This window comes from Magnetococcales bacterium, from assembly GCA_015228815.1.
Taxonomy (GTDB): Bacteria; Pseudomonadota; Magnetococcia; order Magnetococcales; family UBA8363; genus UBA8363.
The window spans coordinates 1-50918 of record JADGCV010000031.1; the positions used below are offsets into that span (position 1 = coordinate 1).

The following is a 50918-nucleotide window of genomic DNA, read 5'->3' on the forward strand; positions in this document are numbered from 1 at the left end:
CGCGTGGTTTTTGCGGGAATCTTGCGTAGGCGCGGGCTTTGGTTTGCCCTTCTTCGCGGTTTTTGCGAAGGAAGACAAACCCCTTGCGTGTTGAAAGGCCTGGAAACTTGCAATGTGTCCTGGTTTTTTCGCAAAAAACCGCGAAAAAACCAGGACAAGGGCGCGCGCCTGCGCGAATTTCCGCAGAAAACGCGGAAATTCGCTTTGGGTGAAATGGCGCGTGAAAAACAAAGTCAAAACAAAAAGAAAAGTCAAAACCCTGGGGGAAATCCCCCAGACCCCTTTTTTCTTTCAATAATTTTAATACGGGGAGGGGTCTGAATAGTTACTCCGAGACAGGTAATCCAGCAATGCGGAAGATGATGGGAAGGCTGAAGCTGACGGTGAACGAGGAGAAGACCCGTACTTGTCGCATCCCGGAGGAAACCTTCGATTTTCTGGGTTACACCATTGGCCGGTATTATCCCACCATGGGTGAGGGGAAGGCCAAATATGGGACCTGGCCATCGAAGAAGAGCGTTAGGCGGATGTATGACGCCCTGAGCGAACGCACAGATGTACGATGGTTGTGGCAAGATGCCGGGGATTTGGTGCATGACCTGAATCGCAAACTGATCGGCTGGGCGAACTACTTTTCACTGGGTTTCGCTCGACGGTCCTATTCGGCGGTAGAGGCGCATACCAAGCATCGGCTCCGACAGTGGTTGTGTAGGAAGCACAAGCAAAGAGGTGACGGGCAGTCACGCTACCCGGACAGGTACCTGCATCAAACGCTGGGACTGGTCTCTTTGCAAAGGGTGCGACAGAACTTCCTGCGTGCGCAAGCGTGACGCTTTGTCCGAGAGCCGGATGCGGGAAAACCGCACGTCCGGTTCGATGTGGCGGGAACTGGAAACGCGGTTAAGGGAGCAGGATTTACGCCCACGGCGAAAGCCTTGTGGACCCATGCTACCTCCTCCTACCGCTGGCGCGCCAGTTCTCGACCCTACCAAATGTCGTAATGCAAGACCTGACCCCAGACATTAGACCCCAGACATTATGTTCCCATGGTTTTGACTCAAGGCGAAGGATTTTTGTGCGTAAAAATAATAACAGAAATAAAAAATAATTTTACATTATTTTTTGGAAATTATAAAATTGTTTATATAATTATTATTAGTTTGCATTTGAAATTGATTTGGGGTAGAATGGGGGTTCCATGATGGCCGTAGGAGTGATTTTTCCTGTTTCTCCGGCCAGTGGTTCTGGGTGCTGGGTTTGGAAATTCTGGCACTAATGAAAATATTGAGATGTAACAAAGGAAATTGAGATACTTTCTTCGATTTTTTCCAACCAATTGATAGGATTATTACGATGGGTTTAGGCCAAGATCGCAATCAGCCCTGTAGCTGCGGCAGTGGAAAGAAGTTTAAGCGATGCTGTATAGATCGTAAGTCTGTGTCTAACACAGTGACTGGTGATTTTGGAGAACCTACTACAATCAATGGGTGCAGATTTGGTCCTGATGGGCAGGTTGAATTTCTAATGGATGGCAAAGTTTTGGTGCCGAAGAGATCCTATCAAGGTTCACACAGAGAATCTAATAAAGGAGAAAAGCACCTGTTACGGGTTCCAATTAATCCAGAGTCAATGAATCTGGATGAAAGTAAGATTTTAAGAAGTTTTTCTCGTGTTTTTGCTATAGATACGAACACAAAAACAAAACTATTGCATCATACGGTTTCTATTGCATGCATTGTTGAATGTCAGTTTATCACAGAACAACCTGATCAGTATGGCTGTGTCGTTTTGGGGACGTTTGAGTTCCATGACGGTCCTGTTGAACAGCAGGAGAATTTTGCTTGGCATTTTTTGATTAGGATGATTCAAAATAGTTTGGACTTTTCTCCAGAACAACGTATTGCAATCGTTACGGATTCAGACTTAGGTAAACATGATGAATATAATGAGAGAAAGAAACCTTATTTTAAGGATTTCTTTCTTCCGATAGGGTTTTCTCTTCTGTACGCAAATGAAAATGGTCGGTCGATGTGCAATCAGGCAATACGTTACTGTGATAGACAAGCTGGCAAGATGTTGCAACTATCGTTAGATAGTAAATTGCAATATGCGCAATGGATCGATATCCATGGGGGTTGGTGTACTCGCTTCCATGGTTGGCATAATCCTGTTTCACGGGAAAATGCTAACATTTTTCGATTAGGGTCTTTGCCTAGCGATGCCTTGGGTCCAGGTTTTTCAATGAGTGCTTGAAAGTTCAGGCACATTGCACTGTTATTCTTTCTGAGTTTGTAAAGATTTTGAAAGAAAAAAAAGATCTTGGGGATCTGAACAGCTGCTTAGAGGAGATTCTCAACGTTTCTGGAAGCGTGTAACACCCGGATGATTTCCACTCCATGATTGGCGGGGCGATAAAAAATCAGGTAGTTACCAACAGGAAACATTCGCAAGTCTCGGTAGGAATTCCAGGGACAGTATATCCATTTCACTGAACTCCGGGGACACCATCAATTCGGTCCTTCATCGTTTCCCCGGACCCAGGTTTGACCGTTTCCCGACCCACGAGGCAACCAAGTTCACCATCGAACGAGTCCAATATCAGCGACTCATGTTAAACTTTGATATTTCGATGGAACAGTGAGTCCGGTTTTGTCGGACTCACCAGGGGTGAGTCCAGAGCTTTTGGAGAATATTGGCAGAGAGAGAAGAAAAAGGCAACTTTCGACTCCGGCGGGTCCGGCGGGGGACCAAGTTCCTTCTCGAACCACCCGCGCTAACCATTGGAAACATTTGGGTTTTTCAAACGACCACGGTCACCCCGAAAGGTGGCCGCGACGTAGAGAAAACCCTGTAAAATCAAAATGGTGGACCACGTGATACGGTTTCGAACCAATTCTCCGGCTTTGTTGCAGAGCCGTATAGAGAAGAGTTTGAAAGCGTCTTGGCTACCAATTGATGCATGTTCCGTTGATCGCCATGATCTGCAAAGGCTTTTTTCGTCTGCTCAAACTCTCCTCTCGAAAACGGATGCAACCCGTGGACCCGCATTCTGACGCCCGTTTGGTCAGCAAGATGATGTTAACGCAAACTTTTACTCTATTCGCGGAGAATGGAGAATTCTGTGCTGCGGAAACGAGGCCCTTCCACCGCTTTTCCAAAACATTTTCATCGTCCACTTGGTGGCCATGATCGAGTGCCGATTCGAACAGATTCTCCGGCTCTCACGGTCGGAGGGCAGGAGCAGATTTCGATGATCGTTCGGGCACCAAGAGAAACAAGTCAATGAAAGACGGCCTGCAGGGAATCGGCTTTGAAAATCTTCCGCGCCCAAACGTTGATGTCGTCCAATTTTGCCGATTCCACCTGCTTCTGAACAGATTCTGGGATCAGGCCAAAACGCTCTTGGAGCAGTTCGAGCAGCATTTCTGCCTTGCCTTTTTGCTCTCCCTTTTTCATCCCAATCCGTTCTACGCTTGTGATATAAGGCATTTTTTTGTTCTCCTCGAAGTTGGATAGATTTGTCCAGAATTGGTTGTCCAACTCTTCTGGCAGGCTCAACACCCAGTCGATGAATCGAAAGAGATCAACGATCTGTTGGCGGTTGAAACCACGTTCGTACAGCATGCGCGTGATGCGCATTTTCTGCTGAAATCGCTCTGCCGGTTGGTTTCTGGTCTGTTTGCCGGTCAGATGCGCCAGGGTGACGATGGCAAACGGATTGGTGGATGACTCCAAAAGATCCAAACGGGACAGGTAATCCAGCAATTTGATAGCATTGAACTGGAAGCTGACCTTCGATCCCCACTTCTGATAACCAAACGCCGATGGCCGCCAAGCACCTTCTTCGTCAGCGAGGATGGCCAAGCTGACTACAGGTCTCTTGACTACAGGTCTCTTGTAGAGGTCGAAAGCCCGATACTGACAGGTGAACATCCGCTCTTCGAAATGCGGATCACGGTTCTCCTGGATTTCGACATGGATCAGCACCCAGAGTTCATCACCGTCGAGCAGCCAGACCCGGACCAGCAGATCAACCCGACGATTGCCAGACTCCGCCTCCCGAGTGATCCGGTCCAGCTCCTTGTCCAGGAATTCTGGAGCGCACTGCCAGTCGATACCATCATGTGCCTCTGGCAGGAAAAACTCCAGAAAGTCGTTGAAGTACGCCTTCAGGATCTCCTTCCACGGCGAATCGTACTCGGTCGTCTGGCTTTGATTGTCGTGATCGGTCATGTCAACATCCTCGAATGCTCTGCCTTTGGATTGGAGTGCAAAGCCTTCAAAAAACGATCACATGGGTGATAATGTCAATCATGATCAATCCACCAAGAGCAACTCATTCATGAAATCACTTCTCATCATCGGCACCTTCATCGCCGACTTGTTCCTCAGCCGAACCGCCTTGCAGATGGAGATCCTGGCTTTGCGTCATCAACTGGCGGTTTTGCAAAGGACGAAACCCAGCCGATTACAGATCCACCCATTGGACCGCTTGCTTTGGATCCTGCTATCACGCATTTGGCAAGGCTGGCGTGAAGCCTTGGTCATCGTCAAGCCAGCAACGGTGATACAGTGGCATCGTGAAGGGGTTCGGCTGTTTTGGAAATGGAAATCCCGCCGCAAACGCCCCGGTCGTCCTGCCGTCACGAAGGAAATCAAGGATCTGATTCGCAAAATGAGCCTTGAGAATCCACTCTGGGGCGCGCCCCGCATCCATGGCGAATTGCTGAAACTCGGCTACCAAGTGGCAGAAACATCAGTCGCAAAGTACATGGTCAAGCCAGCCAAACCGCCATCTCAAACCTGGAAAACCTTCCTGGAAAATCACGCCAACTGCATGGTTGCCATGGATTTCTTCACTGTTCCGACACTCTTCTTCACGGTGTTCCACGTCCTGATTTTGCTTGACCATGAACGTCGCCGCATCATCCACTTCAACATTACCACCAACCCAACTGCCGCATGGGTCGCTCAACAAATCAGGGATGCTTTCCCCTGGGATTCGGCACCACGCTACTTGATCCATGATCGAGATCCGATTTTTCAGGGCAAATGCCAAGACACCCTGAAGGCCATGGGAATCAAGGAGGTAAAAATTGCGCCAGCATCTCCTTGGCAAAACGCCTATTGCGAACGAGTGATCGGGTCGATTCGCAGGGAGTGTCTGGATCACGCCATCGTGATGAACCAGGAACACCTGAGACGGACCCTGACCTCGTACCTGATCTATTATCACGAAACGCGCACCCATCTTGGTCTGGCCAAAGACTGTCCTGAGCCAATGGCGGTTCAACCAATGGGGGCAGGCGATGTTATCGCCATCCCGCATCTTGGTGGGCTGCACCACCAGTACCTGCGGAAAGCTGCCTGATCCAACTCCGGTTTCGACTTGTCAAAGAGCGCATCCAAAGGGTGAGGTTCCGATGCCTCTTGCCCGCTTCAGAAAAATCTGGGCCATGACGACCACCAGACCCTCAATCCTGAAGCTGATTTTTGCGGAAATCCGCCTTACTGTCCAGAGAAATCCAGCGACTTCATCGTCAAACTGCTTGGCGATGGGACCAAACCGGGTCGGATTGGGTTTTTGGTAGGGACAGTGTGCGGCAGGGTCATGCGGCGCTTGTCGATGAAACCGGCTTCGTGCAGATCACGAGCGGTCTCATGAACGGCATCGAAAACGGGGCATCCCAGAACGGCGGCAAAGGTGTTGCGGAAGAGAGATTTTGGATAGAATGGGTAGACAGGGGTAAAGATTGCAAACCTCTCGGGAAGAAAACTTGGGACTCAACTGCTCTACTTAAGCGAATGCACCGACTGCCATGGGCCGATTAGCCGCAAAAAATCTGAGAATGCACGGCCAGATGGTTCTTCCTGGGCTGTGCCCCATAGGGGAAGCCTCTCGCCAGATGGCCATGGCCGACGTGGCAGAACGGGGTGCTTTTTTCACTCGGAACAGCGTTGTTGAGTTCATCTTGGATCTGGCCGGTTACACCGTTGACCAACCCCTTCATCGCTTTCGGTTGCTGGAACCATCCTTCGGGCGAGGAAATTTCCTCCATGTCGCCGTAGACCGGCTGCTGACATCGTTTCTTGATCATGAAGGTTGGGATGGCTCTCTCCATGAAAAACTGGCTCCTTCCATTCAGGCAGTAGAACTCCATCCATCCAGCATTGAGGAGACCCGCTCAAGGCTTATGGAACTGATGATTGAGAAAGGAATCAACCGTAAAGACGCCGTGCAACTGATCGACGCTTGGATCGTGGAGGGGGATTTTCTTCTGGCCCAGTTCCCCCATCCGTTCACCCATATTGTGGGCAATCCTCCCTACGTCCGGCAGGAACACGTTCCCGACATCCTCATGGAAGAGTATCGTTTCCGTTATGACACGATTTTTGATCGGGCCGATCTTTATATTCCCTTCATCGAACGGAGCCTGCACAGTCTCGATGCCGGTGGCAAGCTGGCATTCATCTGTTCCGACCGATGGATGAAAAACCGCTACGGCGGGCCGCTTCGAGCCATGGTTGCCAATGGCTATCATCTGGCCTGCTATATCGATATGGTGGATACACAGGCTTTCCATGAGGATGTCACAGCCTATCCGGCTATCACTCTTATCACGCGGGAAAAAGCTGGCCGTACCCGGGTCGTCCACCGTCCTGAAACTGATTCCGGAACCCTCTCCCGCCTTGCCAAGTCTCTCAATGTCGAATCCCTTCCCAAAAGCAGTGAGGTGTTGGAAATCCGGGACGTTGCCAGGGGGCAGGAACCGTGGATTCTGCACTCAGCGGATCAATTGGCCGTCATCCGTCGTCTGGAGAAGGAGTTACCACTTTTGGAGGAGGTGGGATGTCGGGTGGGAATCGGGGTGGCCACTGGAGCTGACAAGGTGTTTATAGGCCCATTCGAAGCTCTGGACGTAGAACCAGACCGTAAACTACCCTTGGTCCAAACGAAGGACATCAAGGGAGGATGCGTTGCATGGCAAGGGCAGGGGGTCATCAACCCGTTTAACAATGATGGGACACTGGTGGACCTTAGACAGTATCCCAAGCTGGCCGATTACCTTTCAAAACATGAGGAGGTGATCCGAAATCGTCATTGCGCCCGCAAGAATCCAGGTGGATGGTATCGTACCATTGATCGCATTCATCCGGACCTGTTGAGTCGTCCCAAGCTGCTGATTCCCGACATCAAGGGAGACGCCCATATTATCTATGACGATGGGGCATTTTATCCACACCACAACCTCTACTTCATCACCTCCGACCAGTGGGATCTTCAGGCGCTCCGAGGGGTGCTCCTATCCGGCATCGCCCGGCTGTTCGTCTCCCTCTATTCCATTCAGATGCGGGGAGGATATCTCCGTTTTCAGGCCCAGTACCTGAGACGGATCCGGGTTCCCAAATGGGGCGATGTATCGCATGGAACGCGCAAATCCCTCGTCGCCGCCGCAACTGAAAACGACTACGATGCCTGCAGTAGGGCCACCTTCGGCCTGTACGGGTTGAGCCAGGAGGAGTCCGCAGTGATTGGCGGAAACAGGGAGGATGTGGTGCCATGACCATTGATTTGGGCGATTTCGATCATGAGGTTCGCGAAGCGGTTAAAGCTTTCTGGATCGGACGTTCTGCAGCCGTCCAGAAGCAGCAATCCAGTGGCAAGGCGGACCAGGGGGAACGGGCTGGGGTCACCGCTGGAAAGAATATGGACGGTTTCGTGGCACTGGTTGAAAAGGTGGTGCGTCAGAACGGGCTATCCCGTGCCGATATTCATCTGGAACGGAGGGTGCTCACCCTGCCTGGATATTTCCGCCCCACAAAGCTGTGGGACATGTTGGTGATGAACAATGGTCGGTTGATTGCCGCTCTGGAGTTCAAGAGTCAAGTGGGACCGTCTTTTGGCAACAATTTCAACAACCGGACCGAGGAAGCCATCGGCACGGCGCTTGACCTATGGACGGCCTTCAGAGAAGGGGCCTTTGGCGATTCTCAAAGGCCCTTTGTGGGATGGCTGATGCTGGTTGAGGAGTGTGATGGCTCTCGGACCCCGGTCAAGGACCGCTCCCCTCACTTCCCCGTATTCTCTGATTTCAATGATGCTTCCTACGCGGATCGGTACGATATTTTATGCAGAAAGCTCGTTCGGGAACAGCTCTATACCACTGCCTCGGTAGTGCTTTCGCCCAGAACCGCCGAGAAAACCGGTGCGTTCAGCAACCTGTCTGAGATGACGAGTCTGCGCTCGTTCATCGCATCATTCGCAGGGCATATTGCCAGTGAAGCAGCAAGGTAGCTCCTGAACTGGAAATGGCATGTCATCGGGATATTGATTTTACTCTTTCCGAATCGATTACCCATATCATGCAGGGATATAATACCCTGCCAGCCGACCCGGACGGCCATCCCTGGGAGATCATCTGGGCCCCCATGTTTCCCCTGGGACCGGCGGGGGAGTTGCACCTGCCGTAGGACGCGGGTTTGCACGGCTTTTCGTCTTCAAGCCGACCATCTTCCGTGTCGAACGGGTCCGGTTCCGGTAAATGACGTTACTGTTTGAAATACCAAGGAAAAGAGTGAGTCAGACTGAGTCGGACTCACTGGGGGCGAGTCCAGAGCTTTTGGAGAATGCTGGTGGAGAGAGAAGAAAAGGGGCAAGTTCGACGTTTGTGGGTCCGACGTGGGACCAGGTTCATTTTCAAACTATGGCCGCTAACCATTGGAAACATTGGGGTTTTTCAAACGACCACGGCCACCCCGAAGGATGGCCGTGACGTGGAGGAAACCTAGTAAAATCAAAATGGTGGAGGTGGCGGGAGTCGAACCCGCGTCCGAAACATGTAGTCAACCCGGAAGATGTACGGCTATTTTGCCGGTCATGGGCGAAGGATCCGTTACAGACCGGCTGGATCCGACGCTTCCGTTACCTCGGAATACTGGGTGACCCTGGATTTTAACCGGCATTCACATTCCGGCTTGATCCCGTCTCGAAAGACTTCTGTTGCCGGGCCCGGATCGGGACCCCGAAGAGACAGCGGTTTTAGGCCGCTGCCCTCATCGGAGCATAGTGCTCGTCATTGGCAATTATAAAGTTTCGCCCTGTTACGGTGGTGCGATACCGAGCCGCCTCCAAAAGCCTTTCCATACCCCGTCGAAACCGTGACACCCCCAGTCTTCCTAAGAGAAGAGAGACAAGACAACTTTATGAACCGGTGGATAAAGCGATGTATGCAGAAGAAATGGTGCCCAGAAGAAGACTCGAACTTCCACGACCGCGAGGCCACTAGACCCTGAATCTAGCGCGTCTACCAATTCCGCCATCTGGGCTTCTCAAGGGAGATGATATGGGAGATCAGTGGAGATTGTCAATGTTTCATTTTCGAAATCATGAGACGAATGAACCTTGAAGTTCCACCTCACACCACGACAATCAAAAAAAATCCATCACCCGTATTTTTCCGGCCTCACTTGGAACCGCCAAGACTGTTGAACAACTCCACGCGGATTCGCTCCAGAGAAGGTTCTCCTCCAGCGTGAAAGGGAACCAGACGACAACGGTTCATGGCCGCCAAGCCGATTCGGGCGGTAAAAAGGCCATTGGCTACCCCCTTTCCCGCCTGGGCCAGTACCAATGAGGCGGCATGACCTCCCACCACATCCGATACCCGATCTACCACCAAATCCGTTGTTCCCACCATGAAGGTTCCCAACAGGACTTCACGAGTCAAATACAAACTCGCCATCCCTCCCGGATGGATCCCATAACAACAGGCAATCGACCGGATCATGCGCAAATTCTGCCACAAAAAAAATAAACCGTTCAAGCCAATCATTGGACTCATGGCGGAAGCAACGGCCATCGTCGTGGCATGCTTTACAATCAATCGATAACCACGAGCGTCCAGACGTCCATAAACTGTCCTGGATAACAGTTCCAATACCTCATGGTCATCGTAATGACTTCGAACAAGATTATTAAAATTTTTCCAGTCGGATTCACATTCAGCGTCGCCAACCATCGTTTCACGCAGTCTCAACGCCACCCCGACGGCATGGCCATGACCACGGCGTTCCCACATGCGCTGAATGTCCAGGCGCAGGTTTTCGGCCCGTCGTAGACTGGAAAACCCCCTGATTTCACCCGTAATCAATAGTGCCGCTGCCACCAGGGTCGTCCCCGCCACAACGAAAAAAAAGATCCCCAAGGCCCAATGCTGATGAAATCGTTCCCATAAGAACAGGTACGTCTCTTCCAGAAAAATACCCGCCAGCCAAAGAAGTCCTCCCAGTATGAACCCGATTGCCCCGCGATCTTGAAACCATCCATACATCCCTCTCGCCATTCTGGGCGTGGACGGAATCTTGAATTCATGTCCCAGCGCCGCATCTTCCCGTCGCTCCCCGGATATCGGCAAGACCACCGGAGATGCCGACAAGAGCGATGTCTCCACCTCGGTTTCCTTCGGCGCATTCACCGTCAACGCGACAGGGGCGATCCATGATTCATCCGAATTCACGTCAGCTTGTCTCCCAGAAGAAAATCGAGAGCCCAATCCAGGCGCAGATGTGGCAGGGATGTCTGATCATTCCAGTCGCTCCCTGCCGGTTCGAATTCCAGAAAGTTGAACCGTTCCTTCTTCCAGGCCTCCGGCTTTGGGATCGTCTCGGGGATTTCTCCAGGAAAGAGAAGAACTTCCTCCTGACGACCCTTCGGACGACCACGTACAAACGACAGCCTCCGCCCCTGATGCTCCTGAACGACCGTCTCGGTCGAAACGATCGAGGCAATGGCCATCGACTCCACCTTCACCCCATAAAATGAGACATCGTTGACCTGATCCATGACCATTCGTTCCAATAACCGTTCCATGTTGCCGTGCTGATTCGCCGCCACATGATCCGATTTGGTCGCCGCAAACAACAATCGATCGATCTTCGGCTGAAACATCCGTCCCAGCAGGGAAGAACGGCCATAATCGAAATTCTTCATGATGCTTTTCAAGGATCGGCTCATGTCACCAAAATTCTCCGGTCCACGATTCAACCCCTTGAGCACATCGACCAGGACAATCTGCCGATCGAACCGGGAAAAATGGTCCCGATAGAAACGACGAACCACCAACTCCTTGTAGGATTCAAAACGTTCCGACATCACCTGGAGCATCGATCCCTCCTTCATCGATTCAACCGTGCATCGGAGCGGGCAGAACGTCAGCAATGGCGTGTCTTTCAAATCCCCTGGAATGAGAAATCGTCCTGGCTGCAAAAAACTCAAACCGACAGGCGCTTCCTTGCAGCGAACGAGAAATTCGGTAAACAACCGGCTTGCCTGGCGAATTCTTCCCTCATCCGCGTCCTGGAGCGGATCCTCTCCCGACAAATGATCCAGCCAGGATTGCGCCAGGCTGCGTCTGGGTTCCTGTTCACACAGCGCCAACACCTCCCTGGACCACTGGCAATATCCCTGTCCCAGAAGAGGCAGATCCAGCAGCCATTCCCCAGGATAATCGATAATATCCAAATGGATCGTCGTTCCCGACATCAGGTGACCGCGCAACAGTCCCGATGGACGGAAGCGAAGTGCAAGACGTATTTCGCTCAAGCCATCCGTGGCCCTGGGCCAGGCGGGAGGATCCCCCATCAGAGACTGAATGAACTGGTCATATCTGAACGAAGCGATTTCCATGTTGGGCTGCAATACGATTTTCGCTCCCTGGTACCGTCCTTCCGCCACGACACGGAAAAAAGGGAGCCCCCCCAATCGGGCCCCCTGCAATAACTGATGGATCAACGAAGTGATGAACACCGTCTTGCCTGCCTGGTTCAATCCCGTGACGGCAAGGCGGATTCTGCGATCCATCGCCAGATACAACAGATCTTCCACGCTTTTCAGGGCTTCGTTCGCCAGGATACCCAGCGAATCGTGTTTGATACCAGGTACGTGCCACATGCCGATCTTTCCTGGACTGGAGTGGACCGTTTCACTCCGGAAACGTATGGACCACGATTTCCCGGAGTGCGCGGGATGATACCCGTTCGACTTTTTCATTCACATGCGAACCATTACCCGCTACGATGTTCTTATCGACACAGTCTGGATCCGCTCCGTCTGGAGGCGTCCTCCAGTGGAACTGGCCCGACCGCCAAGCCTGAACACCTGCCGGGAACCCAGCCGATGAATCGAAAAACATTGTTGAGCAGATTGGATACCATCGACTTTTTCAAGGAGTTCACTCCGGATGAACGGGCCTGGTTCTGTGACAACAGCCTGTTTTGTTCGTATCAGGACGGCAAGAAAATCATCATCGAGGGGGCGCAGGATCGAACCTTCTATGTGCTGATCGATGGTACCGTCCTGGTGACGAAAAATGCCGTCCCCAATGAAATCCTGGCCCGACTTGAATCCGGCGCGGTTTTTGGTGAAATTGCCCATTTTGCCCGGCAACAACGGGCAACCAATGTCCTGGCCCAGGGAAGGGTACTCGTTTTTCGACTGGAGCACGACATTTTCAAGAAACTTCCCGCCGAGGTCAAATTGAAAATCAATCATCAGGCGATGGCGATCTTGATGCACCGCCTTGAAAGCAGGAAAAATTCCTGATCGTCAGTGTGCCGCCGATCCCTGTTCTTCATCCTTCCACCAATCGGCGATCACTTGTTGCAGTCCGGACAGATCGGGAACCGTTCGGACATGGGATGGAAATGGATTGAGCTGTCCGACGCCGACAACTCCCAGGAATGAGGCCCCTGCCACACGGGCCGCCCGATGATCCGAATCAGAGTCGCCAATAAAAAGAAGTTCCCGGGGTTCGCACCCTTCCCGCTGAATCAGACGGGCCAACACCTCTTCCTTGGGTGTCGGACCGCCGAAGATGTCGCGAAAATACCGAAACAGATCCCGATGCCGGGCCACTTCGATCACCTCCTGTTGCGGCGCGGCGGAGACAATGTAGGAGGGAATCAATGGCCAACCGCGCAGATATTCCAGACTGCCACGGATCGGCGCAGCCTCAAGAGTTCCTTGATGGACCATCTGTCTGTACCTTTCGACCCTCCCATCGAGCGAAGTCTCGTCCAGTTCAAGGTTCATGACCTCGCAAAATACCTTGCCGATTCGCTCCCGTCGATACATTCCCCGGGTTCGGTTCCATAACTCTGCCGCCGCCTTTCCTTTTCCCGGCGCTTCCATTTCCACCAACCGTACCAGCGCCTCATCCTTGATTGCAACCGAGTCGGCCAACACACCATCGAAGTCGAAGGCAACCGCTTGTATCTGCAAGGCGTTGAAGCGTGCGATCAACTCCTTGCGCTCCTTGTAGGTCATTCCATGATGGCACGGGGAAAACAAGGTCTCACCTCATGATCGGATCAATAGTTGAATCCCGAAGACATCATTCCCTCACGGGTCCGGTGAAAAAAACGGATCTTGACCTGAGAGAGAATCCGCCGGTCCAGGTGAGAGCGCGATAGGGCCTGAAGCAACCGGGCATTCAGCACTCCCAACGGATCTCCCCGGACCGAGGTCTGAATGCCCCACATCAGAAATTGTCGGTTCTGCATGTCCCCGGACCGGGAAGGATCGGCGGGGGCATGCAGAAATTCCATATGAACGGCTGGAGATCGCAACACGCCCACGGGCATGAGTTCCTCCATACGCAGCACGGCAATTGCAATCTGTTGCAAACGTTCCAGTTCCGGATCGCCAATTTCCGTCTCCCTGAAAAAATGGACCGCATGGGAGAGAAAATTGTATTCTCGCGTCATGATGCGGGCATTGGCCTTGATCGCCAGGTCAAGATAATGCCAGGATGCCTGGAAAAATCCGGAAATCACACAGTTTTTGACCAGATGTCGCAGCAGTTCCCCATCATGTGGCACCAACTCATGGGCCCGACGCGACGTTTCACGGGCCTCCGAGTAATACCCCATTTTCCTCAGGGATTCACTGTAGTCGCGATAACCTGTCGGATCTTCGGGGGCCGACTCCAGAATGCTGTAATGATGGCGACGCATCGCTTCTTCATCCCGCGACAGACAGGCCATGCGGGCCAGAATCAGGTGCGCCGTGGTGCTGTGCGTTTCGGTGAAGTCCTCGGCTTCGTCCTGCAGGGCGGAAATACGATCCTTGTCGATGCCGATTTCATAATTGAACATCTTTTCCGATTCTCGAAGGAGTGCATTGATTCTCTTGTTTTCGTCGAGACGAGCCACATCAATACTCCCGAAACATCTGTCGCCTTGAGATGTCGGCGTCACAAGTCCGCACGCCAATCCGTCGGTTATTCTGCATCGGAACCGGGTCTCTTGAGAAGGTGAAAAAAATTGCTTATGATTCCTGCATATGGTGGAAAAGCCGTCAAACCGTGAATGGGCTGTCTCCATTTTTCACTGTATCACATTCTTCAATGTTGGATTGATGAATGACCATTTTTGGACTGCCGAAAGAAAAAAAAGGGTCCGAGGGAAATCCCCCCAGACCCCGGCTGCTTTACGCCGCATCATTCTTTTCCTCCCCAACCCATGCGAACCATCCGGTTTCATGAGGACTCCCAGGAAGAGGGAACGGTTCTTGCCGAACCGGGTGTGTCAGCAGGTGATCCCGACACATCCTACCGCAAGATTGGACCAGGAGTAGTACACTGGCGCGGTGTAATAGGGGTAGACGTAGGAATAGGATGGCCAGACCACCGGCGCGGAATAGACCACCGGCGAGGAATAGACATAGCTCACCGGGGTGTAGACGTAGGATGCGGCGGGGACCAGGGTGGTGGCGCAGCAAAAGGCTTCAGCGTTGGAGGTTGGGACAAGAAGGCCCAGGGACATCGAGGCAACGGCGCTCAATGCCAAAAGGGTGTTGCCGGTCCTGTTGCGGTGGATGGTCGTCATCATTCGCTCCTTGTTATCGAAAATATTAAGAGAACTCATACACATGCCAGATTAGCACCATGGCAAGGGAATGGAAAGGAAACTTCGAGAGGATATTGTACAAAAAATGGCCTTCGTTCCAACCGGGGCCAAGACGCCGCAACGACGACCAAAATCCGGTCGATCCTGGTGTTCGGCTTTCGGGAAAGGCGGGGGCTATTCCATCTCGCTTTCAAAATTCAACCCCAAACCGCGGGGGGTGATTCGGGCGATGGTGCAGTGGAATGAAACTTCGAAGGTGTTGCCCTCCTTGCTCATCTCGACGAACACCACGCCTTCCATTCCTTCCGTGAGTCCCGGAAAAAGGGTTTCAGTGCTGAGAAAGGCGCCACTCATGCTGACGTCGGAGGTGGTTCCCTGGATGATGTAGCCGCCATCGTCCGATTCGAATCTCAAGCGGGTGCTGAAGGGGATACGATCGTCCCTCTGGACCGGTTTCTTTTGCGGCTCCTGGGAAGACCGGGCGGTTTCCGATGGTCCCGAAGCGACCGTGGCGGCGCCGGGAGACGCAGCTTCCCTGGGCCGTTGCGATTTCGACCTTGAAAGGGTTTCCTGGTTGTTGGCGGATGTGGGCATGGTCTTCGGGCATGGTCGGGAAGGTTGACGATGACATCCCACCTACAAGAATGCGATCCGATGGTGTGAAGGGATGTCGTTGCGTCGGTTCGGAATCGATCACGGGTCCTCGGGTTCGGGTCCGATTCAGGGGGCGGATCCAGTCTTTCCACACATGTTCCAGAATAGCCAATTTTCTCCGCGTGTGCAAAGGACCTTTGCGGCGGGGCTGACCTCCCGTACAATCTCTTTGCGTGGAAACGGACGGATAATGATCGATCGGGACGGTCGGCATGGCAGGACTTGAGGATCGGGCCATTCCGCGGGCCAGGACAAAGGGGATCCGACATTCATGAACGACAAATTGCAGATTGGTCTGGAACACCTCCCGGCCATGAGTGTCGCCGACGCCGCATGGACTGCCGGCATCGCCGTCGAGGCGATGGAACGGTTCCTGGCCGATGCCGATCTTTCTCCAGGTCAATCCCTTCGCGTCTCCGATCTGCTCCAATCGGCGTTTCATCTTCTGGGCTTCAGGCAACTCCAGGTCGAACTTCTGTCCCGACAATTGTGGGATGCCCTCAACAGGGAACGCGAGCTTGTCCTGGCCCTGCAAACACGACTCGATGCCACCTGCCCCCCCGTGACCTCGGCCCACGCCAATCCCGCCACGCTGCTTGATGGCCGGCAGGGATCCGTCGTTCCGATCGAACCAACCAGGGGGAAAAAAAAAGGGGGGAAAAAAAAGAAAAAGGAGGTTTTCTTCCCTTGATTTTTTTCTCTGGTTTCGATACGCCCGGTTTTTTTCCTTTTTTGACCGCAATGGCGGACTGAATACTTGACAAGAACGATCGGAATTAGCACAATCGCTTTTCATGCGGGTTTACGATCGTTTGCCAAGAGGATCCATGTTCAGTCGCATCAAGAATGATATCCATGTCATCCATAAACGCGATCCGGCGGCCCGGGGAATGTGGGATGTCCTTTTGTGTTATCCCGGTTTGCATGCCGTCATCGGTTACCGGGTGGCGCATGGGCTGTGGCGGCGGGGGTGGCATCTGCCGGCCCGGTTTCTTTCCTACATGGTCCGCTTTTTCACCGGGATCGAGATTCATCCGGCGGCGCGGATCGGCAATGGATTTTTCATCGATCACGGGATGGGGGTGGTCATTGGCGAAACGACTGAAATCGGGGACAATGTGACCATCTATCATGGGGTTACGCTCGGTGGAACGAGCTGGAACAAGGGCAAGAGACATCCAACCCTGAAGGATGGGGTGATTATCGGCGCCGGGGCCAAGGTTCTGGGACCACTGACGGTCAACACCAACGCCAGGATCGGTTCCAATGCCGTCGTCGTCGAGGATGTCCCGGAAAATGCCACGGTTGTCGGCATTCCGGGCCGGGTCGTCATGGGCATGAATCCGTCACTGCCGCGGGAGTCGCCGTTGTTTCCCGCCTACGGCCAGATCGGGGCGATGCCCGATCCGGTGGCCAAGGCGGTGGTGTGCATGTTGGAGCAGGTCCATCATCTGGAACATCGTCTCAAGAAGATCGAGAAGAACGGGGACGGTACTCATTCACGGGAGGAGGGGCCATGAAACTGACGACCCGCGGTCGTTATGCGGTCACGGCGATGCTCGATATTTCGGTGCATGGCCAGACGCGACCGACTGCCCTGGCGGACATTTCCACCCGGCAGGAAATTTCTCTGTCCTACCTGGAACAACTTTTCTCCAAACTCAGGCGCAAGGGGCTGGTCCGCAGCGTTCGTGGGCCGGGAGGTGGCTACATGCTGGCGGCATCGCCGGCGACGATCAGCATTGCCGACATCATCCGCGCCGTCGATGAACCGATTCAGGCTACATCATGCGGTTCCTCCGATGGTTGCCGTCCTTCCAGCCGTTGCATCACCCATCATTTTTGGCAGCGTCTGGGAGAATATCTCAATGGATACCTTGAATCGGTGAGCCTGGATCTTCTGGCGCGGGAGAGCCATGGACACCCGGGAGAAAGATCCGGCCATGACCGGACTTAAGGTGCCGTCGTGATCTATCTGGACCATAACGCCACCACCGCCATCCGTCCCCAGGCGCTGGCGGCGATGATGCCGTTCCTGGAGCGGCAGACGGGAAATCCCGCCTCGGTCCATGGTTTTGGCCGTGCCGCCCGGCAGGGACTGGATCAGGCGCGGCAGCGGATCGGGTCTTATTTCGGGGTTCACGACAGCCTGGTCTGTTTTACCGGCGGCGCCACCGAGGCCAACAATCTGGCCATTTCCGGGATCGCCGCAATGCGCGACCGGCCTGGGCATGTCGTCACGAGCGCCATCGAACATCCCTCGGTCCTGGAGGCGGTCGAGAATCTTGGGTCGCACGGACATGAAGTCACCGTGCTCGAAGTCGATGCCTCGGGGCGCGTTTCCGTGGAACACCTTGAACGGCATTTGCGCGCTGATACCTTCCTTGTCTCCATCATGATGGCCAACAACGAGACGGGGGTGGTGCAACCCTTCGCCGAAATCGGACGACTGTGCCGCGAACGGGGCATTTTGTTTCATCTGGACGCGGTTCAGGGGGTGGGGCGCATTTCCTGGTTCGGGGAACGGGGGGGGCGTATGCCTGCCGACATGGTATCGGTTTCGGCCCATAAACTGGGGGGGCCCCAGGGGGTCGGGGCGCTGATCCTGGAACGGTCCTTGCCGTTGAAACCCTTGTTGTTGGGGGGGGGACAGGAACGGGGACGGCGTGCCGGCACCCAGAATCTTCCGGGGATCGTTGGTTTCGGGACGGCCATCCAATGGTTGTCCGAACATCAGGAGGAGGAACTCGGGGCCATGGCCCGATTGCGCGATCACCTGGAGGAACGCTTGCTGGACGGGGTCCCGGGATTGGTGGTCTTTGGCCGGGAGGTGTTGCGCATTCCCAATACGTCCATGGTGGGAATCGAGGGAATTCATGGTGAAACCCTGGTGATGAACCTGGATCTGGCGGGGTTTGCGATCAGTTCGGGGTCGGCATGTACTTCGGGACGGGGAACGGGATCCCATGTGCTTGCCGCCATGGGGGTGCCGGAAGGGTTGGCGTTGGCGGCGGTGCGTATCAGTGTCGGTTGGAATACCCGGATGCTGGAGTTGGAGCGATTCATTCAGCAATTCATACACATCCTTGCCAGGCTTCGCGGGGGGACCGGTACGAGGAGCAGCTGATTTCGCGGCGGGCCGAAGGCGACTGGAACGTTCAAGGTAAAACTCATGAAACTTCCCATCTATATGGATTATCAGGCCACCACCCCCGTCGATCCACGGGTCCTGGAGGTGATGATTCCCTGGTTTACCGAGCGGTTCGGCAACCCCGCTTCGCGTTCCCATCCTTTTGGCTGGGAAGCGGAACAGGCGGTCGAGTCGGCCCGCGGCGAGGTGGCCCGTTTGATCGGCGCCGACCCGCGCGAAATCGTTTTCACCTCCGGGGCGACCGAATCCAACAACATTGCCATTCTTGGCATCGCCCGGTTTCACAAATCCCGGGGCAACCAGATTATCACGACCACCATCGAACACAAATCGGTGCTGGATGCCTGTCGCCATCTGGAATCGGAGGGGTTCGAAGTCACCTACCTTCCGGTCGATGCCAACGGACGCCTGGATCCGGACCGGCTGGCCGCGGCCATCGGAGAACGGACCATCCTGGTCTCGGTCATGGCCGCCAACAACGAAATCGGTGTCCTCCAACCCCTGGAGGCCATTGGGGCCGTGTGCCGCAAACGGCAGGTTCATTTCCATACCGATGCCGCCCAGGGGGTGGGCAAGATTCCCATGGATGTTTCCGCCCTCAATCTTGATCTGATGTCGATCTCCGGCCACAAGATCTACGCTCCCAAGGGAATCGGCGCCCTGTACGTCCGGCGTCGTCCCCGTGTTCGATTGCAGGCGGTGATGTTCGGTGGCGGTCACGAACGCGGCCTGCGTTCGGGAACCCTGCCGACGCCCCTGATCGTCGGCCTGGGGGCCGCGTGTGACCTGTGTTCCCGGGAGATGACCGACGAAAACGCCCGCATCACCGCCCTGCGCCAGCGTATGGCGGACGGGATCATGAGCCGGTTGACCCATGTCGTCCTCAACGGGGATCCGGTCCATCGTCTGGCGGGCAATCTGAACATTTCCTTCGCCTATGTCGAAGGGGAATCCCTGATGATGGCAATCAAGGACATCGCCGTTTCCTCGGGATCGGCCTGCACTTCCGCCTCCCTGGAACCTTCCTATGTCCTGCGCGCCCTGGGGGTCAACGAGGAGTTGGCCCATACCTCCATCCGTTTTGGCCTGGGACGCTTCACCACCGGGGAAGAGGTCGATCATGCGGTACGGGTCGTGGTCGAGGCTGTCACCAGACTCAGGGAAATGTCTCCCTTGTGGGAGATGGTCCAGGAGGGGATCGATCTTGATTCCGTCCGCTGGGCGCAACATTGACGGGACACGGTATGTTCCCGGGAGTGCCCGCGGGAGGGAACGTTCGCTGGGGGAACCGTCGCCAACAGACAGGGTCCAAGGGATCGATGGAACCTGGTTGGAAGTTCAACTGAACTCATGGAAGGAACGATCATGGCTTATAATGACAAGGTGCTGGAACACTACGAAAAACCGAGAAATGTCGGCAGCATGGACAAGAACGACCTTCATGTCGGAACCGGCATGGTGGGGGCCCCGGCATGCGGCGATGTGATGAAACTTCAAATCCGGGTCAACGATGAAGGGATCATCGATGATGCCAAATTCAAGACCTTTGGTTGCGGTTCGGCCATCGCCTCCTCCTCACTGGTGACCGAATGGATCAAGGGCAAGACCATCGACCAGGCCTTGTCGATCAAGAACAAGGACATCGCCGAGGAATTGGCCCTTCCGCCCGTCAAGATCCATTGTTCGGTACTGGCGGAGGATGCCATTCGTTCGGCGGTCGATGATTATCGCAAAAAACAAAAAGAGGTGGTCCATGGACGCTAGGGGAATTTCCCTGACGGAAAAGGCGGCATCCAAGGTTCGGGAGATGTTACAGCGTCGGGGAACTCCCGATTCGGCCATACGGATCGGCGTGACCACGGCGGGATGTTCGGGCATGTCCTACAAACTTGAATATGCCGATGCCCTCGACGAGGGGGATCATGTGTTTGAACAGCATGGCATCCGGGTGGTGGTGGATGGCAAGTCGCTCCTGGTCATGGATGGAATACAGATGGATTATGTCACCGAACAGTTCAAGTCAGGGTTTCGCTTTGCCAATCCAAGGGAGAAGGAACGCTGTGGTTGCGGCGAATCGTTCAAGATTTGACGGGATGGACCATTGGATGGGATTGAGCTTATGAACCGGATGGGGACGTGTTGGTCCTGCCGTGGCGGTGTGACGGCGGATGCTTTTTTTTGTCCAACCTGCCGTGTGATTCAACCACCCGATCCACGGATGGATCATTTTTCCTGTTTTGGCCTGGCACCGGGGTTCGACATCGACCTGGCGGCCTTGGAAACGGAGTATCGGGAGCGGCAGCGACAATTTCATCCCGATCTGTTCGTTGCCCGCGGGGCGGCGGAACGGCGGTATTCGATGGAACATGCGACCCGATTGAACGAAGGGTATCGCATTCTGCGCGATCCGTTGCGCCGTGGGGAATATCTGTTGCGTGTCACCCGATTTCGAAGCGAGACTCCGGAGAATGTCGCTCCGACCGATCCGTCATTTCTCGGAGCGATGATGGAATGGCGCGAGGAATTGGCGGAGGTCGATCCGGGAGCTTCCGATGCGCCGGTCGTACTGGAACGGTTGCGGCGGCGGGTGGAGGAGGCATCACGAGGGGAGGTCGAGGGGTTGGCGGGGTGTTTTTCGGCATGGTTTTCCGGGGGGGATCGAAACAACCTTGAAATGGCGGGGCAAGGAATCGATCGCTTGCGTTATTTCAATCGGTTTCTGGAGGAGGTGGATCGCAGGGAAGAGACGATCCTGGCAAGGTGATCACATCTTGCTGTCGCGGAAAATTTCCAGGTTGTACGAACAGATTTCCAGGATGATGCGTCATGTCGCTGTTGATGGATATAGCCGAACCGGGACAATCGTTACGTCCCCATGAAACCCGTCCCGAGGATCGAAAACGGGTGGTGGGCATCGATCTTGGGACCACTTTTTCCCTGGTAGCCGCGGTCGATCCGAATGGAACGCCGGTCTGCATCCCCGATGAAGCGGGGCGGGTGGCGCTTCCTTCGGTGGTGTGTTATTCCCCCGAGGGACCGGTGTGGGTCGGCGACCTGGCGGTGACGGAGGGGATGCGTCATCCCGCCGATACCATTGCCTCGGTCAAGCGGATGATGGGGCGCGGTCTTGCCGACCTGGAACGCCTCGGGCAACGGACCGTTTTCGGCGTGGAAGCGGGTGAAGGGGGAATGGTTCGGATCATCACGAGCGGGCAGAGGGTTTCTCCGGTCGAAGTGTCGGCAAACATTTTGTCCTCGTTGTCGCGCCGGGCCGAGGAGGCACTGGGAGGACCACTCCATGGAGCGGTGATCACGGTACCGGCTTATTTCGATGATGCCCAACGGCAGGCAACCAAGGATGCGGGCCGTCTGGCGGGTTTGGAAGTGCTGCGTCTGGTCAACGAGCCGACCGCAGCGGCCTTGGCCTACGGCCTGGATCGGGGGCGCGAAGGGCTTTATGCCATCTACGATCTGGGGGGCGGAACCTTCGATATTTCCATCCTGCGCTTGACGCGCGGGGTGTTCCAGGTGATGGCGACCGGAGGTGATTCGGCCCTGGGGGGCGATGATTTCGATCATCGCCTGAGTGAATTTTTTCTCAAGGAGATGGACTGCGCCGATCCCCCGGTCGCGCTGTTGCAGCAGTGTCGCCGGGTCGCCCGTCAGACCAAGGAACGGTTGAGCCGGGAGGATTCATGCCCGGTCACCATCGATCTGCCCGAAGGGGGAATCTTTTCGATCCGGGTGACCCGGGAGCAGTTCGAGGGGATGATCGCCGACCTGGTGCGGGCGACCGGGATTCCCTGTCGCCGGGCCTTGAAGGATGCCGCGGTTGGTGCCATGGATCTTCAGGGGGTGGTCCTGGTCGGCGGTTCGACCCGGATTCCCATGGTGCGGCGTTTCGTGGCGGAGGTGTTTGGGCGGGAGCCGTTGTCCGATCTTGATCCCGACCAGGTGGTGGCGTTGGGGGCGGCGCTCCAGGCGGAACAGTTGTCGGGCAACGCCCGGGACGGCATGTTGCTGCTCGATGTGACCCCACTGTCATTGGGGATCGAAACGATGGGAGAACTGGTGGAAAAAGTGATCCCACGCAACGCCCCCGTGCCGACCGCCCGTTCCCAGGATTTTACCACCTTCAAGGACGGGCAGACCGCGATGGCGATCCATGTGGTTCAGGGGGAGCGGGAACTGGTGCGTGATTGTCGATCCCTGGCCCGGTTCGAACTCCGTGGGATTCCTCCAATGACGGCGGGGGCGGCACGGATTCGGGTGACCTTCCAGGTGGATGCCGATGGACTTCTGACGGTGGCTGCCGAAGAGCAGACGACGGGGGTGCGACAATCGGTGGTGGTCAAACCTTCCTATGGTCTGGGGGATGAAGAGATCGAGCGGATGTTGCGCGAGGCCATGGTGCATGGGGAAGAAGATTGGCGGCAACGGCTGTTGAACGAGGCGCGGGTCGAGGCCGAACGGGTCCTCGCGGCGGCAGGGGCGGCGCTCGGAGCGGATGGCGATCTTTTGAGCGAGGAAGAGATCAAGCGGGTCAAGAAGGTGATGCTGGCCCTGTGGGAGGTGTCCCGTTCCGAGGACCACGAAGCGATCGACCGGGCGCGGGAAACCTTGGACCGGGAGACGGTCTTCTTTGCCGAACGGCGGATGGATCGCAGTGTGCGCAAGGTGATGACGGGACGTAAGGTCGAGGAATTTCAATAGGTTTTTCATATGGTGAAACGAATGGTCCGGAACGGGGTTTTCGGCCCGCCAGTCCACGTCGAGCACCAGGGGAGGATGAATCGATGCCGCGGATCACTTTTCTACCGATGAATCGGACCGTGGAAGTGGCGGTGGGAACGACGGTGCTGGAAGCGGCCCATGAACATGACATTCCCCTCGAAGGGGCATGCGAAGGTTCCCTGGCCTGTTCCACCTGCCATGTCATCGTTTCCGACTCATGGTATTCCCGCCTCGATTCCGCAGGGGAGGAGGAGGAGGACATGCTGGATCGGGCTTTTGGCCTGACCCCGACCAGTCGCCTGGGTTGTCAGTTGGAAATCACCGACCGCCTTGACGGACTGGAGGTAAAAATTCCGGAATATTCGGTCAATATCAGCGTCGATAAAAAAAGGGGGGGATCATGAAATGGACCGATGTTCAGGAAATCGGGATGGCATTGGCTGATTCCATGCCAGAGGTGGACCCGATCGAGGTCCGTTTTACCGATCTTTTGGCATGGGTGATGGCCCTGCCGGGGTTCGAGGATGATGAAAAGCGGTGCAACGAAAAAATCCTGGAGGCAATCCAGCAGGTGTGGCTTGCGGAACAGGATTGATAAAGATCAGGTCCGCGATTCCCTGTCGGGCAACGATGCACGTTCCAGGCGTGCCGGGCCATTTCATGTTTTCGTAGGTGACTTCCCTGATCGCAAGGACAGCCTACCGAAAAACATCGGGTATGGATTCGGCAAACAGAATATTCTCGCTCCAGCTTTCGATCAGTGAAGGTTCGGCAGTCGCCACCTTGGTCGCAACCCACTCGGGAATGGAACCGAAGCGACGTCGCAAAAGGCGTAGGAACAGGGCTGCTTCGCCTTCTTTCCGTCCCCGTTTTTCACCGATTTGCTCTCCTTCCTTCAGGCCTTCCTTCAGGCCTTCCTTCAGGCCTTCCTCCAGGCCTTCCTTCCGGGCCAGTTCCACCCGTCCACGGGCGTCGGTGATGGCCATGCCGGCTTTGTCGTAGAGGTCCAGTTCCTCCCTGGTCATATTGGCCACCATGGCCTTTTCGAAGGCATGTTTGAAAGGGGGTAGGTCCAGTTGACTGGGGATTTGATCCAGGGTTTCGGCGTAGCGGATGAAGTAGATCCATTTTTCCATGATGGAGTCGCATAAGTCCAGAGTTTTACTGAACTTGGGTAGTTCTATGAAATAATAGATAATATCGTCGAGATAGGTGTTCCCGGTGATGGTTTCATGGGATACATGGCGGGAAACGCAGTGGTTGAAATCGGGAAAAGTGGTGAAATCGGTGATGGTGACAGCGACGATCTGGTTCAGGTCGGGATAATGCTCCCCCTTGGCGATTTGTTGGGTGTAGGCCTTGGCGCTGTTGTATTGGATTCGTTTCAGGAAGCCGTCCACCTTCTCGATTTGCATTTCAACGATGTAGGAAATGCCGCGAAGGTCGGTGCAGCGGACATCGAGTATGGAAGATTTGAGTTCCTTGATGCGTGGGGCCAGGAAAGGATCGAGAATGGTCAGTTCGGCGATGCGCCGGTCTCCCTCCAGTTCGAGGAGACTCTCCAGGAAACTGGTTGGAATATCCTTGGCGTCCTCGCTGCCGAAGATTTTTTTGAAGGCAAAGTCGATGCGCGGATCGATGAATTTCATGGCAGTGTCTCGGGGTCAAATCCATGCGTGTTTTTGATCATTACCGGTAAAAAACGGCGCGTCACCACTTTAGTTCAGGCATCGGTGCCGTGGCGTCCCTTCAGGGCATTCTCTTTCAAGGATATGATAGCGCATTCCTGGCCGGAAATACCAATGCGCGAAAGATAAAGCGATCTTTCCGTCGTTTGCATCCCTTGCCGAGAACAGCGTGAAAATGTAAACGATAGGAGGTGGCCATGCCATGTGACATGGATCGTGACGCCGAACCAGGATATCGCCAGGATATTTGTTTGATGCCGTCAGGTTTGAGGCCGGTCAGGAGAATGTATGAAAGTCAACAAGGTCTGGTTTCGCGAAAATCAGTTGACCCCGCAACTCCAACCCAGAATGGACCCCGACCGGGAGGCGGAAATTCGTGCCTTGCGGCAGGAAATTCTTCGATTGTTGCAGAAACAACGGTTTGTTTCGTTCGTCAAGCAGCCAAAGTTTTTTTTCGACAATCATCTGCGCTGTCTTTGGTTGCTGCATGGTTTCCAGGCGCAGGGGGAGGAGGTGTTCCAACATCTTTCCCGGCTTCAGATTTATACCTTCAAGAATTGGGAACTTCCCAATGTCGGGGAATTGAAATCCATTGCCCGGGAACCGCTGTTCCGGGAACATGAAATCTTTTCCCGCGAGGCGCTGTTGTCCAGCGAGCGGACCGCGGATGGGGTGGGGTTTCAGACAGTCCGGGTCGGAACCGGGGAGGTGGGTCGGTCGTCGGATCAACATCTGGTCCTTCCCGTGCATCGGGTGGCGCAACGGGACGTTTTTTCCTTCATTGTCGCCAATTCCCTGTTGCCCCAGGATGTTTCGGGGGTGACCGACAAACTCAATCAACTCTACTCCCTGACCCTCGATGCCAGCCGCAAACAACATCCCACCGCTCCGCCATCGCTTCGGGCCCTCAAGCAGTTGCTCCTCGAAGGGGATTACATGCGGGCGCGACTTCCGGTGTTGGAGGAATCCTACCTTCTGGATATGGAAAAGGGATTGTGGGAACTCTATCAACCGAAAAAACCGCTCGGGGCCGGTTGGATCGGGGTCGAACTCAAGCAGCCCTGGGAGGCGCGCAATCCCGAAAAGGATGTCAAGGATGGGGTGGTCGCCATTGATTTTGGCACCAGTTCCACGGTGGTCGCCTGTCGGGAGAACGGCAAGATTACCCTGCTTCGGGTCGGAATGACCGATTTTTTCCGCAAACCGGTCCCGGAGGATTATCAAAATCCGACCGTGCTGGAATTCGTCAATCTGCCGCAGTTGCTCGATGCCTGGAAGTCGGACGCCTATCGTCCGCTGACCCGCTGGGATGATTTTCATTTTTCCCATGAGGCACTGAACAATTTTCGTGAAAACGAGGCCAATCAGGTGATTGTCGCCAGCATGGTGACCGCCATCAAGCAGTGGCCGCTGCATGGGCATGCGGGAGGACATCTGCGTATTACCGATCAGGCGACCGGATACGAAATGGAAATCACCCCCTCCCTCGCCCCCATGCCGGTTCCGGGACAGCGGTTGATGGTGGGCAAGGATGACCCATTCGACCCCATCGAACTGTATGCCTATTATCTGGGATTGTTCATCAACAGCCGTTCCAACGGTTTGTTTCTCGAATATTGCATGACCTTTCCGGTCACCTATCCCCGGGAGGTCAAGAACCGGATCCGGGCGAGTTTTGCCCGGGGATTGATGCGTACCTTGCCGATGAACCTGATGGATTCGGAGCGGATTCAACGCTTTCGCGTGACCGAGGAGGCCTCGGAGCCTGCCGCTTATGCCGCCTGTGCCCTGGATGAACTCGAAATCGAACCGACCGAGGACGGGGTGGCCTATGCCGTGTTCGACTTTGGCGGTGGCAGCACCGATTTTGATTTTGGCATCTACCGCAAACCGACATCGGACGAGCTCAAACAAGGTTACGAACAGGTCATCAACCATTTCGGCGCCAGCGGCGACATGTATCTGGGAGGAGAAAACCTGGTGGCCAACATCGCCTACCTGGTTTTTCGCGACAACCTTGAAATCTGTCGCGAACATCGAATCCCTTTTTCGGTGCCCCCCGAAGGGGAACGGTTTCCCGGTTATGAACTTTTTCTCGATCATTCCCACGTCGCCCAGACCAATACCGCCCTGGTGATGGCCCAGGTACGGGGGTTGTGGGAAAATTTTCAGTGGGACCTGCCGGGGGATGACGCTGCCGTGGTGGAGGAGGGCGGGGCGGGGTGTGTTGCCGCAACCCGGCGTTTGTCGGATCGGATCGGCGATGTGTTGAGTCAGGAGATCATCGATGCGGGATTTACGCTCCGTCCCGATTTTCAATCCTGCCATCCAAAAAAGAGGATCATTACCCTCGAACTGGAATTGCTCAACCGCTCCAGGGAAAAGACTCCGGTGCGCCTTCAGTTGGATCGGAATCATATCAATCATTTTCTGGTGGCGCGCGTGGGCAAGGGGGTGCATCGGTTTTTCATCGCCCTGAAACAGGCCTTTGGCTCCAGGGGGCTGGACCCGGCGGAAATTCATATTCTCCAGGCGGGCAATGCCAGTCGGGCGCTCCTGGTTCAGGCGTTGTTCGCTGCCTTGACCCAGGAAAAAATGCACAAGTGGGAGCCGCCCAAGGGGGGGCTGAAGAAAAATCCGGTTTTGGAAAAGATTCAGAATTCCATCGGCGACAAGAGGTTGATCATTCATCGTCCGCCCCCGGGAGATCCCGACAATCCTTATAAACCAACGGCAAAAACCGGCGTGGCCATCGGTTTGTTGAAGCTGGTCCCTGGAGAACCGTTTCTCTCCCTGGGACCCAATATGGAGAATCGGCAAGGGGAGGCGCCCTTTACTTATTTTGTCGGCGGGCTCAAACAGGGTCGGTTCCAACCGGTCCTGAAACAGAATGGTCCCTACAATGTCTGGGAGGAGTTGGGCATTCCGACTCGTGGAACCTTCGTCCTGGTATTTTCGACCTCGCCCCAGGCCGGTCTGGGAGAACTTCGCCGTGGCGCACGGGAACTGAAGGAAAAAAGCCTGACTTTTGGACCGCCATCGCTGGGGCGGAATCTGTTCATTCAGGCAGTGGCGCCGTCTCGGGTCGAGATTTGTCTGGCCAATTCGATCGAACAGATCGAAAAACGGCCCGAGGAGGTTCTCTATCGGGACATTATCGTTTTGTAGGGTGTGTCATCAATGGGTATGGACGCGACATGCTTTCCTATCAACACGAATATCATGCCGGAGGTCCGGCGGATGTCCATAAACATGCCTCCCTGGCGGTCCTTCTGGCACGTTTGACGGTCAAGGAGCGTCCCCTGACCTATATTGAAAGCCATGCGGGCGATGGAATGTATGATCTGGAATCACCGTCGGCGCTCAAGACCGGGGAGGGGCAACAGGGAATCGGGTCGATCTGGGATCGTGGCGTGTTGGAATGGGACCATCCCTATCGGCGGGTCATCGAACAGGTGCGGGAACGTTTTGGCGTCAATTGGTATCCGGGGTCGCCCTGGCTGGCCGGGGCGTTGCTGCGCGAGCAGGATTCCATTCATCTGATGGAATTGCATCCGGGGGCGCATGGTTCCTTGCGGCGGGTGTTTCGGGCGGACAATCGGGTCCATGTGCATCGCCGCGATGGTTATGAAGGGGTGCTGGCAATCCTTCCTCCAAAGCCGCGACGTTCCCTGATCCTGATCGACCCCGCCTATGAGGTCAAGACCGAGTACGAACAGGTGGCCCGGTTCATTCCCCGGATTCATCACAAATGTCCCGAGGCGGTAATCATGGTGTGGTACCCCCTGCTCCGGGACCCTCTGCATCAGGGACTGTGTTCAATGCTTTCCCAGGCGGATCTGCCAGGCTTTTATCGGCGTGAAACGATGGTCGCCGCACCGGGGTCCTCTCGGCGTCTTTACGGCAGTGGACTTGTGTTCGTCAATTTGCCTCATGGGGTCCTGGATGCCTTGGATGCGGTGGATCGCATCGTTCCTCTTCATGAGTGATCAACATTGGATGGATTGTGTTGGTTGAGGGGGAGATCCCATGAAATCGTCTCGTGGAAAATGAATCAGAGCATTAATTTCAGAGTTCCTGATCCCGCAGGATTCGTTAACGGCACTTTTTGAGCAACATGCACTTTGATTTACCTATCAATTTTGCTAGATTTAGTGCCACCGCCGCTTCCGGTCTCGTGGACAAAAAAGCCAGCATTATCTGGAAGGGATCAGGAAGTCTGAATTTAGAGTTCTGTTTTCCACCCATGATCAAATACTCCCCGCCCTCTGAATAATGTGCCCCCCTCTGAGTAATGTATCCCCCCCTCTGAGTAATGTATTCCCCCCCTCTGAGTAATGTATCCCCCCTTCAAATGATGTTCCCCCTCTTTGAGTAATGCCGCCCTCTCCAAGTCATGTTCCCCTCTGAACATACTCCCTTTGTAGCGGCATCCCCTCCGATGTCGAGAGATTGCTTCAAACTGGACAATATGCGCAACCTGTAAGATATTACAGGCTGTAGTGTATCTTCAGTATTTCCATATTTGATTAATTGATTTTCTCTATTTATGAGGTAGAAATGCAAATCGATCACATCACACGGTGGGGTTGACGATGAATGTTATTGAATTTATCGAAAAAATAAAACAGTTTGAGACGATTGAACAATTCAAGAAATCTGTCGGATTCTTCCTGTCTCGATGTGGTTTTGACTCTTGGGCTTATACGGTTAAATTTCCAGATTCCTATAATAATGGAACATTTGAAACGATGCATAACTGGAACCAGGAATTTGTCGATCGTTATGTCAACATCCATATGCCCCATTGTCCAAGATTCAAACATTTATGGAATTCTCCGGTTCCCCTTGTTTATGATCGTGAGTTTTTTAAAAATGATTTAAAGATGTTACCTGTTCATCCAGAACCGGTCAAGAAGGTCATCGATGATATTATTGATTTTCGGTATCACGGCCATGGTTTTTCACTGGTGACGCATGGCAAATATGGTGACAAGGGGGTATTGACGCTGCAAAACAGGGATCAAAGAAGGGATGGATTGGATGCGATCACGTTGAGCTTTCATGTGGCCAATGCGTTTTTTCCCTTCATGCACATGAAATACATCGAACTGACAGGATGGCGTCCCCCTGGTGGGGTGTTCGAATTGACCGAGCGGGAAAAGGAGTGTTTGCGTTGGGCTGCCGACGGCAAGACCTCATGGGAAACGGGAATGATCTTGAACGTTTCCGAGAGGACGGTGAATTTTCATCTTGCCAACGCGCAAAAAAAACTTATGGCAACGAACAAGATTCAGGCTGTGGCGCGGGCGATTCTGTACCATATTCTCTAGCCCAAGTTTAACACGGTGAAAATTTTCCACTTTGATATCATGATCTTATGACAAAGAAAAAAATCGTGTGGCACTACATTTTTAATTTCTTGCCTACATAGTCACCTACCGGATTGGAGCGCAAAGAGGTTTCACAGTCCCTTTAGAAATACTTGACAATATCAAAATAATCAACGATTTTCAATTACTGTGAGTTAGCCCATGTTTAACATGCTTAAAAAAATGCTATTATAAATCAATATTTTACGTGATAGTTTTTCTTCGAGTGGCACTACATTATGTCAATTCTTCATTTTCTGTTCCTGTAACATATTGTTATTTCATAGGAATATTCCAGAATCTCAGTTCTGACGTTTTTGTTTTTGCAGGTAACCTATCGTAGTGCCATAATATATGGAATTATCAGTTTCCAACGAACTGATTGTTATTGTAACCTTGATGGGTATGCTTGTCACCTTTCGACCAGTACTGGAAATGAAAATCGTGCGATATTTTCTCATGTTTTTCACCTTGATAGCAGACGTTCAATGTTGGCGTATATGGAGTGAAAAAATGACCGTCTGATTGTCTCAAATTTCAAAGAATGGCGGTTTTGTAGTGCCACTCCAAAAAAAATCGTCACGTATCTTATTGATTATAGTGAGAATATAAAATGCCATGTTAAACTCGGGTTAGAATTTTTTGGAATCCAACCCGAACCCAGATGGAAAATAAGATGACAGTCTGAAGAGTCCAATCAGAGAATTGTACATTTGTAGTGCCTTACGGGAAAAATCGATAGCGTAAATATTTGATTAATAAGTAAATAAAAATCACTATGTTAAACATGGGCTAGGGAAAGGAAAAGTGATTCATATCAGCCAGACAAATTATTGATTCCAATGTTTTTTATATCGAGGAGCTGTCCGTTATGAGCTTCGGTGTGGCATGTTTTCGAACCGATTCCAGTCTTCGGGACGGTCAACGTCCCATCCGATGGTGGTTTCCGTCCAGGAAAAACCAAGAGTGACCAATCTTTTTCTTGTATTCTCGGCGACTGTTTCCGTTCCCCATGGGATGTCCACGAATAATTGCGGATGGTCACGGGTCAGGGCAAGCAGAAGATAGCCGCCGTCTTCCGCGGGGACGAGGACGGCATCATGGTTGTCAAGGGACGCTTCGACCTGATCGAGGAGGGGGGGGGCGATGGAGGCGGCGTCACCGCCGAGGAGCAGAATGGCGCGGTGGGATTGAAGTTGGGTGCTGACAATGGCGGCCAGGCGTTGACCGAGGTCGCCGTTTCCCTGAAGACGGCGCCGTCCAGGGTCGGCGATGGTATCGAATGACGGATGATCGCATGTCGGGGTACACCACAACAGGAACTCCCGGCCTGGGGCCTCCTGGCACCAGGAACGGGCAACGGTGGCGACGTGGCTGAGCAATCGTTCATGCGCCCGGGCCGCTCCACGGGGACCGAGCAGGGGGATCAGCCGGGTTTTGACCTGCCCCGGCTCCGGGGTCCGGCCCAACAGGTTGAGCGACAGGGGACGTCGGCGAAGAAGCGGCGTCCCTTCCTGATCTCCGGTTCCCGGCGCGAGGGCCAGATGCCGGTCAGGGGAATTTCGGTCAAGGGGTGTCGGCAGGGGGGTGCGGTTGTTTTTCACGGTCGAGGACGGAACGCATTTTTTTCATCAATTCAGGAAGTTTCCGCATCATGACGATTTGTATTTTGTTGTCGCGATGATTTTGTCCCCACCATCCGGACCAGGTGGCGCCGGGGGGGACATCTTCGGCGACTCCGGTACCGGCGGCGATGCGGGCGTTTTTGCCAATGGTGACATGGGGGACGACCCCGGCCTGACCGGCGAGGATGCAATGGTCTTCGATCCGGCAGGACCCGGAGATTCCGACCTGGGCGACGATGATGCATCCCTTGCCGATATGGCAGTTGTGGGCAATTTGCACCAGGTTGTCGATCTTGGTGCCGTCGCCGATGCGGGTGGCCCCGAATCGGGCACGGTCGATGGTGGTGCCGGCGCCGATTTCGACATCGTTGCCGATGTGGACGGTCCCGAAATGGGGAATCTTGACGTGCCGCCCCTGAATGAATTCATAGCCGAAGCCGTCGGAGCCGATGACCGTGTTGGACTGGACGACGCACCGTTCTCCGATCACCGTTCCCCGATGGATGATTGCGCCGGCATGGATGACGGTATCGTCGCCGATGGTGACCTCATCGTCGATGAAGGCCCCTGGTCCGACGCCGACCCGCCGACCCAGGCGGGCGCCGGGGTGGAGGATGGCCTGGGGGTGGATCGATGGCTCCATGGCGAACGCCCGCATCCCCAGAAGAACCGCCGCCCGGGCCGCGTCCAGTGGCGGATGATCGCTCAGGAGGGCGGGGCGGTCCATCAAGAGGGGGGCCAGTTTTCGTTCGGCGATCAGTGCCGTCGTGATCGGGGCCTTTTCAAGCCATTGGGCATTGACGACAAAGGAAAGATCCCGAGGGCCCGACTGTTCCAGAGGGGTTACCCGGAAAACGTCCATGTCGGTCCCGGATCGATCCAGATTGAGGGCTTCTGCCAGTTCGCTGAGTTTCATTCATCGATTCCTCGATTTTCGGAAGGGTTCGAAGGGGGTGATTTCCCTTTCTCACCTTCAAATGGTCCGTCCATGCTGTTTGGAATGAACTCCGACATGGGCGACGAGACCCATGGCGATCATCAGGGTCAACATGGAACTACCGCCATAGCTGATCATGGGCAGTGGGATTCCCACCACCGGCAACAGGCCGATCACCATGCCCATGTTGACCAGGACCTGGAAGGCGAACAAGGTGGTAAGCCCGACGACGGTCAACAGTCCGAAGCGGTCCGCGGCGGTGGTGGCGATGATCAATGTCCGCAGGATGATCATACAGTATACGATCAGAAGAAGCAGCCCCCCGACGAAGCCCCATTCTTCGGCGAGGACCGAAAAGATGAAATCGGTATGCCGTTCGGGAAGGAAATTAAGCTGGCTTTGGCTGCCCGCCATGAATCCCTTGCCGAAGAGTCCTCCGGAACCGATGGCGATTTTGGACTGGATGATATGATAACCGGCGCCGAGCGGGTCTTTTTCCGGGGAGAACAGGGTCAGGATGCGGCGGCGCTGATAATCGTGCATCATGTTCCATCCCATCGGAAGGGAAGCCCCGAGAAGAATGATGATGCCGATGAACAGTTTCCATTCGAGGCCGGCGGCGACGATGACCGACATGCCGACGGCGCAGAGGAGGATGGAGGTTCCAAGATCGGGTTGTTTGACGATGAGCGCGGTGGGGAGGGCGATCATCAGCAGGGGGATGACAAGGTCGGCGGGGCCCAGGCCCGAGGAGACCGAGCGGTCGTGGAAATAGCGTGCCAGGGCCAGGACCAGGGCCACCTTCATGAGTTCCGAGGGTTGCAGATTGAGGACACCGATTTCAAGCCAGCGCCGCGCCCCCATGCCGATGGTCCCCGAGAGAAACACCCCCACGAGGAGCGACAGCGACAGGCCGTAGAACAGGTAGGCGTAGCGACGGTAGACCTTCTCGCTGCCGGCCATTGCGATGACGAGCATGAGGATGGCTCCGAAACCGAACCGGGCGGATTGGCGCCATACATAATCGATGTTTTCCCCTCCGCCGACCGCGGAATACAACACCACGAATCCACCCAGCGTCAAAAGCGACAGGAGGACCAGGAGGCTTGTGGGAAACCTGGAAAGCCGGTCCCGCCATCCGGGGCCGTTGCCTCCGAGATGGCGAAAAGTCCGGTCGTCGGCAGGGATGTTCATGATTCGGCGATTCCGTACTTGTCAAAAAAGAAATCGAAGATTCTCTTGGCGATGGGAGCGGCCGCGGAGGCGCCATGACCGCCATGTTCCACGACCACCGACAGGGCCAGGCGGGGGTTGTCGATCGGGGCGTAGGCGACGAACAGGGCGTGATCCTTGAAACGGGCGTTGTCTTCCTTGATCAGTTTACCCGATTTTTCCCGTTTGTGCTTGACGACCTGGGAGGTTCCTGTTTTTCCCGCGGCCAGGATTTTTTCCGGTTTGTATTGTCGGGCGGTTCCTGATCGTCCATTCAAAACCGCGATCATTCCCTTGCGAATCAGGTCGAGGTGGGCCGGCTGAATGGTGGTGGCATGGATGGGGGTGGGTGGTTGATTTTCGGGGGAGGTGACGAAGGTGGGGCGAAAGATGCGACCACCATTGGCGATGGCCGCGACCATGCTCGCCAGTTGCAGGGGGGTGGCGAGAACGGCCCCTTGACCAATGGCGGTGATGAGCGTTTCCCCGGGATACCAGGCGTGGCCGAAGGTGGCCTTTTTCCAGGCCCGGGAGGGCATGAGTCCCGGACGTTCCCCTTCGAGGCCGATGCCGGTGGTTTCACCCAGCCCCAGGCTTTTGGCCTGTCTGGCGATCGCATCGATGCCCAGGGACTCCGATACCTTGTAGAAGAACACGTCGCAGGATTGCTCCAGGGCGGCCACCAGGTCCAGATTGCCGTGGCCGCCGCTTTTCCAGCAGTAGAAGGTATGGTTGTCGCGGACGACGCTGCCGCTGCAATAGTGACGGGTATGGGCCGATATTTTTCCTTCGCGCAGGGCGGCCAGGGCCACGACCATCTTGAAGGTGGAACCGGGGGGATATTGCCCCTGGATCGCCTTGTTGATCAGCGGACGCTTGGGATCGGTGACCAGCTTTTTCCACTCGTCGTTGGAAAAGCCGCGGATGAACTGGTTCGGATCGTAGGAGGGCTGGCTGACCATGGCCAGGACTTCACCATTGTTGGGGTCGAGGCAGACGGTGGAACCCGACAGTCCTTGCAAGGCCCGTTCCGCCTCCGCCTGGAGTTCGACATCGATCGAAAGGCGCAGGTCGTTGCCGGGCCGGGCCGGTTGCCGTTTGAGTTCGCGGATGTGGCGTCCGACGGCGTTGACCTCCATTTCGCGGAATCCTTCCTTGCCGCGCAATTCCAACTCGAACATTCGTTCCATTCCCGTCTTGCCGACGATGTCGCCGGAACGGAAGTTGATGCCTTGAAACTGGAAAATATCCTTGTCGTTGACCTCGCCCAGGTATCCCAGCAGATGGGCGGCGGTGTCGCCATTGGGATAGCTGCGGGTGGTCTGCACCTGGATGGTGGCTCCGGGAAAGGTGTGGATGCGCGATTCGATCTGGTTGACCTGGGCCCAGGTCAGATGCGATTGCACCATCAGAGGGAGAAAACTGCGCTGCCGTTCTACCTGTCGCAAAATTTTTTCGATCTTGTCGGGGGGGAGGGCCAGGTAGGGTTGCATCCGTTTGAGAAGGGTTTTGATGTCGCCGGTCAATTCCGGGATGATGGCCAGTTGGAAATCAGGGCTGTTTTCGACGAGGATCCGTCCATGACGGTCGAGAATGCGTCCGCGAAGCGCCGGGACCGGTTGCAGACTGATCCGGTTGTCCTCGGCCAGATCGCGGTATTCGCCGCCGTTCATGACCTGAAGATGGAACAGTTGGCCACCGATGATCACCGCTCCTCCGGCGAAAAGTCCCCCCAGGAGCAGAAGACGGCGTCGGGTATCGACCTTGAAGGTTTCATGTTCGTTTTCGAGGGAATACATGTCATCGGGCCTCCAGCCAGGAGCGATGCAGAACAATCAGCAGCCGAACCACCAGTGGCATGACGACGATGGTCGCCAGGGGACGCCCGATGAGGATGTCAAGGCGGAAGGAAAGGCCGCTCATGATCATGATCCAGGCCAGTTGGATCGCTTCGTCGATCAGAACGAAGATGGCCATGACGGGCAGCAGCAGGATGAAGTCGAGGGCGCGAAACATTTTCGCATAGCGACCGATCAGAAGCACGAGAATGATTTTCGACAGGGCGTTGAGTCCGACGGGTGTCGTGGAAAGAATATCCAGCATCAGGCCAGTCATGAAGGCCAGAACAGGGCCGCACAGGTCGGGACGGTACATCCGCCAGTAGAAAAGGCAGATGACCACCAGGTCCGGTCGCAGGACGCTCCATGAGGCGATGGGGATGGCGGTTTCCTGGAGGACCATGGCCATGAAAATCGAAATCCCCGGCAGCAGGGTGGTGACGAGGGAGAGGATCACGGCGATTTGGATGCGGCCTCGGCGGGCGCCATGGCAGGGGGAGGGGCGGGAGGCTGTTTTCCGGGAATGATGAGGCGAACCTCTTCGATGCGATCGAAATCGACGGCGGGCTGGACGAGGATTCGTTGAAACAGGCCGGTATCGCCGTCCCGGACCTCCTTGACGATGCCGACCGGCAACCCTTTGGGAAAGCTGCCGGCGATTCCCGAGGTGAGAATCTGGTCACCCGGACGGATGTCGGCATCCTTGGAAATGTATTCCAGTCTGAGATTTTGTCCATTGAAACCGGCGACGATTCCATTGGTTCGGGTGCGCTGGACAAGGACAGGGACGCGAGAGTTGAGATCGAGCAGGGTGAGGACGAGTGATGTGCGCGAGCTGGTTTGGACGATACGGCCCACGACCCCCTCGGGAACGAGAACGGAGGCGTTGACCCGGGCCCCGTGAAGTCGTCCGGTGTCGAGCAGAAGGGCGTTGGCGAAGGCAGTCGAGGTGTCACCGACCACTCTGGCGGCAATGCTGTGGAATACCGGATCCAGGGGCATGGACAGGAGTTGGCGCAGACGCTGGTTTTCCATTTCCAGTTCCATCACCCGGGTATCCAGAGGACGCAGCAGTTTGAGTTCCTGGCGGAAGCGGTGGTTTTCCTCTTCCAGCATGTGCCATTGGGCCATGCGGAAGGTGAGGGACTGCATGGCATCGACCGGGAGCTGGATCAGTCCCTGGAGGTTGCCGACCGCGTTGAGGGCGGCATCTTCGACCATGCCGGGGCCGCGGTTGCCCGGGCGCACCGCCAGAAGGAGGAGCAGGGAGACGACGAGGGTCGCCACGGCGACGATGGCGTGGCGGTGTTCCTTGAGCAGGACCAGAAGATAGTCCAACGGGCGACCTCCCAGGAGCTATCGATCCATCAGGATGTCCGACATGGTATCCAGTTCTTCGAGGGCCCGGCCCGACCCCATGACGACACAGGAGAGGGGATCCTCGGCGATGAACACGGGCAGATGGGTTTCTTCGCTCAACAGGTGATCCAAGCCGCGCAGCAGGGCGCCGCCGCCCGTCAGGACGATGCCACGATCGACGATGTCGGAGGCCAGTTCGGGGGGGGTCCGTTCGAGGGCCATGCGGACGCCCTCGACGATGGCGTTGATCGGTTCGGTCAGGGCTTCGAGGACCTCCTGGTCGCCGATCACCTGGTGTTTGGGGACGCCGTTGACAAGATCGCGACCCTTGACCTCGACCTGAAGTCGGTCTTCCATGGGGTAGGCGGAGCCGACCTGGATCTTGATGTTTTCGGCGGTGCTTTCGCCGATGAGGAGCTGATACTTTCTCCGGACGTGGGCGACGATGGCCTCATCCATCTTGTCGCCGCCGACCCGGATCGAGCGGGAATAGACGATGCCGCCCAGGGAGATGATGGCGACCTCGGTGGTGCCGCCACCGATGTCGATGACCATCGATCCGGTCGCCTCGGTGACCGGAAGTCCCGCGCCGATGGCGGCGGCCATCGGTTCCTCGATGAGAAAGACCTCGCGTGCCCCGGCGGTATCGGCGGATTCGCGGATGGCGCGTCGTTCCACGGGCGTGGCCCCATAGGGGACGCAAAGGATGATCCTTGGCGAGTAGAATAAACGACGTTTGTGGACTTTCCGGATGAAATGTTTCAACATCGCCTCGGTGACGGTGAAGTCGGCGATGACCCCGTCGCGCAGGGGTCGGGTGGCGACGATGTTTCCGGGAGTACGTCCCAACATTCGTTTGGCCTCGTTGCCGACCGCAAGGACCTTACGAACCCCGCGGGGGTTTTCGTGGATGGCCACGACCGAAGGTTCCGAGAGGACGACCCCACGACCGCGGACATAGACCAATGTATTGGCCGTTCCCAGATCCACAGCCATGTCGGTGGAAAACAACCCCATCAACTTATTGAACATAACGGTCCTTGAAACTTGGAAATGGAGTCCCTTGCTGACAATGACGACAGGGACGAAAGGTCAACCGGTCATGCACCAGGGGAGGCTTTCACCAAGGTGAGACTAACATTCCCCGCAAACCCCATCAAGGTCGAGAACAGGACTTGAACAACCACCCTTCCACCACGAAAAAGCGCCCGATCCTCCCGAAGGAGTTTCCCGTTGAAGACTTTCTGGAGTCCATCGGCTTCGACGCGAAGCTGGGGGCCTTGCTGCCCTCGATACCCGCGACCGCCATTTCCGAAGACCTCCGCCGTCAAGTCATTGACATGTTGCGCACCACTCTGCGCCAGGGCCGGGAACATCTGCACACCATCCATCTCGGGGGCGCCTCCGGGGAATTCATCGTCAAGGGACACGCCGCCCTCACCGATGTGGTGCTCAAACGCATCTTCCGCATCATTCACACCCATCCCGCCGTGGAGGAGGAGTCTCTGGCCCTGGTCGCCACGGGCGGCTATGGCCGTGGTGAACTTTCTCCCTATTCCGACGTCGATCTGTTGTTCATCCTCCCCAACGACAACCGTTCCAGGAATGAACAACTGGTGGAACGGATGCTGTACTGCCTTTGGGACCTGGGCATGGATGTCGGCCATGCGGTGCGGCAGTTGGAAGATTGTGTGCAACAGGCACGCCAAGATCTTGAGGTTCGGACCTCAATGTTGGAATCGCGCTATCTGGCGGGGAACAGGGAGCTGTTCGACGCCTATAAACGCAGGCTCTTCAAGAAGGTGTTGGACAAGGATCCCGACAGTTTTCTGCGGGCCAAGCTGTTGGAGCAGAACAAGAGGCATGAAAAATTTGGCAACTCTTTCTATTACCTTGAGCCCAACATCAAGGAAAATCCGGGGGGATTGCGCGACATCCAGACGTTTGCCTGGATTTCCAAGTACCGTTACAAGGTCGATCGGGTGCGGGATCTGGTGGAAAAGGAGGTGATCACGGCCAAGGAATACCGGGTATTCACCCGGAGCCTTTCTTTTTTGCGTCGCGTGCGCAACGCTTTGCACTATCGTGCCGGGCGACGCGAGGATCGACTGACCTTCCAGCATCAGATCGAGATCGCCCGGGAATTTGGTTATCGCGATCGCCCCGGGCGTCAGGGGGTGGAGCAGTTCATGCGCCGTTATTATCAGGTGGCGGGGCAGGTGGGCGATCTGTCGCGTATTTTTCTGCGTAAATATCAGGAGGAGCATTTAAAGATTCGTTGGTGGAACAAGCGGCGTCTGGAGGAGAATTTTCAGTTGGTGGGGGACAAGGTGGCTCTGCGCGCCCCCGAGTTGCTGGATGCCCATCCCATTTTGATGTTGAAAATATTCGATGTTGCACAAAGGCACCTGAAGTCGATTCATCCCGAAACCGAGCGTCTGTTGCGGCGGCGTCTGGGGTTGATCGATCGTGATTTCCAACGCAATCCCGAGGCCGCGGCCTTGTTTTTGCGGATGCTCGATGGCCGCCAGGCAGTGGCCTGGACCTTGAGACGGATGAATCAGATCGGCATCCTGGGGCGGTATATTCCCGAATTCGGACGGATCATGTGGCAGTCGCAGCATGACATGTTTCATGTGTTCACGGTCGATGAGCACACCTTGCTGGCGGTGGCGGCGGTGCGGCGGATCCAGGAGGGGAAACTGCGTGATTCGCTGCCCTGGGCGACCATGGTCCATGCGGAGTTGGAGAACCAAGTCATTCTTATTCTCGCGGTATTGTTTCATGACATTGCCAAGGGGCGTGGTGGGGACCATACGCGGGATGGAGCGGTCATTGCACGGGAGGTTTGCCAAAGGTTTGGATTGGCCGCGGCGGACGTGGACCTGGTGGCATGGCTGGTGGAGAATCATCTGGTTTTTTCCCGCACTGCCTTTCGCCGTGACCTGGGCGATCCGGCGACGGTGACCGCCTTTGCCGAACAGATGGGGCAGCCGCAACGGTTGAAACTGTTGTTGCTCCTGACGATCGCCGATATTTGCGCCGTCGGTCCCGGGGTATGGACGCCGTGGAAGGGGACTTTGCTCAATCAACTGTACAATTTTACCTTGGAGACCCTGGAAAAGGGGGTCTTCAAGACCAGCGACATCGTGCGTCATGCCGAGAACCGCCGGCTCGAAGCGCGGCGGTTGCTGGTTCCCGAAAACGACGAAGCGACGGTGGATCGTCATTTCGAGCGTTTTTATCCCGATTATTTCATCCAGTACGATGCCCGAACCCTGGTGGATCATTTCCGGGCGATGACACCGCTGTTGGAGGAGCCTATCGGGGTGGTATTCTGGACCAATCCTGCCAGCAACACGACCGAATTGTTGTTGCACACCCCCGATCATCCGGGGTTGATGGCGCGGATTTCCGGGGCGTTGACCGCCGAAGGGATCAATATTCTTTCGGCCAGCATCACCACCACCAAGGATGGCATGGCCTTCGACACCTTCATTCTGCAAAACAATCAGGGCAAGGCGATCGAAAGCCGGCATCGGCTGGACCGGATCGAGCAGACATTGATTTCGGTGCTCAAGGGCAAGACCTGGCCCGAGGCGCTGCTTTCCAATACCGTTCCGGCGTTCGTTTCACCCAGTCCGTTCCGGGTTCCGGTTTCCATCGAGGTGGACAACAGTCTTGATGGGTTTACCATTCTGGAAATCACCTCCCTGGATCGGGTCGGGTTGTTGTTCACCATCACCCGCGAGGTCGAGCGTCAGGGGTTGCAGATCCGGACCGCCAAGATTTCCACTTATGGCGAACGGGCGGTGGACGTGTTCTACCTGAGGGATATTTTTGGTTTGAAGTTGAATGATCGCAAGATTGAATCCTTGAAGACCCACCTGTCCAAGGCCCTGGAGAACATCGACGCGCGCAGTCTTTCGACCCCGCCGACGTCGTTTCTGGCCGGCGGATGGGGGGCGGAAGACGGTCAAGGTTGACATTGATCGTGGAAAGTGACAAATCAATGGAGGCGTGGATCGGACGAAGCGGAGGCGAATCGGATCGATCCACGCACGACCTTCAACTTATTTTTTTGCAAGGAAACTGAAATCGTGGCCCAACCCTGGACGAAAGAATCCTGGAGGAATCATCCGGCCAAACAACAACCCGATTGGCCCGATCCTCGGGCTCTGGCTGCCGCATGCGAACGTCTTTCCTCTTATCCGCCCCTGGTGTTTGCCGGCGAGGCGCGTTCGCTGGAAGCACGGCTTGCCGAGGTCGCACAAGGGCGAGCCTTTTTGCTCCAGGGGGGTGATTGTGCCGAATCCTTCAATGAATTCAATGCCAACACCATTCGGGACAAACTCAAGGTATTGTTGCAGATGGCGGTCATCCTGACCCATGGTCTGGGCAAGCCGATCGTCAAGGTCGGACGGATCGCCGGACAGTTCGCCAAACCGCGCTCCAGCCCCACCGAAACCAAGGATGGGGTTTCCCTTCCCAGTTTCCGGGGGGAGTCGGTCAATTCCGCCGATTTTTCCGAGGATGCGCGCCAACCCGATCCGATGCGTCTGGAACGGGCCTATTTCCAGTCGGCAAGCACCCTCAATCTGCTGCGGGCCTTCACCGGTGGCGGATTTGCCGACTTGAAAAAGGTTCATACCTGGAATCAGGATTTCGTGGCCGCTTCCCCTCAGGGGCAACGGTATGCCAAACTTGCCGATCAATTGAGCGAAAATCTCCGTTTCATGGAAGTCCTGGGCATCAATTCCGGCAACACCCCCATCCTGCGCGAGATCGAATACTATACCAGCCATGAGGCGTTGATTCTCGAATACGAAAGCGCCCTGACCCGGATCGATTCCCTGACGGGGCACCATTATGACTGTTCGGCCCACATGTTGTGGATCGGAGAACGGACCCGTCAACCCGACGGCGCCCATGTTGAATTTTTGCGCGGGGTCCACAATCCCGTCGGGGTCAAGATTGGCCCCGACATCGGTGTTGACGATCTGAAAACATTGTGTGCCCGCCTCAATCCCGACAACATTCCCGGTCGTCTGACCCTGATCGGTCGTTTCGGACATGCAAAAATCGCCGGATGCCTCCCCCGGATCATTCGCGCCGTCCAGTCGGAAGGATTGTCGGTCGTCTGGTGCTGCGACCCGATGCATGGCAACACCTATGGGACTCCCAGTGGCTACAAGACCCGTTCCATCGACCATATCATGTCGGAACTGGAACAGTTCTTTGCCATCCACAAGGCGGAGGGGACATGGCCCGGCGGGGTTCATTTTGAACTGACCGGCGGCAATGTGACCGAATGTGTCGGTGGTTCCACGACCGTCCTCGAAGAGCACCTTCAACAATGCTACGAGACTACCTGCGACCCCCGACTCAACGCCGCTCAGAGCCTTGACGTCGCTTTCCTGGTTGCGGAGACGCTACGCCAATTGGCATGATTCCCGCCTTGACCAGACGGTTGGCCAACACGCCAGGGGGGGGAAGGCGTTTTCCCCCCTTGGGAAACATGATTTCAGAGTTGATCAGACGCATGATGTCTTCCTTGGCAAGGGTGACGGTTGCGGGTCGGATTGCGGGGATGTTCAGATTCCCGCATTCAGGTCCAGAAACAGCATGAAGGCCAGTGTCAGGCTGATGACGGCCAATGTCAGAAAGATCCTCAATTCGGAGGGTTTTTCGTTTCCGGGGACTCGGGACTTTCGTTGCCGGTCGAAGGAGTCGGGGACCAGCGAATCATGGCTTTGTACGATGATGGTTTTTTCCATGATGACGCGAACCATTCTTTCGGTCATTGCAGCACCACGTTTTCTGTGTTGAAGGGTTCTCTCCTTGCAGCAGTAGTTGGCGGGATTAATGCAAGCAACCTGCCAATATTGAAAGAAAGAAAAATAAGTCTTATATCAATGGGATGACACAATCCAACAGGGCGCACTGGTAGTCAGGAATCCGTCAGGGGCCGGAGTGGGTGTCAACGAAATCATGAAGTGATCGAGGGGAGGGCGAGGGAAGCGAATGGAAACCGTCATCCGGTTTTCGGAGTGGGTCGTATTCCTGTCGGTCCTTGATTTTCTATCTCCTGTCGGCATCATGTCGCTCGGGTGTCGAATGTCGATCGGGGCAGAGCAGGGGGATCCATGAAGCAGATCATGCAGAATTACAAGACCGGGGACCTGGAGATCAAAGAGGTGCCGGTCCCTTTGGTGACCGGTCATACCGTTCTGGTGCGGACCATGGCCTCGTTAATCAGTGCCGGGACCGAAAAGATCAAAGTCGATACGGCGCGGATGAATTTGCTCGGCAAGGCGCGTCATCGGCCCGACCTGGTGCGCCAGGTGATGACCAATGTCGCTCAGGAAGGGTTGTTGCCGACGGTCAAGAAGGTGCTCAACAAACTCGACACCCCGGTGTCGCTTGGGTATTCCTCCGCGGGCGAGGTGGTGGCGGTTGGACCGCAAGTCCGTTGTCTCAGGGTTGGTGATCGGGTCGCCTGTGCCGGGGAAATTCATGCGGCCCATGCCGAACTGGTGACAACGCCACAAAACCTGTGTACCGTGGTCCCTGCCGGGGTCGATCCAAGGGATGCCGCCTATGCCCCGGTGGGGGCGATCGGTTTGCAGGCGGTTCGTCTGGCGGGGGTGGAACTGGGACAGAAGATCGGGGTCATTGGTCTGGGCTTGATCGGGCAATTGATTGTCCAACTGGCGCGCAACGCCGGGGCGGATGTCCTTGGCCTTGAAATCGATCCGGTCAAATTGCAGTTGGCCCGCTCCAAGGGGATGCTGGCCGGGGGCAATCCTCTGACCGATGCGGTGGAGGCGATGGCCGCCGATTTCACTGACGGCATGGGACTGGATGCGGTCATCGTCGCCGCCGCCGCCGACCAGGAAAAGACCCTGGACCTGGCCGGGGCGATCTGTCGGGAAAAAGGGCGCGTCATACTCCTGGGGGCGGGCGACATTCACGCACCAAGGTTGCATTATTACCACAAGGAACTTCATCTGGCGGTGTCCCGGGCCTTTGGTCCTGGTTCCTATGATCCGGATTACCTGTATGGTTCCCAGGATTATCCTCCGGGGTATGTCCGCTGGACGGCGCAACGCAACATGGAAGCCTTCCTGAATCTTTTGGGGCAGGGCAGGATCGATCTGGAAGGGATCACGACCCATGTGTTCCCGTTTGAACGGGCGGGGGAAGCCTATGACCTGATCAACGCCGGCAATGCTTCCTATATCGGCATCGTTTTAACCTATGGGGAGACCCCTTCCGCGGGGCACAAGGTGGTCCGGTCGGAGGGGATTCGTCCTTCTCTGGCCCAGGTGCGGGTTGGTTTTGTGGGCGCGGGAAGTTTTGCCCAGAACTATCTGATCCCGCCGTTGCGCAAACATGCCCAGGTGCATCTGGCGGGGGTGGCCACCTCCAGGGGATTGACGGCGCGCAACACCGCCGACAAGTTTTCCTTCGATTTCAGTTCCACCGATGCCCTGGAACTGATTCAGGATGAGCGGATCAATACCGTTTTCATCGCCACGCGCCACAATCTTCATGCCCGTTTTCTCATTGCCGCCCTCAGGGCGGGAAAGCATGTATTCGTCGAAAAGCCATTGGCGACCCATCCGGGAGAGTTGCAGGAGGTGGCCGATGTCGTGGCCGGGTCTCCCGGGATTCTCATGGTCGGGTTCAACCGCCGTTTTGCCCCCTTCGTCGAAAAGATCGCCGCCTTCTTCGCCAACCGCTCCGGTCCCATGGTCATCGATTACCGCGTCAATGCCGGCCCCCTGCCGCTGGAACACTGGGTCAATACCGAGGAGGGCGGGGGACGGATCGTCGGCGAGATCTGCCATTTCATCGATCTTTTCCAGTTCCTGACGCGCTCGCCTCCGGTTCGGGTGTACGCCGAGGTTGCCAAAAATATTGGTTCCACCCGTTCGTTGGAACTGTCGGACAATGTGACGGTGGTGCTGACCTTCCAGGACGGTTCCATGGCCAATCTGGTCTATACCGCCCTCGGGGACCTTTCATTTTCCAGAGAGCGAATGGAGGTCTATTGCGGACATTCCATCGCTATTCTCGATAATTACAAAAAACTCAATCTGGTTCGCAAGGGCAACCGGGAGGATTTCTCCCTCCTGTCGCGGGATATGGGAATCAACAAGGAAATGGCTCTGTTCATCGATGCCCTGCGTTCCGACAACCCGAAATCGCCGATTTCTCCCATGGAGCTTTTTCTTACCACCCAGTGTACCTTCGAGATTCTCGAAGCATTACGAACGGGGCAATCTCGGGAAATTTCCTGGAAATCTTCCGGGGATCCTGCATGATGATCGACAAGTTTACCTTTTTTGGTTTACAGTACAGCAATGTGGATATGGATGAGGCGGTGGGCATCATGGAACAGTTTATCCGTGAAGGCCGACCCCGTTCGATCATGTCCACCGCTGTCGAACTGATCGTCCGGTCCCTTCGCGACCCTGGTCTGAAGAGCACCTACGAACGGACCGATGTCTTGATGGTCGATGGCACGGTCGGTATGTGGGCGGCAAGGCTGTTGGGAAACCGGGTGAAAAGTCCGGTGGGGACTGCCAAACTCATGCTTCGTTTTCTGGAGACGACTCAGGGAAAGGGGTATCGGTGTTATTTTCTCGGGGCCCGGCCCGAGGTGGTCGAAATGGCGGTCGTCAAGGCCCGGGCGCGTTATCCCGGTTGCACCATCGTTGGCTGGCATCACGGATATTTCAAGGAGGACCGGGCCGTTTTGGCGGAGGTGGAACGGACGAAGCCCGATGTCGTCTTCGTGGCGATGAGTTCTCCCATGAAGGAACGGATCATCGATCAGAACGGATCCACCTTTCATGTCCCTGTCGTGGTTGGCGTGGGCGGGGGGGTTGATGTGTTGGCGGGGTATACTGTACTGGCTCCGTCATGGATCAGCGCCATCGGCATGGAATGGTTTTTCAGACTGGTTCAGGAACCGCATCGGCTGTGGAAACGTTATTTGACGACCAACTCTTTGTTTATTCTTCTTATGGTGCGGGAACTGTTTCTCAGGTGGATCGTCGGGAAAAAGCAGTCCCGATGACTCGGAATGGTTGGATCATCATTGAAAGAAAAAAGGGGTTCCCGCCTTCGCGGGAATGACGGGGGATTGCCCCCAGGGTTTTGATGGCGACGTTCTGTCTGGTGGGCAGCGTCCCGGATCATGTGGAGATCACTGTGCCTGATTATATTGACTATTATAAAGGAAAAACAATTCTCGTAACAGGGGGCGCCGGGGCGATCGGCAGTAACCTGTGCCAGAGGCTCGGCGAGGCAGGGGCCAGAATGGTTATCATTCTGGATAACCTCTACTCTTCCTATATGTGGAATATTCCGGTTTTGCCAAATATTCTTTTCGTTAAGGGTGACATTACCAACGACATCGATCTGAAAAGGGTCTTCACGGAGAAACCCGATGTCGTTTTTCATCTGGCCGCTTTTTTCGCCAATCAGAATTCCATCGATTATCCCGAGAGGGATCTTCATGTCAACGGAACGGGTTCGTTGAAACTCCTTGAGTACGCGACCTTGAGCCGGATTTCCCGGTTTGTCTATGCATCCTCGGGCTGTTCCATCTATGGCAGTGCCGCACCTCTGCCATTGACGGAAGAGTTCATGTCGATGAACCTGTCTTCGCCCTATCAGATCACCAAGATGCTCGGGGAACTCTATTGCAACTTTTATTATAATCATTTTGAGTTGCCGGTCGTCAAGGCCCGATTCTTCAATTCCTATGGTCCTGGCGAGGTCCCGGGGCAATATCGTAATGTCATCCCCAATTTTCTCTATTGGGGGTTGAAGGGTGAGACCCTTCCCATCACTGGAACCGGGGAGGAGACGCGGGATTTTACCTATGTCGGCGATCTGGTCGATGGTCTGCTTCGGGCGGGTTATTACGAGTCGGCCATCGGAGAGGAATTCAATCTGGCATCGGGGGTCGAAACCCGGATCGTCGATCTGGCCAATCGGGTGGTGGCGGCTACGGGAGGAAAGTCCAAGGTCACCATTGCCTCGCGGCGCAAATGGGATACCAAGAGTCGTCTCCTGGCCTCGGTTGACAAGGCACGAAAATTGATAGGCTATGAACCCAAGGTTTCCTTTGACGAGGGTTTTACCCAGACCATCGCCTGGTTCCGGGACAAATGGAACCTGATCGAACGGGATGCCGCTTTTACGCCGGGGATGTCGTCCGCGGTCAAGGATCGTTTCAAGGAAAAGTCCTGACTGGATCTTGAATGTTGAACGTATTGACAGTATTCGGAACCCGGCCCGAGGCGATCAAAATGGCGCCACTGGTCCAATCCCTGGCCGAACACCCAGGGGTTGTTTCGCGTGTCTGTGTCACGACACAGCATCGTGAAATGTTGCATCAAGTGCTCGACCTGTTCGACATGCGCCCTGATTTCGATCTGGACATCATGAAATCGGGACAGGACCTGACCGACATTACCACAGCGGTAATGATTGGCCTGCGTGATGTGTTTCGTCGGTTCAAGCCTGACTGGCTTTTGGTCCATGGTGATACCACGACCACCCTGGCGGCGAGTCTTTCCGGTTTTTATCATCGAATCTTCGTTGGCCATGTCGAGGCGGGGTTGCGTACTGGAAATCTGTATTCTCCATGGCCGGAGGAGGCCAATCGTCGGGTGGCGGGGGCGATTGCCCAGCTTCATTTCGCCCCGGTGGAGATGGCGCGTGACAATTTGCTCCGGGAAGGGGTGGATCCCGGTGTCATTCATGTGACGGGCAATACGGTCATCGATGCCCTCAAGTTGGTCGTGAAAAAACTGGATGACAATCCAGCGTTGGAAGAGGAACTGGCGACGCGGTTTCCCTTTCTGGAAGCGGACCGAACGGCGCATCCGATGATTCTGGTCACGGGCCATCGGCGGGAAAGTTTTTTCGGTGGCTTCGAAAGGATTTGCAACGCCCTGGCGCACCTTGCCCGGCGCCATCCCCATCTTCGTATCGTCTATCCGGTACATCTTAATCCCAATGTTCTGGAACCGGTCAACCGGTTGTTGGGAGGGATTGCCAACATCCATCTGATTCGACCCCTCGATTATCTTTCTTTCGTTTTCCTGATGAAACGGGCCCACATCATCTTGACCGATTCCGGTGGCGTCCAGGAGGAAGGGCCCTATCTGCGCAAGCCGATTCTGGTCATGCGGGATACGACCGAACGTCCCGAAGCCATTCGTGCGGGTACGGCACGTCTGGTCGGAACCGACGATAAGGTGATCGTCGCTGCCATCGAGGAACTCATGAATGATCAGAAAGTCTATCGATCAATGAGTCAGGCGCATAATCCTTATGGGGATGGCCTGGCTTCCAAAAAAATTACTGAAATACTTTTGCGGCACAATCCGCAGCGACCATGAGCGGGTCGGGAAACAACAGAAGGGCCTTTGATCGTTCACGGTTTGTCGTTGGATGTACCTGCACCTTGGCGACGGGAGAAATCGTGTCGGGCGAAACAGCCGATATTTCTCCACGGGGGGTCGGGGTGGGCGGTCCTTTGGGGGGGCGATGTGAGATCGGGGCGGAGGGGGTGTTGCGGTTGAACCTGACCGGTTTTTCCGATCGGGCCTTTTCCTGCATCGTGATTCATCACTCTTCGGGAACCGTCGGGCTCCAGATCAAAAACCCCAGGGACAATCTGGGCCTGGTCGTGACCCAGGCCGTCCTTGGCGACATCAATGTCCGAATGGGGGTCGATGGGACTCAATGGACCGGGTTTGATGTATTCATCAAGGGGATGGGTGGGGTCCCGCTCCCGGTCAGTATCGAAAAATTGACTGTTCGGAACGCTGAATTCAGTTTTTCATCGTCCGTGCAACGGGCGACTTGGCTGCAACGGGATCTACGGATTGAGGTAATCGTGCGTCTCCGGGGATCCGAGGTCAGGGTCTTTGGAGTGGTAACGGAGCCTCCCTTTTCTCGCCGGGACCGATTTGGGATGATCTCGATTGTCCGCGTGCTTTTCCATAACTCTGTCGATGGCAGCAGCAACCGGTTGGCGGAATTGATTCGCGGGGCTCACGAAAAACGACTGACAGTGCTTCTTCAAAACCGTGCCCTGGCCCATGTCGAACGGTTTGACGACCCTTTGCACCGTTTTGGCCGTGAAAAAATCCGGCGGGATATGGATCGTTTCCTTCCTCAAAAAAGAAAATAGCCGTCCAGGTCGTTGTCCGAATGGGGAAAAGCCGTTCCTCTGAATTCGGGAATCGGTTGTATCGTTATATTTTTTCGGGTACCTTGCCTGTTGATGGGGATGTTTTCGTTGGGGGAGAAAGTCTGCATTCCTTCGTCTTGAGACGTTTTTCACCATTTTCCGGTTGCGGGGGTCGATGATGTCCGATCCGGTCGTTTTTTTCCTGCCATTGCCTGATCCTGCCCGCACGCACTTCCTGGAATGATCATGATGCAATCTTCTATCAATTCCTTCTTGAAAAAATGGCTTTACCAGGATGTCAAGCCGGTGTGGGCCTTCCGCTACCTTGAGGCGCTTCAGGAGGGGGATGTCCGGGTTAAAAAACTGGCCATTGTCGGTTTTCTCGCCCGGGTCGAGGTCGAAGAATCTTCGGGTCTTTCCCTGATCGAGGATCGGACCCAGGGAGAACGCCGGGCTGTTTATGAAGAAATTCACAAGCTCTTCAAAGGGGAGGAGGAGTTCAGGAAAAAAATCGCCGGTGAAAGCTGGACCATGGCGATTCTGGAAAAGAAGGAGGAACTGCTGCGCGATTTGGCCCAGGCCCGGCGAAAAAGGACCACTGTTTTATGGGGTGGCGCCGGAACGGTGGCTGCGCTGGTGTTTGGATTGACGGTTTTTCTGTTTCTGGTCGATGGTTCCGCTCCTCCCGCCGTTGTCGAACCGGAAACAGTTGCCATGCCGGAGCGGGGCGTGGTTGTGCCCATGGGTGCAGTCAAATCCGAGCCAAACAAGGGGGGAGGCGTTGTTGCGTCTTCGAAGCCCATCGAAAACCGGGGACCGTCTTCAACCCAGGCTGTCGCTGCGATTGCCGCGAGTCCGAAAACCACGGAACATCCGGGGGGGGGAAATTCGGGTGCGCCGGTGAAGGACTCGGTTGCGGTGGTCGCGCGGACGAATGATGCCGCTGTTCCCGCGGCGAAGGAGGGTTCGACTGGGGACGCGCCTGACGGGGCGGAAGAATTGTTTGTGGCGGAGATGGATCGATCGCGTCCTGCTGCGGTGGTGGCCGAACAAGAATCTAAGTTGTTCCCCGAGAAGGAAGCGAAACTGGCCGCCGAGAAGGAAGCGAAACTGGCCGCCGAGAAGGAAGCGAAACTGGCCGCCGAGAAGGAAGCGAAACTGGCCACCGAGAAGGAAGCGAAACTGGCCACCGAGAAGGAAGCGAAACTGGCCGCCGAG

General features: G+C 55.4%; 46 protein-coding genes, 1 tRNA gene and 1 other RNA gene. 29 read left to right on the forward strand and 19 right to left on the reverse strand.

The features are described 5' to 3' along the window. Positions 1-350 precede the first annotated feature (350 nt). Both HQL76_12925 and HQL76_12930 read left to right on the forward strand, forming a co-directional pair. Positions 351-830, forward strand: coding sequence for a hypothetical protein (locus tag HQL76_12925; protein ID MBF0110067.1), 480 nt, complete (start codon positions 351-353; stop codon positions 828-830). Between the two features lie 523 nt (positions 831-1353). Next, positions 1354-2253 (forward strand): SEC-C domain-containing protein, encoded by a 900-nt coding sequence (locus HQL76_12930; GenBank protein MBF0110068.1) that lies wholly within the window; start codon positions 1354-1356, stop codon positions 2251-2253. An 86-nt stretch (positions 2254-2339) separates the two neighbouring features. Here HQL76_12930 and HQL76_12935 read toward each other — a convergent pair whose 3' ends face one another. Together HQL76_12935 and HQL76_12940 are read right to left on the reverse strand one after the other, a co-directional pair. Continuing rightward, positions 2340-2444 carry a type II toxin-antitoxin system RelE/ParE family toxin gene (locus tag HQL76_12935; GenBank protein ID MBF0110069.1) on the reverse strand — a complete coding sequence of 35 codons (105 nt, stop codon included), beginning with the start codon at positions 2442-2444 and terminating at the stop codon, positions 2340-2342. Between the two features lie 835 nt (positions 2445-3279). After that, the gene (locus HQL76_12940; protein MBF0110070.1) at positions 3280-4233 is read right to left on the reverse strand and encodes a cytosolic protein; all 954 of its coding nucleotides are present in this window, start codon (positions 4231-4233) and stop codon (positions 3280-3282) included. 109 nt (positions 4234-4342) lie between these two features. Here HQL76_12940 and HQL76_12945 point away from each other — a divergent pair, with 109 nt between their 5' ends. From HQL76_12945 to HQL76_12960, 4 genes are all read left to right on the forward strand, one after another. Continuing rightward, positions 4343-5371, forward strand: coding sequence for a transposase (locus HQL76_12945; protein MBF0110071.1), 1029 nt, complete (start codon positions 4343-4345; stop codon positions 5369-5371). Positions 5372-5906: 535 nt separating this feature from the next. Continuing rightward, on the forward strand, positions 5907-7565 hold the full coding sequence (locus tag HQL76_12950; GenBank protein ID MBF0110072.1) for an Eco57I restriction-modification methylase domain-containing protein: 1659 nt from the start codon (positions 5907-5909) through the stop codon (positions 7563-7565). Further along, positions 7562-8296 carry a PaeR7I family type II restriction endonuclease gene (locus HQL76_12955; GenBank protein MBF0110073.1) on the forward strand — a complete coding sequence of 245 codons (735 nt, stop codon included), beginning with the start codon at positions 7562-7564 and terminating at the stop codon, positions 8294-8296. The genes HQL76_12950 and HQL76_12955 overlap by 4 nt, the downstream gene beginning before the upstream one ends. Before the next feature lie 14 nt (positions 8297-8310). Then, positions 8311-8472 (forward strand): hypothetical protein, encoded by a 162-nt coding sequence (locus tag HQL76_12960; protein ID MBF0110074.1) that lies wholly within the window; start codon positions 8311-8313, stop codon positions 8470-8472. 329 nt (positions 8473-8801) lie between these two features. On the opposite strand, the gene ssrA is transcribed toward HQL76_12960, so the two are convergent. The 4 genes from ssrA to HQL76_12980 form a co-directional block, all read right to left on the reverse strand. Continuing rightward, positions 8802-9170, reverse strand: a transfer-messenger RNA (tmRNA) gene (ssrA, locus tag HQL76_12965). A gap of 70 nt (positions 9171-9240) precedes the next feature. Next, positions 9241-9327: transfer RNA gene (locus tag HQL76_12970), tRNA-Leu, on the reverse strand. A 137-nt stretch (positions 9328-9464) separates the two neighbouring features. Further along, entirely contained in the window at positions 9465-10517 is a 1053-nt protein-coding gene (locus HQL76_12975) for a DUF697 domain-containing protein (GenBank protein ID MBF0110075.1), read from the reverse strand. Beyond that, positions 10514-11950, reverse strand: coding sequence for a YcjX family protein (locus tag HQL76_12980; protein MBF0110076.1), 1437 nt, complete (start codon positions 11948-11950; stop codon positions 10514-10516). Before HQL76_12980 ends, HQL76_12975 begins: the two co-directional genes overlap by 4 nt. Positions 11951-12175: 225 nt before the next feature. Here HQL76_12980 and HQL76_12985 point away from each other — a divergent pair, with 225 nt between their 5' ends. Next, positions 12176-12601: a cyclic nucleotide-binding domain-containing protein gene (locus tag HQL76_12985; protein ID MBF0110077.1), complete on the forward strand. Its 426-nt coding sequence runs from the start codon at positions 12176-12178 to the stop codon at positions 12599-12601. A gap of 3 nt (positions 12602-12604) precedes the next feature. On the opposite strand, the gene HQL76_12990 is transcribed toward HQL76_12985, so the two are convergent. The 4 genes from HQL76_12990 to HQL76_13005 all read right to left on the reverse strand — a co-directional run bounded on the left by HQL76_12990 (position 12605) and on the right by HQL76_13005 (position 15501). Next, positions 12605-13348 carry an HAD family hydrolase gene (locus tag HQL76_12990; protein MBF0110078.1) on the reverse strand — a complete coding sequence of 248 codons (744 nt, stop codon included), beginning with the start codon at positions 13346-13348 and terminating at the stop codon, positions 12605-12607. Between the two features lie 20 nt (positions 13349-13368). Continuing rightward, positions 13369-14211, reverse strand: coding sequence for a hypothetical protein (locus HQL76_12995; protein ID MBF0110079.1), 843 nt, complete (start codon positions 14209-14211; stop codon positions 13369-13371). Positions 14212-14586: 375 nt separating this feature from the next. Then, complete coding sequence (locus tag HQL76_13000; GenBank protein ID MBF0110080.1) at positions 14587-14889, reverse strand: hypothetical protein; 303 nt, start codon at positions 14887-14889, stop codon at positions 14587-14589. Positions 14890-15081: 192 nt separating this feature from the next. Beyond that, complete coding sequence (locus HQL76_13005; protein MBF0110081.1) at positions 15082-15501, reverse strand: PilZ domain-containing protein; 420 nt, start codon at positions 15499-15501, stop codon at positions 15082-15084. Positions 15502-15832: 331 nt separating this feature from the next. Between HQL76_13005 and HQL76_13010 the strand changes: the two genes are divergently transcribed. The 11 genes from HQL76_13010 to iscX all read left to right on the forward strand — a co-directional run bounded on the left by HQL76_13010 (position 15833) and on the right by iscX (position 24041). Then, positions 15833-16252, forward strand: coding sequence for a hypothetical protein (locus HQL76_13010; protein ID MBF0110082.1), 420 nt, complete (start codon positions 15833-15835; stop codon positions 16250-16252). A 136-nt stretch (positions 16253-16388) separates the two neighbouring features. Beyond that, positions 16389-17081 (forward strand): serine O-acetyltransferase, encoded by a 693-nt coding sequence (cysE, locus tag HQL76_13015; protein MBF0110083.1) that lies wholly within the window; start codon positions 16389-16391, stop codon positions 17079-17081. Continuing rightward, positions 17078-17518 carry an Rrf2 family transcriptional regulator gene (locus HQL76_13020; GenBank protein MBF0110084.1) on the forward strand — a complete coding sequence of 147 codons (441 nt, stop codon included), beginning with the start codon at positions 17078-17080 and terminating at the stop codon, positions 17516-17518. The genes cysE and HQL76_13020 overlap by 4 nt, the downstream gene beginning before the upstream one ends. Positions 17519-17527: 9 nt before the next feature. Then, a complete protein-coding gene (locus HQL76_13025) occupies positions 17528-18688 on the forward strand; it encodes a cysteine desulfurase (protein ID MBF0110085.1) in 1161 nt (386 codons plus the stop codon). Between the two features lie 45 nt (positions 18689-18733). Beyond that, on the forward strand, positions 18734-19945 hold the full coding sequence (gene iscS / locus HQL76_13030; GenBank protein MBF0110086.1) for an IscS subfamily cysteine desulfurase: 1212 nt from the start codon (positions 18734-18736) through the stop codon (positions 19943-19945). A 132-nt stretch (positions 19946-20077) separates the two neighbouring features. After that, entirely contained in the window at positions 20078-20476 is a 399-nt protein-coding gene (gene iscU / locus HQL76_13035; protein MBF0110087.1) for a Fe-S cluster assembly scaffold IscU, read from the forward strand. Further along, positions 20466-20801 carry an iron-sulfur cluster assembly accessory protein gene (locus HQL76_13040; GenBank protein MBF0110088.1) on the forward strand — a complete coding sequence of 112 codons (336 nt, stop codon included), beginning with the start codon at positions 20466-20468 and terminating at the stop codon, positions 20799-20801. The genes iscU and HQL76_13040 overlap by 11 nt, the downstream gene beginning before the upstream one ends. Before the next feature lie 129 nt (positions 20802-20930). Further along, positions 20931-21476: a Fe-S protein assembly co-chaperone HscB gene (hscB, locus tag HQL76_13045; GenBank protein MBF0110089.1), complete on the forward strand. Its 546-nt coding sequence runs from the start codon at positions 20931-20933 to the stop codon at positions 21474-21476. Positions 21477-21538: 62 nt separating this feature from the next. Then, entirely contained in the window at positions 21539-23425 is a 1887-nt protein-coding gene (gene hscA, locus HQL76_13050; GenBank protein MBF0110090.1) for a Fe-S protein assembly chaperone HscA, read from the forward strand. Between the two features lie 83 nt (positions 23426-23508). After that, a complete protein-coding gene (locus HQL76_13055; protein ID MBF0110091.1) occupies positions 23509-23850 on the forward strand; it encodes a 2Fe-2S iron-sulfur cluster binding domain-containing protein in 342 nt (113 codons plus the stop codon). Next, positions 23847-24041 carry a Fe-S cluster assembly protein IscX gene (iscX, locus tag HQL76_13060; GenBank protein ID MBF0110092.1) on the forward strand — a complete coding sequence of 65 codons (195 nt, stop codon included), beginning with the start codon at positions 23847-23849 and terminating at the stop codon, positions 24039-24041. Before HQL76_13055 ends, iscX begins: the two co-directional genes overlap by 4 nt. Before the next feature lie 103 nt (positions 24042-24144). Here iscX and HQL76_13065 read toward each other — a convergent pair whose 3' ends face one another. Beyond that, positions 24145-25095, reverse strand: coding sequence for an Rpn family recombination-promoting nuclease/putative transposase (locus tag HQL76_13065; protein ID MBF0110093.1), 951 nt, complete (start codon positions 25093-25095; stop codon positions 24145-24147). Positions 25096-25422: 327 nt separating this feature from the next. Here HQL76_13065 and HQL76_13070 point away from each other — a divergent pair, with 327 nt between their 5' ends. The 3 genes from HQL76_13070 (at position 25423) to HQL76_13080 (ending at position 30467) form a co-directional block, all read left to right on the forward strand. Next, the gene (locus tag HQL76_13070; protein ID MBF0110094.1) at positions 25423-28302 is read left to right on the forward strand and encodes a hypothetical protein; all 2880 of its coding nucleotides are present in this window, start codon (positions 25423-25425) and stop codon (positions 28300-28302) included. A 29-nt stretch (positions 28303-28331) separates the two neighbouring features. Continuing rightward, the gene (locus tag HQL76_13075; GenBank protein ID MBF0110095.1) at positions 28332-29123 is read left to right on the forward strand and encodes a 23S rRNA (adenine(2030)-N(6))-methyltransferase RlmJ; all 792 of its coding nucleotides are present in this window, start codon (positions 28332-28334) and stop codon (positions 29121-29123) included. Positions 29124-29729: 606 nt separating this feature from the next. Further along, the gene (locus HQL76_13080; GenBank protein ID MBF0110096.1) at positions 29730-30467 is read left to right on the forward strand and encodes an autoinducer binding domain-containing protein; all 738 of its coding nucleotides are present in this window, start codon (positions 29730-29732) and stop codon (positions 30465-30467) included. Between the two features lie 908 nt (positions 30468-31375). Here the strand turns inward: HQL76_13080 and HQL76_13085 are convergent. Genes HQL76_13085 through HQL76_13115 form a run of 7 tightly spaced genes read right to left on the reverse strand, consistent with a single transcriptional unit; the run spans position 31376 to position 38509 of the window. Then, the gene (locus HQL76_13085) at positions 31376-32110 is read right to left on the reverse strand and encodes a TIGR04282 family arsenosugar biosynthesis glycosyltransferase (protein MBF0110097.1); all 735 of its coding nucleotides are present in this window, start codon (positions 32108-32110) and stop codon (positions 31376-31378) included. Beyond that, positions 32073-33047 carry a UDP-3-O-(3-hydroxymyristoyl)glucosamine N-acyltransferase gene (gene lpxD, locus HQL76_13090; protein MBF0110098.1) on the reverse strand — a complete coding sequence of 325 codons (975 nt, stop codon included), beginning with the start codon at positions 33045-33047 and terminating at the stop codon, positions 32073-32075. The genes HQL76_13085 and lpxD overlap by 38 nt, the downstream gene beginning before the upstream one ends. A 57-nt stretch (positions 33048-33104) precedes the next feature. Continuing rightward, complete coding sequence (gene rodA, locus HQL76_13095; GenBank protein MBF0110099.1) at positions 33105-34262, reverse strand: rod shape-determining protein RodA; 1158 nt, start codon at positions 34260-34262, stop codon at positions 33105-33107. Next, on the reverse strand, positions 34259-36079 hold the full coding sequence (gene mrdA, locus HQL76_13100; protein ID MBF0110100.1) for a penicillin-binding protein 2: 1821 nt from the start codon (positions 36077-36079) through the stop codon (positions 34259-34261). Before mrdA ends, rodA begins: the two co-directional genes overlap by 4 nt. Position 36080: 1 nt before the next feature. Further along, positions 36081-36575 (reverse strand): rod shape-determining protein MreD, encoded by a 495-nt coding sequence (gene mreD, locus HQL76_13105; GenBank protein ID MBF0110101.1) that lies wholly within the window; start codon positions 36573-36575, stop codon positions 36081-36083. Continuing rightward, positions 36572-37456, reverse strand: coding sequence for a rod shape-determining protein MreC (gene mreC, locus HQL76_13110; GenBank protein MBF0110102.1), 885 nt, complete (start codon positions 37454-37456; stop codon positions 36572-36574). The genes mreD and mreC overlap by 4 nt, the downstream gene beginning before the upstream one ends. An 18-nt stretch (positions 37457-37474) precedes the next feature. Beyond that, the gene (locus HQL76_13115; GenBank protein MBF0110103.1) at positions 37475-38509 is read right to left on the reverse strand and encodes a rod shape-determining protein; all 1035 of its coding nucleotides are present in this window, start codon (positions 38507-38509) and stop codon (positions 37475-37477) included. A 143-nt stretch (positions 38510-38652) separates the two neighbouring features. Here HQL76_13115 and glnD point away from each other — a divergent pair, with 143 nt between their 5' ends. Together glnD and HQL76_13125 are read left to right on the forward strand one after the other, a co-directional pair. Next, on the forward strand, positions 38653-41463 hold the full coding sequence (gene glnD / locus HQL76_13120) for a [protein-PII] uridylyltransferase (protein ID MBF0110104.1): 2811 nt from the start codon (positions 38653-38655) through the stop codon (positions 41461-41463). A gap of 114 nt (positions 41464-41577) precedes the next feature. Next, positions 41578-42927, forward strand: a complete 1350-nt coding sequence (locus tag HQL76_13125; GenBank protein MBF0110105.1) for a 3-deoxy-7-phosphoheptulonate synthase class II — start codon at positions 41578-41580, stop codon at positions 42925-42927. Positions 42928-43071: 144 nt separating this feature from the next. Here the strand turns inward: HQL76_13125 and HQL76_13130 are convergent, their stop codons facing one another. Next, a complete protein-coding gene (locus HQL76_13130) occupies positions 43072-43281 on the reverse strand; it encodes a hypothetical protein (protein MBF0110106.1) in 210 nt (69 codons plus the stop codon). Between the two features lie 342 nt (positions 43282-43623). On the opposite strand from HQL76_13130, the gene HQL76_13135 reads away from it, so the two are divergent. The 6 genes from HQL76_13135 to HQL76_13160 all read left to right on the forward strand — a co-directional run. Further along, positions 43624-45807, forward strand: a complete 2184-nt coding sequence (locus HQL76_13135; protein ID MBF0110107.1) for a bi-domain-containing oxidoreductase — start codon at positions 43624-43626, stop codon at positions 45805-45807. Next, positions 45804-46565 (forward strand): WecB/TagA/CpsF family glycosyltransferase, encoded by a 762-nt coding sequence (locus tag HQL76_13140; protein ID MBF0110108.1) that lies wholly within the window; start codon positions 45804-45806, stop codon positions 46563-46565. The genes HQL76_13135 and HQL76_13140 overlap by 4 nt, the downstream gene beginning before the upstream one ends. Positions 46566-46648: 83 nt before the next feature. Beyond that, the gene (locus HQL76_13145; GenBank protein MBF0110109.1) at positions 46649-47746 is read left to right on the forward strand and encodes an NAD-dependent epimerase/dehydratase family protein; all 1098 of its coding nucleotides are present in this window, start codon (positions 46649-46651) and stop codon (positions 47744-47746) included. Positions 47747-47760: 14 nt separating this feature from the next. Further along, positions 47761-48903: a UDP-N-acetylglucosamine 2-epimerase (non-hydrolyzing) gene (gene wecB / locus HQL76_13150; protein ID MBF0110110.1), complete on the forward strand. Its 1143-nt coding sequence runs from the start codon at positions 47761-47763 to the stop codon at positions 48901-48903. Beyond that, on the forward strand, positions 48900-49700 hold the full coding sequence (locus HQL76_13155) for a PilZ domain-containing protein (GenBank protein MBF0110111.1): 801 nt from the start codon (positions 48900-48902) through the stop codon (positions 49698-49700). Before wecB ends, HQL76_13155 begins: the two co-directional genes overlap by 4 nt. Before the next feature lie 246 nt (positions 49701-49946). Continuing rightward, positions 49947-50918, forward strand: a 972-nt coding sequence (locus tag HQL76_13160) for a hypothetical protein (GenBank protein MBF0110112.1), incomplete at its 3' end; no start/stop codon positions are given.

What these genes read in the sequence shown, in the direction of transcription:
- HQL76_12925 (MBF0110067.1), top strand. Translation starts at nt 351, where the DNA reads ATGCGGAAGATGATGGGAAGGCTGAAGCTGACGGTGAACGAGGAGAAG.
- HQL76_12930 (MBF0110068.1), top strand. Translation starts at nt 1,354, where the DNA reads ATGGGTTTAGGCCAAGATCGCAATCAGCCCTGTAGCTGCGGCAGTGGA.
- HQL76_12935 (MBF0110069.1), bottom strand. Translation starts at nt 2,444, where the DNA reads ATGTTTCCTGTTGGTAACTACCTGATTTTTTATCGCCCCGCCAATCAT.
- HQL76_12940 (MBF0110070.1), bottom strand. Translation starts at nt 4,233, where the DNA reads ATGACCGATCACGACAATCAAAGCCAGACGACCGAGTACGATTCGCCG.
- HQL76_12945 (MBF0110071.1), top strand. Translation starts at nt 4,343, where the DNA reads ATGAAATCACTTCTCATCATCGGCACCTTCATCGCCGACTTGTTCCTC.
- HQL76_12950 (MBF0110072.1), top strand. Translation starts at nt 5,907, where the DNA reads ATGGCCATGGCCGACGTGGCAGAACGGGGTGCTTTTTTCACTCGGAAC.
- HQL76_12955 (MBF0110073.1), top strand. Translation starts at nt 7,562, where the DNA reads ATGACCATTGATTTGGGCGATTTCGATCATGAGGTTCGCGAAGCGGTT.
- HQL76_12960 (MBF0110074.1), top strand. Translation starts at nt 8,311, where the DNA reads ATGGCATGTCATCGGGATATTGATTTTACTCTTTCCGAATCGATTACC.
- HQL76_12980 (MBF0110076.1), bottom strand. Translation starts at nt 11,950, where the DNA reads ATGTGGCACGTACCTGGTATCAAACACGATTCGCTGGGTATCCTGGCG.
- HQL76_12985 (MBF0110077.1), top strand. Translation starts at nt 12,176, where the DNA reads ATGAATCGAAAAACATTGTTGAGCAGATTGGATACCATCGACTTTTTC.
- HQL76_13000 (MBF0110080.1), bottom strand. Translation starts at nt 14,889, where the DNA reads ATGATGACGACCATCCACCGCAACAGGACCGGCAACACCCTTTTGGCA.
- HQL76_13005 (MBF0110081.1), bottom strand. Translation starts at nt 15,501, where the DNA reads ATGCCCACATCCGCCAACAACCAGGAAACCCTTTCAAGGTCGAAATCG.
- HQL76_13010 (MBF0110082.1), top strand. Translation starts at nt 15,833, where the DNA reads ATGAACGACAAATTGCAGATTGGTCTGGAACACCTCCCGGCCATGAGT.
- cysE (MBF0110083.1), top strand. Translation starts at nt 16,389, where the DNA reads ATGTTCAGTCGCATCAAGAATGATATCCATGTCATCCATAAACGCGAT.
- HQL76_13020 (MBF0110084.1), top strand. Translation starts at nt 17,078, where the DNA reads ATGAAACTGACGACCCGCGGTCGTTATGCGGTCACGGCGATGCTCGAT.
- iscS (MBF0110086.1), top strand. Translation starts at nt 18,734, where the DNA reads ATGAAACTTCCCATCTATATGGATTATCAGGCCACCACCCCCGTCGAT.
- iscU (MBF0110087.1), top strand. Translation starts at nt 20,078, where the DNA reads ATGGCTTATAATGACAAGGTGCTGGAACACTACGAAAAACCGAGAAAT.
- HQL76_13040 (MBF0110088.1), top strand. Translation starts at nt 20,466, where the DNA reads ATGGACGCTAGGGGAATTTCCCTGACGGAAAAGGCGGCATCCAAGGTT.
- hscB (MBF0110089.1), top strand. Translation starts at nt 20,931, where the DNA reads ATGGATCATTTTTCCTGTTTTGGCCTGGCACCGGGGTTCGACATCGAC.
- hscA (MBF0110090.1), top strand. Translation starts at nt 21,539, where the DNA reads ATGTCGCTGTTGATGGATATAGCCGAACCGGGACAATCGTTACGTCCC.
- HQL76_13055 (MBF0110091.1), top strand. Translation starts at nt 23,509, where the DNA reads ATGCCGCGGATCACTTTTCTACCGATGAATCGGACCGTGGAAGTGGCG.
- iscX (MBF0110092.1), top strand. Translation starts at nt 23,847, where the DNA reads ATGAAATGGACCGATGTTCAGGAAATCGGGATGGCATTGGCTGATTCC.
- HQL76_13065 (MBF0110093.1), bottom strand. Translation starts at nt 25,095, where the DNA reads ATGAAATTCATCGATCCGCGCATCGACTTTGCCTTCAAAAAAATCTTC.
- HQL76_13070 (MBF0110094.1), top strand. Translation starts at nt 25,423, where the DNA reads ATGAAAGTCAACAAGGTCTGGTTTCGCGAAAATCAGTTGACCCCGCAA.
- HQL76_13075 (MBF0110095.1), top strand. Translation starts at nt 28,332, where the DNA reads ATGCTTTCCTATCAACACGAATATCATGCCGGAGGTCCGGCGGATGTC.
- HQL76_13080 (MBF0110096.1), top strand. Translation starts at nt 29,730, where the DNA reads ATGAATGTTATTGAATTTATCGAAAAAATAAAACAGTTTGAGACGATT.
- lpxD (MBF0110098.1), bottom strand. Translation starts at nt 33,047, where the DNA reads ATGAAACTCAGCGAACTGGCAGAAGCCCTCAATCTGGATCGATCCGGG.
- rodA (MBF0110099.1), bottom strand. Translation starts at nt 34,262, where the DNA reads ATGAACATCCCTGCCGACGACCGGACTTTTCGCCATCTCGGAGGCAAC.
- mrdA (MBF0110100.1), bottom strand. Translation starts at nt 36,079, where the DNA reads ATGTATTCCCTCGAAAACGAACATGAAACCTTCAAGGTCGATACCCGA.
- HQL76_13115 (MBF0110103.1), bottom strand. Translation starts at nt 38,509, where the DNA reads ATGTTCAATAAGTTGATGGGGTTGTTTTCCACCGACATGGCTGTGGAT.
- HQL76_13130 (MBF0110106.1), bottom strand. Translation starts at nt 43,281, where the DNA reads ATGACCGAAAGAATGGTTCGCGTCATCATGGAAAAAACCATCATCGTA.
- HQL76_13135 (MBF0110107.1), top strand. Translation starts at nt 43,624, where the DNA reads ATGAAGCAGATCATGCAGAATTACAAGACCGGGGACCTGGAGATCAAA.
- HQL76_13140 (MBF0110108.1), top strand. Translation starts at nt 45,804, where the DNA reads ATGATGATCGACAAGTTTACCTTTTTTGGTTTACAGTACAGCAATGTG.
- HQL76_13145 (MBF0110109.1), top strand. Translation starts at nt 46,649, where the DNA reads ATGGCGACGTTCTGTCTGGTGGGCAGCGTCCCGGATCATGTGGAGATC.
- HQL76_13155 (MBF0110111.1), top strand. Translation starts at nt 48,900, where the DNA reads ATGAGCGGGTCGGGAAACAACAGAAGGGCCTTTGATCGTTCACGGTTT.